Here is a 57,401-nt window from a genome sequence, read left to right on the forward strand (position 1 = left end):
CCTGTCAACCACCCCCCCCCTCTGCGTTGGTCCGGCCTCCCCACACACTTTCCCCCCGGGGGGGCCCCCCCCCCCCCCCCCCCCCCCCCCCCGCCGCGGCGTTAAGCTGTTTACCGGGTGATCAGGCTGCCGGTGCGGACGCGACGCCCGGTGCCAGGAACTTCTTGCCGGTGACCCGCTCGGATGCACCCACCCGGTCCAGGTAGGGCGTGATGCCGCCGAGGAACATCGGCCATCCGGCGCCGAGGATCATGCAGAGGTCGATGTCTTCCGGACCGGCCACGACGCCCTCCTGCAGCATCAGTCCGATCTCCTCCGCCAGGGCGTCCTGCGTGCGGCGAAGCACCTCGTCGCCGGTCGACGGTGTGTCGCCAAAGGACATCAGCGCCATCGTCCCGGCAGGAATGACGGGGTGGCCGGCTTTGACCGAGGCGGGGTCCCAGATGGCCTTGACCCCGTTGTCGATCAATTTCTGGAGGTTTTGCGAGACGGTGAAGCGGTCCGGGAACGCTGCGTGCAGCGATTCCTGTACATGCTGCGCGACGGGAAGGCCCACCATGGACCCCAGGACGAACGGCGTCATCGGCAGGCCCATCGGCCGCAGCGCATTGTCCGCGACCTCAGCGGGAGTGCCTTCGTCGAAGGCAGCCGTCACTTCGCCCATCAGGCGCAGCAGGATGCGGTTGACCACGAAGGCCGGGGCATCCTTGACCAGTACGGCGGACTTCTTGAGGCCTTTGGCCAGTTCAAACGCGGTGGCCAGGACGGCGTCGCCTGTCTTCGGAGCACGGACAATCTCCAGCAACGGCATTACTGCGACGGGGTTGAAGAAGTGGAAGCCGATCAGCCGTTCCGGGTGCTGCAGGTCCTCGGCCATGGCCGTCACGGACAGTGACGAGGTGTTCGTCGCGAGGATGCACTCAGCGGAAACAATCGCCTCCACTTCCTTAAAGACCTGCTTTTTGACGTTCAGTTCCTCGAACACTGCCTCGATGACGAAGTCGGCGTCGGCGAATGCCTCCTTGGAGACCGAGCCGGTGACGAGCGCGCGCGTCCGGTTGGCGGCGTCGGGGCTGATCCGGCCCTTGGCAAGCAGCTTGTCCACCTCGGCATGGACGTAGCCGACACCTTTGTCTACGCGGGCCTGGTCGATGTCCGTCATGACGACGGGGACTTTGAGCTGGCGGGCGAAGAGCAGGGCGAGCTGGCTGGCCATCAGGCCGGCGCCTACGACGCCGATTTTTGTCACCGGACGGGCAAGCTTGCGGTCCGGGGCACCGGCGGGACGCTTGGACCGGCGCTGCACGAGGTCCAGGAACGCATAGACGGTGGAGCGGAACTCGTCCGTCTGCATGAGCTCCGCGAGGGTTTCGCATTCCAGCTCCGCGGACTCGGCCTGCGAGAGGGTGCGGTTGGTTTCCATCACGTCCAGGACTTTGGCCGGTGCGGGGGAGGCGTTGGAGGTTTTAGCTTCCACAAACGACCGGCCGGCGGCGATGGCACCGGCCCAGCGGGCGGCGACCTCCGGAGCTGCCGGGTCGACGGCGTTGGCGCGGTCCGGCGTCACGGCGCCGGCAATGACCTGCGCGGCCCAGGCGACGGACTGCTCCACAAAATCGGCCGGTTCAAACATGGCATCGGCGACGCCGAGCTTGAATGCCTGCGGTCCGGTGAGGGTGCGGTTGTTGCTCAGCGGATTCTCGATCATCACCTTGACGGCATTTTCCGGACCGATCAGGCGCGGCAGGATGTACACGCCGCCCCAGCCCGGAACCAGGCCGATGAAGGCCTCCGGCAGAGCCAGCGCCCCGGCGCCGGTGGAGACGGTCCGGTACGTGGACTGCAGGGCGATTTCCAGTCCGCCGCCCAGGGCAAGCCCGTTAATGAAGGCAAAGCTGGGGACGCCAAGATTCGCCAAAGTGCGGTAAACATCATGGCCGAGCTGGGCCATCCAGAGGCCCTGTTCGCGGCCGCTGACCGACTTGACGGTGGACAAATCCGCGCCGGCGACCAGGAAGTAGGGTTTGCCGGTGACGCCGACACCCACGATCTCGCCGCGCGCGGCACGTTCCTTGAGCGCCTCGAGGACGGTGCCCAGCTCGATCAGGGTGTTCGGACCCAAGGTGGTGGGCTTGGAGTGGTCCAGGCCGTTGTCCAGCGTGATCAGGGCAAACGTGCCGGGGCTTTTGCCGCTGATGGCGGGAAGCTGGATGTCCTGGACGTAGGAGTGGGTGACCGACTCGTTCGGGAAGAGATCGGCAAGTTTGCGGAAATCGGCGGCGCTCATGCTGCGGCTCCAGTCGTGGTGGTGGTGGTCTCATCAGTGGGGGCGAACGGCGTCCCGTAGCCGGCGTGGTGCGGGTTTTCCCAGATCACGGTGGCGCCCATGCCCAGGCCGATGCACATGGTCGTCATGCCGAAGCGGACCGTGGGGTCCTCCTCGAACTGGCGGGCCAGCTGATTCATCAGGCGCACCCCTGAGGACGCGAGGGGATGCCCGACGGCGATCGCGCCGCCGTAGCGGTTAACCCGGTGGTCGTCGTCGGCGATACCGAAGTGGTCCAGGAAACTGAGGACCTGAACGGCGAAGGCTTCATTGATTTCGAACAGGCCAATGTCCCCGATGCCAAGCCCGGCGTTCTTCAAAGCCTTTTCCGTGGCCGGCACCGGGCCGATGCCCATCACTTCAGGCTCAACACCGGCGAAGGCGTAGCTGACCAGGCGCATCTTGACCGGCAGGCCGAGTTCCTCGGCGGCGTCGGCGGAGGCCAGCAGGGCGGCAGTGGCACCATCGTTGAGGCCGGCGGCGTTGCCGGCGGTCACCCGTCCGTGGGCCCGGAAGGGTGTCTTGAGGGCGGCGAGGTCCGACACGGAGGTGCCGGGGCGCGGCGGTTCGTCCACGGTGTTGACGGTCCATCCCTGGCCCGGCTTCATCGTTGCGACCGGGACCAGATCCGGCTGGATCTGGTCGTTGGCGTAGGCGGCGGCCAGCTTGTCCTGGGACGCGACGGCATAGGCGTCGGTGCGTTCCTTGGTGATGGCCGGGAAACGGTCGTGCAGGTTTTCGGCGGTGTTGCCCATGTTCAGCGCCGCAGGGTCCACGATCCGTTCGGACATAAAGCGCGGGTTGGGATCGGCGCCTGCACCCATCGGGTGGTTGCCCATGTGTTCCACACCGCCGGCAATGACGACGTCGTACGCGCCGAAGCCGATGCCGCTGGCGGTGGTGGTCACCGCCGTCATGGCGCCGGCGCACATCCGGTCGATCGCAAAACCGGGCACCGTCCGCGGCAACCCGGCCAGCAGGGCTGCGGTGCGGCCGATGGTCAGTCCCTGGTCGCCGGTCTGCGTCGTCGCCGCAATGGCGACCTCATCGATCCGTTCGGCGGGCAGGGACGGGTTGCGGCGCATCAGTTCGCGGATGCACTTGACCACGAGGTCATCGGCCCGCGTTCCGGCATAGATGCCCTTGTCCCCGGCGCGGCCGAACGGGGTGCGCACACCGTCGACGAAGACGACCTCGCGGAGGGTCCGGTTTGTTCCGATGGTCGGCTTTGCGCTGCTGTGGTTTCCGCTGCTCGGGTGCTGGCTCACGTACTACTCCTCATCGAGACCTGGTGCCGGATCCCTGACCAACGCAAAGAAAGCGTTGGGCAGCTGTGATCCGGGCGACATCAAGCACCATGTTACTCGTCAGTAACATAGCTGGCAAGGAGTTCCGGCTCCGGCGCGGACTAGGGGGCCGGTTCAGGGGCCGGGGCGGCCTTGGCTTCCTTGGGCGGGAGCGGCTGCGGGTTCTGGCATGCCTCGGCGATGAGTGGCGCCACGAGTCTGATCTGCCACTGACGGGCGCCCAGGTTCGCCAGTTCCTCTGCGACGCCCTCCTCGCTGGCTTCCGCCGGAGGCCGCCAGCAGATGCGGCGAAGGTAATCGGGGGTCAGCAGGTTTTCCACCGGCATGTTCAGCAGCTCGGCCTGGGCCTGGAGCAGGGGCCGGGCCGTGGCGAGCCGCGCCGCGGCGTCGGGGTCCCGGTCCGCCCAAACGCGCGGGGGCGGCGGAGCGTTGGTGGGCAGGTGAAGGGGAGGGAGGTCTTCGAGTGCCCGGGCGGCGCTGATGCACCGGAGCCACCGTGGCGCCTCCCGCTGGGCCGCCCGGCCGTGGAAGCCCTTGGTGCCCAGCAGTTGGGGAACCGTGGCAGGCATGGCCTTCGCGGCGGCCACCAGGGCTGAATCGGGGATCAGCCGGCCCGGAGCGACGTCGCGTTTTTGCGCCAAGGAGTCCCGTTCGAGCCAGAGTTCCCGGACGGCGGCGAGCTGGCGCCGGTCGCGGATCTGGTGCAGCCCGGAGGTCTTGCGCCACGGGTCGACGCGCGGCGGCGCCTGCCCGGCCGCCAGGATGGCGGCGAATTCCTGCTCAGCGAAGTCCAGCTTGCCATCAGCGAGGAGCAGCTCGATGAGTTCTTCGCGGAGTTCGGTGAGGACCTCAACGTCGAGGGCTGCGTAGCGCAGCCAGGGTTCCGGCAGCGGCCGGGTGGACCAGTCGGCCGCAGAGTGTTCCTTGGCGAGCCCAAAGCCCAGGAGCTGTTCGATCACAGCGGCGAGTCCGACGCGGGGGAGCCCGGCGAGGCGGGCGGCGAGTTCGGTGTCAAAGAGTTTATCCGGCCACATGCCAAGTTCGGACAGGCAGGGCAGGTCCTGGCTGGCCGCGTGCAGGATCCATTCGACGCCGCGCAGGGCATCGTTGATGATGCCCAGGTTCCCGAAGGGTTCCGGGTCGATGAGCCAGGTGCCGGCGCCCTCGCGGCGGATCTGCACCAGGAAGGCGCGCTGGCCGTAGCGGAAGCCGGAAGCGCGTTCGGCGTCGACCCCTGCGGGGCCGTGGCCGGCAGCGAGGGCCGCGGCGCAGCGCTCCAGTCCGGACACGGTTTCAATGACGAGGGGCACGCCGTCGCGCGGGGCATCGAGGTCGATGACCTCGGGAACCAGGCTGTCAAAGCCGTCCACCGCGATGTGGGCTGTAGTGTCAGCGGCCTCGGTCTCATGGTGAGCGGCCGCTGCCGTGGTGATTTCCGGAATATGAGGGGTCATGATGCCTCTAGTTTAGCGACAACCCGGTGTGGCAGGCCGCTCCGGGTCCGGGCGGGCCGTAGGAAGCTGCCTAACGGGCAGTCCTTTGCTGGCGGATCGACGCTCGCGAAAACCAGGCTGGGCCGAGCACCCGTGGTAACAATGGGTACCCCGGTTCGTCGACCTGTTTGGCTGCGAGCGAATAGGTGACTGCGGCGGAGGAGGCCTTGAAGGGGGATTCGGGGCGCAGACGACTGCCACCGTGGGAGGGCCTGATATCAGGCTTGGCGTAGGGTGGAATTGAGACGATAAGGAGCACTTTATGAAAAAAATTCTCATGGTACTGACCAGCGTTTCCGAGATCGGCGACACGGGCGAGAAGACCGGCTACAACGTGGCCGAGGCCGCACATCCCTGGAAGGTCTTCAAGGATTCCGGGCATTTCGTCGACTTCGCGTCCATCCAGGGCGGCCAGCCCCCGCGCGACGAGGTGGACTCAGAAGATCCCATCCAGGTCGCCTTCACGGAGGACGAAACCACGCGTGCCGGGCTCTACAACACTGCCCGCGTCGACGTCGTCGATCCTGACCAGTATGACGCTGTCTACCTCGTGGGCGGCCACGGCACTATGTGGGACTTTCCGGACAGCGAAGGCTTGCAGAACCTCGTGGCCAGTGTCTACAACGCCGGCGGCTTGGTCGGCGCGGTCTGCCATGGGCCGGCCGGCCTGCTGAACGTGGAATTGGAGAATGGCCTTCGCCTGGTCGAGGGCCGGAAGGTGGCCGCCTTCACCAACGATGAAGAGGTAGCGGCGGGGAAGGACAAAGTCATCCCGTTCTTCCTGGCGGACCGACTTGAGGAACAGGGTGCGACGCACGTCTCCGCTGAGGTCTTTGAGGAGAAGGTCGTGGTCGATGAGCGGCTGGTGACCGGCCAGAACCCGGCCTCCGCGGCCGGCGTGGCCAAGGAGATGGAGAAGCTCTTTGCAGAGGTCATCCACCAGGAAAAGGCCGAGGAACAGCACGACGCTGATGCTCTGCGCGCCGAGAAAGACGCTGAGAAAGACGCCAGGAAGGCCGCCGCCGAAGCGGACCACTAAGGCCAGCGACACACCGAAACTGGCGGCCACTCCGAGGATGGAGTGGCCGCCAGTTGCCGTTCGGGCGTTGCAGGTTTCCAGAACACCAGGTGGCTCTTGCCCGGGCTCCGGCCCTGGACTAGGCCGGCTTCAAGGCTGTCCGCCACACCGAAACGGCTTTGGCGGTGAACGTCCAGGTGGCCGTGCCGCTGGCCCCCGCGGTGGCTTGCACCATGTCAGCCAGTTCCGCGATCTGGCCGCTGGCGGCCTCCCAGCGTTCGGTCCAGCCGCTCGGGGCGGTTGCCGCGGGTGAGGAGCTGTCGAAGCCGACACCGCCGATCAGCATCGCCTTGTTGCTGGCTGTGGTGATGCTGGCGGCCGTGATGCTGGTGGCTGTGTAGGTGGTGTTTGTCGCTGTCACCACACTGCTGTCCAGCGGGGTGCTGTTGTTGACGCCCCGGTATGCCGTCATGCCCCCGCCCCATTTCACCGCAGCGCTTAGGGTCCAGCTGTAACTCGCCGGATCAGCGGAACCTACCACGTGGAAATACGCAAACACCCGCGCGCCACCGGTGATGTTGAGGGTGTTCACGATCGGGGTCCAGCCGGTGGGGGCGCTGGCCGTCGGGTTCATGTCCGCCGTGAACGACGCGACCAGGACGTCGCCGGCAGCCGTCCCTGACGGTTTGTTCAGCGTCACGTTGGTGGTGGCCGTGCTGTTGTTCGTGGTGGTCGAGCCGCCGACGGTGATGCCCGACGGCGGCGGGGTGGTACCGGGGCTAACCGTGATGGTCTTACTGGCCGACGTCGAGCCGCCCGCGTTGGTGGCCGTCAGGGTCGCCGTGTACGTGCCCGCAGCAGCATAGGTGTGCGATGGATTCCGGGTAGTGGACGTCCCGCCGTCCCCGAAGGCCCAGGCCCAGGAGGTTGGCGACGCGGTGGACGTGTCAGTGAAAGTTACGTTTAAGGGTGCGGTGCCGGTCGTTGGGGTCGCGGTGAATGATGCCACCGGGGCAGCCGGCGGCGGTGTGACCCCGCCCAGCGTCCGGTAGGAGAACCAGTAGCGCTTGGTGACGTTGTTGCTGGCCAGCACCACCAGACCGGTGGTGCTGTTGACGCTCTGCTTGCTGGTGGTCACATCATTCATGTTCGCGCTGGCCCCGTCCTGGATGATCGGGGTGCCGCGTCCGGATGCGAAGACGGGGTTGTCCATGGAGGCCGTCTTCTCGTAGATGGCGCCGGGAATGCCGGAGTAGGCGCAGCCGCTGACACCGGTGCCGGGGGCCGTGTGGAACGCGTGCACCATGTTGTTCTGCGTGTCCAGGATGATTTGCGGTCGGGACACGCAGTCACCGACCGTGGCGATGGTTGATGTCGAGAACGAGCCGGTTCCCGGTTTGAAAACGACCAGGATCAGTTGCGCCAGGCCCTGATTGGTTGAAGTGTCGTTCAGACTTGTCTTGATCGCGGCAAACACCCGGCCGGTGCTGTCGGACTGGAGCGTCTTGAGGTTCAAGTGGTCGTCGGCGAGTTTATTCCCCTTGACAGCATCTTGGACCTTCCACGACGACGTCGCTGTGGGGCTGGTTCCGTCCGTGCGGGTCGCCCAGCGCACGGAGCCTGTGAGCTGGTCGCTCCACATCACGCCGATCTTGTTGCTGCCGAAGGCCACTACGGCCGAGATGTCATCCGGCGCAGGGTGTGGGTTCGTGATAGGAATGACGAACGGAGAGCTCCAACTGGTGCCGCCCACTGCGGAGCGGTTGACGTAGACGGTGTTGGTGAAGCCGCTGGTGGAGTTGCCGGCAACCTGCGTCCAGGTGGCCCAGATGGCTCCGGTGCTGTCCTTGTCAATCGTCATCGACTCACTGCTGTTGTTCATGATGGTGGTTGGAAAGCCGCTGTCCAGGGTGAACTTGCCCGCAGCGAAGCTGTAGCGGTACAGCTTGGCCGGTTGCCCGCCGATGGAAGCCTTCGGTGTATCACCGGACACGGTCACCACATGGGAGGCAATGTACAGGTGGCTGCCGTCCCAGAGGGTGTCGGACAGTGTGCTGGCGCGGGTGTCGTTGGTGAGGCCGGTGCTGACCCACGTCTTCGTGGAAACGTCCAGGCGGTAGATTTGCCAGCCCGTGCCGGAGGTCCACATATCGGCCCACCACGACCCGCCCGTGAACCACAGCTTGCTCTGCGGTTTATCCGACGTTGGCGGGTTGCTGACTCCGGTGTAACTGATGCTCGGATAACCGTAGTTGGTGGCCGCCGAGGCGCTGCTGGTGATTCCCAGCAAACCTCCGGCCACAATTAAGGCCATGACCAGGCTTTGACTAATCCAGCGGACTGTTTGTTTCATCGCGATCGCCGTTTCCATGATGAGCTTGCCAATATCTTCCGCTACGGTGCTGACAAGCGTTCCTTTGCGGAAGAAAAAAGAATGTGAATCTTTAGTTCAAATCTCCGTCTATTGCGGCGGAGAAAAAGCTGGCATGGAATACGCGATATGTTCTCCGCGTGCCGGACAAGCTGCACACGGCATCCCGATTCCCCCCTGGACGCGCAACCCCCGCGTAACTCTTGCTTCGGCTGCGGTGCGCCGGCCCGAGACCCTGCTTTCGGCGGCGTACTGTTTCAGTATCAAGACAAAAGCTTGGGAACTCAACGGATATTCATACCTGATCTCCCGGTCGAGTACTTCGGTGAAGAACCACTCGCCGCTTCCGAGTAGCCCCTCCCGAAGATCCAAGTAGGGGCGCATTGACAGCACAGTGGGTCAACGGACTATCACGTAATTGTGACTCATGGCCCGTCAGGTGAGTGAACTTCAAGCGCACGGCCAGGTCACCCTGCGGTGGCTGCCGGGGGGTTAGGGGTGGTGCAATGTTGGAGAAGTATTCCCTGCATTTGTCATTAGGTTCCTATTCGCCGACGGCAGGGCTGCTGGCGTCCAAGGCTTCCTGACATGGTGCGGCCCAAAGCCGACTACCGGGCAGTTACGCGTCAGAGGGTGCGCTAATTCCGAGGTTAGCCATTCCGGGCGTGCCCGCGACGCCAGCGCGGCAGCGGGGTAACACCTTCAGGCAGCGGGGGAAGGCCCGCAAAGGTGCAGACCATGTCGGACCAGGCCTCAAGATGCGAGGTGATGTCGGGAGTGGCGGGAGTCCAGGAAGCACGGAGTTCGATGTCGATGGAGTTGGGCCGGTCCGCGAGGGTTCCGAAGCTCTCGGAGAGCACACGTGTCGCCGTTCCGCCGGCGGACCGGTAGGGTGCGGCCTGGTTTTCCAGCGCATCGACCAGCCATGTCCAGGCCACTGAGCCGAGCATCTCGTCGTTGCCCATTTCCGCTTCCAGCTGGGCACGGATGTACGTGACGATCCGGAATTCGCCCTCCCATATCTCGGAGCCGTCGGGGTCGTGGAGAAGGATGAAACGGCCGGTGGCCAGTTCGACGTCGTCGCTTCCGGAAGCGAGTGCCAGCGCTGCGGCTGCCGGGCCGTGGACGGCGCCGGAGGGACGGGGTCTGCCGGGGGAGATGACTTCCGCCCCGAGGGCGACGGCGAAGGGTGCCAGCCGCGCGGGGGCCGGGATCTCCTCCAGGCGCAGCTCACTCCGGGTCCGTGCCTGCCGGAGTGTACTCAGGGCAAACCGAAAATCCTCCGGAACCTGGTCGAGTGCGTTCACAATGGAAGATTATGCAAGGCTCGCGCCCAAGCCCGGCAGGCTCGCCGCCGCTGCCCGCTCCAGGTTTGGACGGGCGGCGGCGGCCAGCCAACTGGGTCAGCCGGCAGCGAGCTCGTGCTTAATGGCGGCGATGAAGGAATCGACGTCCTCCTCGGTGGTGTCGAAGGAGCACATCCAGCGGACCTCGCGGGCGGCCTCGTTCCAGTCGTAAAAGCGGAATGACGTCCGCAGCCGGTCCGCTGCCCCGGCCGGCAGGATGGCGAATACGCCATTGGACTCTGTTTTTTGGCTCAGCTCGACGCCGGGAATCGACTCGACGCCGGCACGCAGCCGGGCCGCCATGGCGTTGGCATGGGCGGCAGAGCGCAGCCAGAGGTCACCTTCCAGCAGGGCGATGAACTGGGCGGACATGAACCGCATCTTGGACGCCAGCTGCATGTTCATTTTGCGCAGGTAGATCAGGCCCTGGGCGGCGGCGGGGTTCAGTGCGATGACGACCTCGCCGAAAAGCAGGCCGTTCTTGGTGCCGCCGAAGGAGAGGATGTCCACGCCGGCGTCGCGGGTGAAGGCCCGCAGCGGCACGTCCAGGTGGGCGGCGGCGTTGGCAAGGCGGGCACCGTCCATGTGCAGTGTCATGCCCCGGGCATGGACGTGTTCGGCGATGGCCCGCACCTCGTCCGGGGTGTAGCAGGTCCCCAGTTCGGTGGTCTGGGTGATCGATACGGCCAGCGGCTGCGCGCGGTGTTCGTCGCCCCAGCCCCAGGCTTCCTTGTCGATCAGCTCGGGGGTGAGCTTGCCGTCCGGCGTGGGGACCTGGAGCAGCTTGATGCCGCCGATCCGCTCCGGGGCGCCGTTCTCATCCATGTTGATGTGCGCCGTGGAGGCGCAGATCACTGCACCCCAGCGCGGCAGCAGGGATTGCAGCGACAGTACGTTGGCGCCGGTGCCGTTGAAGACCGGGAAGCACTCGATGCCTTCGCCGAAGTGTTCCTCCATCAGCTGCTGCAGCCGGGCGGTGTAGTCGTCCTCGCCGTAAGAGACCTGGTGTCCCTCGTTGGCGGCGGCCAAGGCGGCCAGCACCTCGGGGTGGACGCCGGAGTAGTTGTCCGAGGCGAAGCCGCGGACGGACGGATCGTGGAGCCGCGCCGTGCTGGCGGGGGCAGTGTCAACTGTGCTTGTCATCGATTTGCTCACTCTTTCAGTCTAGGGACGTCCGGGACCAACGGCAGCCGCCGGCCGTTCAGTTCCGCCGCGGGGGAGGTGAAGAGTCCGGCGGCGGCGGCAGCCAGATCGTCCACGTCGGTGAAGCCCGGGAAGGTGCGTTCGGGGGACTTAGCCCGCATGGCGGCGTCTACCAGGGCTTTCACCACGAAGATGACTGCTGCGCTGCGCTGCTCCTCGGGGACCGCGTCACTTCCGCGCCCGGCGCCGCCCGACTGCTCCCGGTGGAACCCGTCGGCGACGGCCAGGGTCCAGGCCTCGGCAGCGGCCTTGGCAGCCGCATAGCTGGCACCTGCCGCTGTCGGCTTACCCGCGGCGGTGGAGGAGACCATGGCGAAGCGCCCCGCCCCGGAGGCCGCGAGGTCGTCGTAAAACACCCGCGTGACGTTGCGAAGCGTCGTAATCGCGCCGCGTTCCAGGAAGTCCCAGTCCTCGTCGCTCTGGTCGGCAATGCCCTTGGCGCCGCGCCAGCCGCCGACAAGGTGGATGACGCCGTCGACGGTCCCGCCGGGTTCGGCCAGCAACGAACGCACCGTGCCATGCAGCGACCGGACCTCGGCGAGATCGGCGAGATCGCACACCAGCGGCGTGACGCCGCGGCCGGCCTCCGCGGCGGCCGCCTCGATCCGGGGCGCGTCCGATCCCACGGTGAAAACTGTGTGCCCGGCATTGCGCAGGGCGCGGGCGGCGGCGATCCCCGAAGGGCCGCTGCCGCCCGTGACCACCACGTTTAGGGTGCGGCCGGCGCTCATCCGGCGTTCAGGGCTGGGCTGGCGGTTCCAGTGGAGGACGTTCCGGTGATCCCCGCCGTCGATTCGATGACAGGGCGCATCTTCTTCTCGAGGGCCTCGTAGAACATCGAGAGCGGGAACTCGTCGTCGAGCACCTGGTCGGTGAGGCCGCGTGGAGGACCGGCCAGCGGGAGTGCGTCCGGACCCTTGGCCCAGACGGAGGACGGGTTGGGCGTGAGTGTGCCGGAGATCAGCTCGTAGGCAGCCAGCCAGTGCGCCATCTTGGGGCGGTCGATGGAGCGCCAGTACAGCTCCTCGATTTTGGCGCCGAGTTCAACCACGACACCGGCTGCCTCGTCCCAGTCGATGCTGAGTTTGCTGTCGGTCCAGTGCAGGACGTGGTGCTGATGCATCCAGGCGAACAGCAACTGGCCGCCCAGTCCGTCGTAGTTGCGGACGCGGCTGCCGGTGATCGCGAACCGGAAGATCCGGTCGAAAATGACGGCGTACTGGACCAGTTTGGCGTGCCGGCGCGCTTCCGGGTCGGCGTCCTCGTCTTTTTCGATTTTCACCGACTCCCGGAAAGCGGTCAGGTCACAGCGCAGCTCTTCCAAGGAGTACAGGAAGAACGGCATGCGCTGCTTAATCATGAACGGGTCGAAGGGCAGGTCCCCGCGCATGTGGGTGCGGTCATGGATCAGGTCCCACATCACGAAGGTTTCCTGCGTCAGTTCCTGATCCTCAAGCAGCCCTGCGGCGTCTTCCGGAAGCTGCAGCGAGGTAATCTCCGCAGCGGCCCGGAGCACACGGCGGAAGCGGGCTGCTTCACGGTCGGCGAAGATAGCGCCCCAGGTGAACGTGGGGGTCTCGCGGACGGCGACGGTTTCGGGGAACAGCACGGCGGAGTTGGTGTTGTAGCCCGGGGTGAAATCGAGGAAACGGATGGGGACGAAAAGCTTGTTGGAGTATTCGCCCTCCTCGAGCCCGGCGATGAACTCGGGCCAGATGACCTCGATCAGTACGGCCTCGACCAGGCGGTTGCTGCTGCCGTTCTGGGTGTACATGGGGAACACCACGAGGTGCTGCCGGCCGTTGACCCGGTGCCGTTGTGGCTGGAACGCCTGCAGGGAGTCAAGGAAGTCGGGTACACCGAAACCGCCGTCGGCCCAGCGGCCGAAGTCGGTGAGCAGCAGGGCGAGGTAGTCGGCGTCGTGCTGAAGCGACGGCGCCAAGGAATCGATGGCAGCTGAAATGGCGCGGACGTAACCGGCGGCTGCCTCATGGTCGGCGGCGTCCGGTACGGAGCCATCCTGGACCTGAAGGGCCTGCAGCGCGGTAGCGGCAGCCTTAAGCTGCAGCCACTCCGGGGTGGTGGCCGAAATCGGGGCTGTGGTGGTGAGTGCGGTGGTAGTCATCGTTAGCAGGCGCCTTTCTGTGTGCTGGGAGCGTCGCTCGTCAGTAGCTGAAATGAGCGTAGCAAGCAAACAGAATCCCTAACGCAAAATTGGCACGAGCATAAGAAAGTCTGGGGCAAGTCGACGGCGCAGCCCCCTTCAGCTTCAGAGGCCGCAGGGCTGCGCCGAGACTTGCCGGTACTACTGGCCGGCGCCGTCCGCCGAGACAAGCTTCAGCGAGACCGAATTTATGCAGAACCGCTGGTCGGTGGGCGTTCCGTAGCCTTCACCCTCGAACACATGGCCGAGGTGTGAGTCGCACCGGGCGCAGCGAACCTCGACCCGTTCCATGCCCAGGGTGCGGTCGTGGATATACCGGACCGTGCCTTCCGCGAGCGGAGCCCAGAAGGAAGGCCATCCGCAGTGCGCATCGAACTTCTCCTGGCTCGTGAAAAGCTCCGTACCGCAGGCACGGCATTGGTAGACGCCGGACGTATGGGTGTCCCAGTACTCACCGGTGTAGGGTTGCTCGGTTCCGGCCTGGCGGAGCACCCGGTACTCCTCGGGAGTCAATTCCTGCCGCCATTGCTCGTCCGATTTTTCCGCAGGCGGGTTGACGGGGTCTGCCCCGGACCCGAGCGCGCTTTCAGGCGCGGGGGCCGGGACGGGCGGTACTTTTGGCCTGTTGCTAAAGATGCTCATAGCCTCACTAACGCTTAGGAGTCTCCGATAAATCCCGATCCGGCATAAAGATGCAGGACCGGCAGTCCCAGCTTGTCCTGTGCCTGCGTGGCCCAGTCAGTGTGGAACGTGTCCGCGACGGCGTGCGGGCGCGTAATCACCACGGCCTGCCCGGCGCCGAGTTCCTTGACCCGGTCCACCATCGCCTCGACGGGCCCGCCGTTGATGATCTCGCCGGTCACGCCGCTGCCGAGGCCGGCCAGCGCAGCGAGCGAGACTGCCAGAGTTTCGGCGGCCTCGGCGCGTTCTTCTGCGGGGTCGGAGTGTGCCGTCAGTTCACGGAAGGCCTTGGAGATTTCCAGCAGGGAGAGGTTCTCCAGGAAGTCCACCAGCAGGTGCCGCTCCGTGCGGGCCGGAACCAGGACCACGAGCGGTGCATCACCGCCGGCCAGCAGGGATTCGATGTTGACGCGGTCGTCCGCGCCGAGGGGCTCTTCTGTCAAAATGACGATTGGATCACTCATGCCACCAGCCTAGTCGTGCGGAGCCCGGGCGTGCGCCGCTGGCTGCGCACGGGGCGCGGTGCCACGGAGGCTCCCGGGTGCGGCCGGATGCCACGGTAAGCGCAGAGTTCGGTAAGAATGGTGCCATGGCTTCCTCCCTCCGCCTCCTGCCGGATCCGCGCCGGATCACCGACGTCCGTGGACTGGCCAGCCGCGCTCCCGCCGCCGCCCCGGCCGAGGTATCGGTCAAGGGCAGTGCCAAATGGGCCCTCGCCGGGATCGTCGGTGGAAGTGCTGCGGCGGGCCTGCTGGCCGCCGGTTCCTCCGCCCTCGCCCTCTATTTCGCACGCCGCGTCATCACCCCGGCCAAGGTCAGGGAGGAGGACCAGGAAATTTTGGCGGTGATCCGCCGCGGGCAGGGATTCCAGGTCATTCTCGCCGCTACACCTGAGGCCACCGTGGAGGGGGTCTACGGATTGTTCTTCGACAGCGGCCGTGGGCACGCCCGCATCGGCCGCATCATCTCGTATTCCCCGGCGGAGCGGACGGTGCAGCGCGAGGTCGAGGCCGTCTACAGCGGCGATCTCAGCACGGCCCGCCGCGGCTACTGGAGCGGAGCGGCGTATCCGGATCCTGCCAGCATTGGCGTGTCCGCAGAAGACGTGGACATCGACGTTGACGGCGGCTCCGCCCCCGCGTGGCTGGTCCGTGCGCCACAGGAGTCCGGCGTCTGGGCCATCATGGTCCACGGCCGCGGCGCCAGCCGGCAGGAGTGCTTGCGGGCTGTACGGACTGCCCTGGACCTGGGCATGTCCAGCCTGCTGATCTCGTACCGCAATGACGGTCTCGCGCCCCTGGCGCAGGACGGTCGCTACGGCCTGGGTTCCACCGAATGGCGCGACGTTGAGGCTGCCATCGAATACGCCGTCGCCCACGGCGCCGGCGAAGTGGTGCTCTTTGGCTGGTCCATGGGCGGGGCCATTTGCCTCCAGACCGCCGACCTGTCCCGGCACCACACCCTGATCCGGGCCATGGTGCTGGACGCCCCGGTTATCAACTGGGTCAACGTGCTGGCGCACCACGCCGAACTCAACCGGATCCCGTCAGCGGTGGGCCAATACGGACAGCTGATGATGAGCCACACGCTGGGCCGCCGGCTGACCGGCCTTGCCGCGCCCGTGGATCTCAAGGCGATGGACTGGGTCTCCAGGGCGGTGGAGCTGCGGACGCCAACGCTGATCGTCCATAGTGTCGACGACGAATACGTCCCGTACGGCCCGTCCGCTGCATTGGCGGAAAAGAACCCGGACATGGTCACCTTTGAGGCCTTCGACCGGGCCCGGCATACCAAAGAATGGAATGTGGATCCTGACCGCTGGGAGCGGCTGGTCACGGCCTGGCTGGGGCGACAGCTCGCGCCCCGCCAGAATCCCGGCCAGTCCAATCCCGAAGTCCCTGTGCCCGCTTCAACCGGGGGGCAACCCGGCTAGTTCCTGCCGGTGCCAATCCGCGCCGTCGTGGCCTGGGTGAGCCGGATAAGTTCGGCCGGGCTCAGCTCGACGTCCAGCCCGCGCCGCCCGCCTGAGACCAATATCGTGGCCAGGGCCAGTGCGCTGTCATCTACCACAGTGGGGGAGGGGTGGCGTTGTCCGAGGGGCGAGATGCCGCCCAGCACGTAGCCGGTGCGGCGTTCGGCGATGGCCGGGTCCGCCATTGCCGCCTTCTTGCCGCGCAGGGCGGCGGCCATCGCCTTGAGATCCAGATTGCCGCTCACCGGTACGACGCCGACGGCGAGGCGGCCGTCGACGTCGACCATCAGGGTCTTGAATACCCTCCCCGGATCGATGCCGAGTAACTCCGCAGCTTCCAGCCCGTAGCTGGCCGCCGCGGGGTCATGGCTGTAGGGGTGGACGACAAAAGGAACCCCGGCGGCCGCCAACGCGGCGGTGGCCGGGGTTCCCTGTGACGCCTGCTTGCGTGCCATCGTGTCGGGGGGAGGGTGACCGGCGGCTGTCAGGCCTGCTGCGGCAAGGCAGCGACCTTGCGCTTGATCCGGCCCAACATCGCCGTCATCCCGCGCATTCGCAGCGGAGTGATGGCCCGGGTGAGGCCCAGCAGCTCCGGCATGTCATCCGGGACGGCCAGAATCTGCGCCGGGCTTAGACCGTCGAGACCCTCGTGCAACACGCTCGCGAAGCCGCGGGTGGTGGGGGCTTCAGGGGGCGCCTTGAAAAAGAGCCGGACGGCGCGGGCCGTGCCGCTGTCGGAAGGTTCCGTCTCAATGGTCAGGAACAGCGGCGACTGGCACTCCACCACCTGCTCCATCAGTTCCGGGTGGTCCTTGAGCCGGTCCGGGAGCTCCGGGAGTTCACGGGAGAACTCGAGCAGCAGCTGGAGCCGCTCGGGTTCGGTGACGGCCTGGAAGTCATCAACAATTTCCGCCAGGGCGGTGGGGAGGGCAGAAGTATTCATCACCTCCAGCTTACGCACGCGCACCGGTTGTGTCGTGGCCTGGCCGGCAGACGCCGCGTTAGTCGGCGGCCGGGACCGCGCCGCGTTCGGTGCCCTTGACGATCGGGACGCGGACCGCGTTGCCCCACTCGGTCCATGATCCGTCGTAGTTGCGGACAGAGTCGAAGCCCAGCAGGTACTTGAGCGCGAACCAGGTGTGGCTGGAACGTTCGCCGATGCGGCAGTAGGCCACAACGTCGTCGCCCTTTTTCAGGCCGGCCTCGCCGAGGTACAGGGCTTCGAGTTCAGGACGGGTGCGGTAGGTGCCGTCCTCGGCAGCGGCCCGGGCCCAGGGAATGGAGGCAGCGGTGGGAATGTGCCCGCCGCGCAGGGCGCCCTCCTCCGGGTAGGCCGGCATGTGCGTGCGCTGTCCGGTGTACTCCTCCGCAGAGCGGACGTCGATCAGCGGTTTGCCAAAGTGGGCCAGGACGTCGTCCTTGAAGGCGCGGATCGGTGCGTCATCGCGTTCGACGACGGGGTACTCACCCGGGGTGGGCGCAGGTTTGTCGGTGGTCATGGCACGGCCCTCGGCGATCCACTTGTCCCGTCCGCCGTCGAGCAGCCGGACGTCTGCGTGTCCGAACAGTTCGAAGACCCAGAGGGCGTACGCGGCCCACCAGTTCGACTTGTCGCCGTAGATCACCACGGTGCTGTCGCGGGAGATTCCCTTGGCCGCGGCGAGTGCGGCAAAGGCTGCGCCGTCGACGTAGTCGCGGGTGACCTCATCATTCAAATCCGTGTGCCAGTCGATCTTCGCCGCACCGGGTATGTGGCCCATCTCGTAGAGCAGAACGTCTTCGTCGGACTCCACCACCACGAGCTTGCCGTCGCTGAGGGCGCCGGACTCGATTGCGGCGGCCAGCCATTCCGTGGACACGAGGCGTTCGGGGTGGGCGTAGGCGGCGAACTTCTCGTTCTGCTCAACGGGGTAGGGCATGGAGGTGGCCTTTCACTGAAGCGGTCAGGAGGCCGGGCCGTCGAAGACAAAAATGCGGCGCCGGGCCTTCCTCCACCCTAGTCATGCCCCGCCGGGATTGTCCCGCGGGCTTCACACTGGGGAAATATGGCCTTGGTCACGTGCGGTTTACCCGGGCCTCCGGCCCCGACAGGGTCCCCGCGCTTTGCCGGTAGTCTTTTCAGGGACTAGAGACCAGCAGAACGGACCACCTTGGTACAGATCGAACAGCTCGCCGCCCGCACCCCGGCAGTGTCAGTGGATGAACTCCTCAACGGATTTTTTCCGTCGCCGCGCTTTGGTGAGGTGTCGTTTTCCAGCTACCGGCCGGACCCGGCGCAACCCAGCCAGGCCGCTGCGGTCAGGGCGCTTGAGGGATTCGCGTCCAACGTCGGTGCGGGCGACGGCGACGGGCTTTTCAAACGTTTCTTCGCCAAGAAGGACACCTCACGCGCCGGGATCTACCTTGACGGCGGCTTCGGGGTTGGCAAGACGCACCTGCTGGCTTCCCTGTGGCATGCCGCTCCGGGTCCCAAGGCGTTCGGTACATTCGTGGAATACACCAACCTGGTGGGGGCGCTGTCCTTCCGTAAAACAGTCGAAGCCCTGAGCCACTACAAACTGGTCTGCATCGACGAATTCGAACTTGATGATCCGGGCGACACCGTCCTGATGTCCCGGCTTATGCGCGAACTGGCCGACGCCGGCGTCAAGCTCGCAGCCACCTCCAACACCCTGCCGGGTTCCCTCGGCGACGGCCGCTTTGCCGCCGTCGACTTTGCCCGGGAGATCCAGGTGCTGGCGGACCAGTTCGACGTCGTCCGCATTGACGGCGAGGACTTCCGCCACCGCGGACTGCCCGCGGCGCCGCTGCCGCTGGCGAATGATCAGTTGACCCACCACATGCAGAATGAGTTTCACGGGAAGACCGTGGCGCGCGATGAATTCAGTACGCTGATCAATCATCTGGCCGGCGTCCACCCCAGCCGTTACCGCCAGATGCTGGACGGAATCGAGGGCGTGGTCTGGAAGAACGTGCACACCATCACCGAACAGGCCGTGGCACTGCGCTTCGTGGTGCTCGCGGACCGTCTTTATGACAAAGACGTGCCTATCCTGGCCAGCGGTGTGCCGTTCGACCAGCTCTTCACCGAGGAAATGATGACCGGCGGATACATGAAGAAATACTTCCGCGCCGTCTCGAGGCTCACAGCCTTGGCCCGCGAGGGCCAAAACCACGAGGCGTCCTGACGTTCCCGCTGCTTCTTTGAGTGCCGCTCAGGTTTGAGTGCCGCTCAGGGTCAGCCGGCGCTTAAATGCCGGAGGTGCCGGCGCCGCCTCTCGGCGGGACCGGCACCTCGCTGACGTATCTGGGTCAGAGGCCTGGCTGGCGGGGTTCCCCGGCTACGGGGGGTTCACCGGCTCCGGGAGTCTGATCGGCGACCGGGGCCGTGTTCGGCCGGTCGTTCGCTTTCTCCACGAAGCCGGAAGCGCCCCGCTGCACGGCATCGATCTTGCTGGCATGCTTTCCGCCGGTCTTAGAATCGACGAAATCACCGGCCTTCTGGATGCCGTCCTTGATGGCTTGTTCGTTGCCACCAATGATGTGCTGAGCCTTGCCCTTTAGATCGTCAAGTAAACCCACGGGCACCTCCCTTCGGTCGCGGAGCCAGATCGCTCCTAGCGCTATCAACCCTAGCGGGGGGCGGCAGGAGAGCCAAGGGTGTCCGCCCACAGGGTAATTAGGGGCGGGGCCGGACACCCGGCGTCCGGTAGCGAATAGAAACAAGAAAAGCAGCTCCGGAGGAGCTGCTTTCGTGGTGGGCGATACTGGGATCGAACCAGTGACCTCTTCCGTGTCAGGGAAGCGCGCTACCGCTGCGCCAATCGCCCGCAACCGGAAGGATCCGGAGTGGAGTTGTAAGTAAATAAGAGAGCGGACGACGAGATTCGAACTCGCGACATCCACCTTGGCAAGGTGGTGCTCTACCAGCTGAGCTACGTCCGCATTTTGTTCCATACCGGCCGGGCCGGTGGTACTGCATCAAGCAAGATGCCTCGCTTTAGTGGGCGATACTGGGATCGAACCAGTGACCTCTTCCGTGTCAGGGAAGCGCGCTACCGCTGCGCCAATCGCCCCTTGCATCCGACAGTAGCCGGAAACCAGGGTTTTCACCGAGGTGGGTACGGGATTCGAACCCGTGTATACGGCTTTGCAGGCCGCTGCCTCGCCTCTCGGCCAACCCACCGTGTAAGTAGGATTCCGGAGAACCATACCGTGACAGTGTCCTGCGAGCGGACGACGAGATTCGAACTCGCGACATCCACCTTGGCAAGGTGGTGCTCTACCAGCTGAGCTACGTCCGCAGTATTGTCGGCAATTCGCTGCCACAATCGGCATTTCCTCGCGTTCCAACGAGTAAGAACTCTATAGGAGGTTCAGGGAACTTACAAATCGCATCAGCCCCACTGCCTCCGTCGGTGCCTGCATCCCTGTGTTCTAGGGGTTTTCTCTAATTACAGCCTTGTAATTTCCCCTGCTTTTTCTTGCACGGTTGGCGCGCGCCCGACGCCGCGGCTGCGGACGCTACGCCGGCCCCCGGCGGCCCAGTGAGGTTCCAGCTAGTTCCCGCGGCGGGCTCGATTTCTCAATTGCGCCGGGTGTGGGCTAGCATTCAATGGCATTGGGGCGATTGGCGCAGTGGTAGCGCGCTTCGTTCACACCGAAGAGGTCACTGGTTCGAACCCAGTATCGCCCACCCAATTCATGGTCCGTTCCGCTCACTGAGCGGAACGGACCATTGTTTTTCCACTGTGTTTTGTACTGTGTTTTTCCACTGTCACACCCCCGTGAAAGAGTTTTGCCATGACCGCCCCACTTCTTGCCCACGCCACAGACTACGGCCGGATGTATGCGCGCTCCACGTCAGAGCAGTTCTCCGTACCTTCCATCACCACGGTGATCGGGCAGCAGCCCCACGGGTTGGACGGCTGGTTCGGGTACATGGGAGCGAACAGCCTGGCCCAGGATCCGACGCTTCCTGGCATCCTCGGCAGTCCGGCGAAAGTCCGCCAGGCGGTGAGCCGAGCGGCTAAAGCAGCGGAGACCTACCGTGACGATGCCGCGAAGCGTGGTGACCGGGTGCATAACTACTGTGAGCAGGTTGCGCTGCGGGCCCTGGGGTGTCCGCACCAGATGAAGGAAACCCGGGAGGCCCTGGCCGCCAACGGAGAAGAAGCTTTTGCTGCGCGTTTCGACGAGTGGTGGGAGCTTTTCCAGGTGGAGCCGATCGCACCGGAAATCACGGTCTGGAATAAGACTGTCGGCTATGCCGGGACCCTTGACCTCGTGGCCAGGATCAACGGCCGGACCTGCCTGATCGACTACAAGACCAAGGGCACCAGCCGGGACGGCACGGTTAAACCGCTGGATGACAAGGTGGTTATGCAGCTCGTCGCCGGCATGAAGGCCGAGGAAAGCCTGGTGGATCCGGTAGCAGGGGAGTGGGAAGCCTGGCAGCACGGCGAATCGCCAATTCTGCTGGCCGTTGCTATCGGACAAACGGAGGTGCGGCCGCTGCGGGCCAACCCCGAAGTCCTGAAACACCACTGGTGGAAGTTTTGCGCCCTGCGCCGCGTCTGGGAGATGTCTGCGGATACCACAGCCGCCGGAACCGCTTTGCTCCCGCTGTTGCCGCCGCCCATCACCCGCTAAGTACCGCCAAACGACTATCACGCAGGGGCCGTCGCGGTCAGGGACCGTCGCCGGTCAAGCCTTGGTACTCATTCATCCGGCCTGCGCCTGCGCCGCCCGGCGTGTAAGGCCACCTCGGATCCAGCGTTATTCCGACACCCCCACGGAGTTACCTAGCGGGCGTCGTTAGCTTGCGGTGTTGAGGTGTGTGGGGTGGAAGTAGTGGTTTCGTTGGGGTTTTTGGCGTGGGTCGACGTGGGGTGGGGGGATGAACCAGGGGATGCCGGTGCGGAGGTGGATGGTCCAGTGTTCTTTGTGGATGATGTGGTGGTGGTGTGAGCACAGCAGGACTCCGTTGTCTGTGCCGGTGGTTCCTCCGCGGGACCAGTAGGTGATGTGGTGCGCTTCGCACCAGGGGGCCGGGATGGTGCAGCCGGGGAAGGCGCATCCTTGGTCGCGGGCGGTGAGGGCTTTGCGGATGTGCGGTGGGAAGATCCGGGTGGCCCGGCCGATGTCCAGGACCCTGCCTTCGCTGCCGAGCAGGACCGGGATGATGTCCGCGTCGCAGGCGATCTTCCGCGCGGTCGAGGCGGTGACGGGCCCGGTGAACAGCATCGCCCCCGTATGCGCCGCTGTTCCTCCGGAGAGGGAGCCCTTCCCGCACGCAGTGCCGTTCCGGGACTCGGAGCCGTTGAGGGGCTCGGTTCCGTTGAGGGGTTCGGAGCTGTTGTCGGTCTCGGTGTCGTTGAGGGGCTCGGGGCCGTTGCCGGTTTCGTCGGTCCGGCGCAGGCGGGCCAGGAGGTCGCGGTAGTCGATGGTGACCATGACCTGGGGTCGCAGCCCGCCGGTGGCGGGCAGCAGCCCGGTGGTGAGCGCTACTTTGCAGGCACCGACGAGCCCGTCGAGGTGTTTCTGTGGCCGTGAGCGCAAATCCAGCACAACACCACCACCACGGCCACCATCGCAGGCACCATCACTGCCACCATCACTGCCGCCATCGCAGGCGCCATCACCGGGGCTGGTGCTGGTGCCCGGGAGCGCCCAGTCCAAGGTGCTGCCGACGCTGCCGGCCGGGGCGGTTGTGGTGGGTGGTGTGGGCGGGGTGCGGGGGTTCGTGGCGGTGTTCATGACTGTGAGGAGGTGTTCGAACTGTTCGGTGGTCGCGAAGATTTCCAGGTGTTCGAGTCCGTGGCGGGGTTTGCGGAGGAACACGCCCTGGAGTTGGCGCAGGAGCTCCTCGGAGGGTTCGGCGCCGTCCTGATCGATCGCGTCCACCCAGCTCCGGGCGACGCGGGCAAGGAAATCTGGGTCGTTCTCGGCGGCCGTTTGGGTCAGGGCGTGTTCCATCCGGTCCCGGGTGTCCGTGTCGCAGAGGTGCCGTACCCGGTCCAGGGCCAGGCTGATGGTGCCCGCGGGCCGGGACGCGATGTTCCCGGCGGCGACCGCGGCACCGAGTTCGGCGTGCACGGCAGGTAAGGGTTCGCTGGTGAAGCCCTGCCGGGGCAGCAGGTCCCCGGACAGGGACAGCCGGCGCCGGGCCTCCGCGGCGCTGATCCGTAACCGGGCCCGCAGGAATTCCCCGGTGTTCCGGTACCCGTCATCCACACCACACCCGACGTCGGCAGCGAACCCAGCCGCGCCCGCGTCCCCGGCCGAGTCGGCTGGGCGGGGCGAGCCAGCATCCCCGATCCAGCCGGCCGAGCCAGCATCCCCGATCCAGCCGGCCGAGTCGCCTGGGCGGGGCGAGCCAGCATCCCCGATCCAGCCGGCCGAGTCGGCCGAGTCGGCCGGGCCGGCCGGGAATGCCGTGGCTGCGGCCGTGGCGGGGGAGCGTGTGGTTTCGCGCCAGCCGGTGGTCCAGGAACTTGCCCGCTTCGCGGCGGTAGCTGCGGACTGCTTCCGGGTCCGGTCCACGGCGGCGGCCGCCACGAGCTGCAGGTACTCCACGACCCGGGAGGCTTCCTCCACCGTCCCGGCGAAATCAGAGGCGGCCTGCAACCCCAGCAACGCCGCATCCCCGACCGCCGTCAAACTCACAGCCCTAAGCGTGGCCAGAGCCTCACCCAATCCGGCCGTCTCCGGCTCCGGTGCCCCGGACCCGGCAGCACCGCAGTCTGTGCCGGGCTCCGCGCCCCGGCTCAAGTCCTGAAACTCGATGAAATCCCTGCTGACTTCCACACGTTTATTGTCTCTCGGGGCTACGACAATAAACCGATTCCGTCCTCTGCCTACCGAAGTGAGCCAGACGTTCTTTGCCGCCCGCGCCCGAACCGGGTCCCCGCGCCCGAGCGGCCCGCGCCCGAACCGGGTCCCCGCGCCCGAGCCGCCCGCGCCCGAACCGGGTCCCGCGCCCGAGCCGCCCGCGCCCGAGCCGCCCGCGCCCGAACCGGGGCGCCCGAGCCGCGCCCGGCGCCTCCAGTGGAACCTTAGACGGCCACCCCACTCCAATTCCCGGGGGCGTCCTGCCCGGTGTCCGGTGTGCAACTAAACTGGACTGGATCCCGTCGCCGCCAACTCTAAGGACAGATTGCACATGGCCATTTTGAATATCCGCATCATCGGCGATCCTGTGCTGCGCACAGTTGCTGATCCCGTGACGGATTTCGGGCCTGAGCTGGCGAAGCTTGTTGCCGATATGACCGAAACCATGGAGGACGTGGACGGCGCAGGTTTGGCCGCGCCCCAGGTCGGTGTCAGCCAGCGGGTTTTCACCTACCGCATTCGTGGCGTCGAGGGGCACATCATCAACCCGGTGCTGGAAAACAGCGGGGACTTCCAGCCCGACGAAGTGGAGGGCTGCCTCTCCATTCCCGGCCTCGGCTTCCCCGTCCGCCGGCACCGGCACACCCGCGTCACCGGCGTGGACATGCACGGCAACCCCGTTGAAGTGGATGGCGAAGGCATGTTGGCACGGGCGTTCCAGCATGAAACGGACCACCTCAACGGCGTTCTCTTCACGGACCGGCTGGAAGGTGAGGACCGGAAGGCTGCACTGCGCGCCATCCGGAACGCCAACTACGACTCAATTGCCGAGCAGACGACGGCGAAGCGCGCCCGGACGGTCGGCACCAGCTTCGGCTCCTTCGGTAACACCCCGTGAGGGTTCTCTTCGCCGGGACGCCCGCCGTGGCCGTTCCGTCCCTGGACGCGCTGGTTGCCGCCGGATTCGACGTCGTCGCCGTCCTGACCCGGCCGGATGCGCCGATTGGACGCAAACGGGTGCTGGCGCCGTCGCCCGTTGCGGCCCGGGCTGCGGAGTTGGGCATCAGAATCATCCATGCCGCGAAGGTCGACGCCGCGGTGACCGCCGAGATCGCAGACGCTGCTCCCGATGTCGCTGCCATCGTGGCCTACGGCGGCCTTATTCCCCGGCCAGCCCTGGATGTTCCGCCCCACGGCTGGATCAACCTGCACTTCTCACTGCTGCCGGCCTGGCGGGGCGCTGCGCCAGTGCAGCGGTCTCTGATCGCCGGAGATGATGTCACCGGCGCTGTCACCTTTCTGTTGGAGGAGGGTCTGGACACCGGGCCGGTCTTCGGCACACTGACTGAGGCTGTCAGGCCCGACGACACCGCTGGCGCTCTGCTGGAGCGCCTTTCCCACACCGGTGCGGTGCTGCTGACCCAGACGCTGTCCGCGGTCGACGCCGGCAAGGCCGCCGCTGTGCCGCAACTGGGCGAGGTCAGCGTGGCCCCGAAACTCACTCTTGACGACGGCCGGCTGGACTGGCAACAGCCCGCCCTGGCGATAGGGCGGCGCGCCCGTGGGGTCACCCCCGAACCCGGTGCGTGGACCACCCTGGACGGCCAGCGGATCAAGCTGGAACCGGTCGTTCTGCGACCGGGTGGACCGGGGCTGGAACCCGGGCAGCTTGCCCTGGACGGCAAGAGCGTGTTGGTGGGAACCGGCTCACACCCGGTTGAACTTACCCGGATCCAGCCAGCAGGCAAAAAAATGATGTCCGCCGCCGACTGGGCGCGCGGACAGTCAACACTTGAAAGCGTGGTATTTGAATGAGCGAGTCCGGGACGAGCGGCCGGGGCAACGGCCCCAAACGCGGCGGGTCAAGCGGTCAGCGCGGTGCCGGCGGAGCGGCCGGACAGGGCGGCGGCGGCCGGGATGGCAGCTTTCGCAACGCGCAGGGCCGGGAACGCAACCGGGGACCACAGCGCGGTTTCACCGAAAACGCCCCCTCCCAGCGCACCCGCAGGGCCGATCCCGCCCGGCTGGTAGCCTTCGAAGTTTTGCGTGCCGTCGCGGCCGATGACGCCTACGCCAACCTCGTCCTGCCTGCCCGCATCCGGCACCACGGCCTGGACAAACGCGACGCCGGCTTCGCTACGGAACTAAGCTACGGCGCGCTGCGCGGCCAAGGAACTTACGACGCCGTTCTGGCCCGTTGCGTGGACCGGCCGCTGGATCAGTTGGATCCGGCTGTCCTCGACGCGCTCCGGATCGGCGTCCACCAGCTGCTGGCGATGCGCGTGCCAGCCCACGCTGCTTTGGACCAGACCGTCGGTTTGGCCCGCGCGGTGATTGGCGCCGGCCCGTCGGCTCTCATTAATGCTGTACTGCGCAAGGTGTCCGCCCATACCCTCGAGGAATGGCTGGACCTGCTGCTGGCCGAAGAGACGGACGAAACCACCAAAGCCGCCATCCGTTACGCGCACCCGGAATGGATCGTCCGGGCGCTGAGGCAGTCCCTGGTGGCCCACGGCCGTCCGGTCAGCGAAATCAGTGATCTTCTGGAGGCGGACAACGCCGCGCCTGTGGTCAACCTCGTCGCGCTGCCCGGGCTCGGGAGCCTGGACGAAGCCCTGGACGGCGGTGCCACGCCCGGCGAACTCGTCGAAGGTTCTGCGCTCTCCAGCGGCGGTGACCTCGGGAGGCTCACGTCCGTCCGAGAAGGCACCACCCGCGTCCAGGACGTCGGCTCCCAGCTTGTGGCCCGCGCCCTGGCGGCTGTAGACCTCCGTGCCAGTGCCGGAGCGCGTGCCCGCACCGGCACGGACCCGGCCGCCGAGCGTTGGCTGGACATGTGCGCCGGCCCGGGAGGTAAGGCTGCGCTGCTCGGCGCCCTCGCCCGGGAGCAGGGCGCCACGCTGTTGGCCAACGAGCCCGCACCGCACCGGGCCAAACTGGTCCGGCAGGCGCTCGCGGCTGTGCCGCACGAGGTCTGGCATGTGCGGACCGGCGACGGCCGCGACGTGGGCACGGAGATGCCGGAGAGTTTCGACCGTGTGCTCGTCGATGCACCCTGTACCGGGCTTGGCGCACTTCGACGCCGCCCGGAGTCCCGGTGGCGCCGGACTCCCAAGGACTTGACGGACCTTGGTCCGCTCCAGCGTGAGCTGCTCAAGTCCGCACTGGCGGCCGTGAAGCCCGGCGGTGTGGTGGCCTACGTGACCTGCTCACCGCACCCTGCGGAAACTACCGCCGTCGTCAGCGATGTGCTGCGCAAACGCGAGGACCTGGAATTGCTCGATGCCGGATCTGTGCTGGACAGCGTCAGCCTCACCGGCCATCTCGACGCCGGTCACGAGCTCACCGCCCAGCTCTGGCCGCACGTGCACCGGACGGACGCCATGTTCCTGGCGCTCATCCACAAAAAGGCCTGATGGCAAGGGAATACTGAACACTGAACGTCCGCGACCTCGCTGGGATATCTCAGCAGAACAACAAGGAATTCCACATGGCCACGTGCTGTATCAACCCGAGCATTCTCTCCGCCGACTTCGCCAACCTCGAATCCGAACTCCGCAGAATTGCCACTGCGGATGCGGTGCACGTCGATGTCATGGACAACCACTTTGTGCCGAATCTTTCGCTCGGGTTGCCCGTGGTGGCGCGCCTGCAGGAGATCAGCCCGGTGCCGCTGGATGTTCATCTCATGATCGAGCACGCGGACCGCTGGGCCCCCGCCTACGCCGACGCCGGAGTTTCCTCCGTGACGTTCCACGCCGAGGCGTCCAACGCACCAATCAAGCTCGCGCGGGAGCTCCGGGCCCGCGGTGCCAAGGCGGGCCTGGCACTGCGGCCGGGCAGTGCCGTGGAGCCGTTCCTGGATATGCTCGGCGAGCTGGACATGCTGCTGATCATGACCGTGGAGCCGGGCTTCGGCGGCCAGGAATTCCTTGACCTCACGCTGCCTAAGATCCGCCGGGCCCGCGCAGCCATTGACGCGTCCGGTCTGGACCTGGCGCTGCAGGTCGACGGTGGTATCACCGAGGACACCATCCAACGTGCCGCGGACGCCGGTGCCAACGTCTTTGTGGCCGGCTCTGCGGTCTATGGTGCCGAGGATCCAGCCGAGGCAATCGGAAGGCTCCGCGCTGCCGGCCAGCGCCGGTAGCGCTACTCCGGCAGGAGGCCTGCCGCAACATCCAGCAGAGGGGAATAGCCAACGCTGCCCGACAGTTGTGCCAGAATAGCAACACACATACGTGCTCCGGGGTCGGTGTAAGTCCGAACCGGCGGTTATAGTCCGCGACCCGCGAGCCGGCGCTTCCCTCGGGAGGACTGCCGGCAGACGGTTGAACCGGTGGAACTCCGGTACCGACAGTTAAAGTCTGGATGAGAGAAGCACGTACAGCTGTTACTGCGGTGCCCTTGCGGCGCCGCGGAAGGTCGCTGTCGTATACCCCGGGGCCATCGCGGCTTTTACGGGAAGGAACGACACGTACCCATGTACTCTTTGCGATGGCTCACCACCTCCAGGGATTCCGATCATCCGGTGGCAGGTTGATGAGCAGCAAATACTCCACCCCCGTGGCTGGCAACGAGTCCGCTGCGCTGGCGGATGCAACGTTCAGCCCGGCCGAGGCCGCCGCCATGAACGCAGCTCTCGCCGCTGCCCTGCAGGGTCCGCGCGGTGCGAACCCGCTGGTTGGCGCCGTGGTGATCGCCGCTGACGGAACCGGGATTGCCACCGGTTACCACCGGGGTGCGGGCACCGCCCACGCGGAAGCCGACGCTATCGATCGCGCCGCGGCCGCCGGCCACAACCTGGCCGGCACCACCATGGTGGTCACACTGGAACCGTGCAACCACTGCGGGCGTACAGGTCCCTGCGCGCAGGCCATCATCGCGGCCGGCATCACGGACGTTATCTACGCTGTAGATGATCCGCACGATCCCGCGGCGGGCGGCGCCGCCACCCTCCGTGCCGCGGGCGTCCGCGTCCGCTCCGGACTTGGCGCCAACTCCGCACTGGACATGAACCGGCGCTGGTTCGACGCCGTCGCAGCCTCGCGGCCGTTTGTCACCCTGCACATTGCCCAGACCCTCGACAGCCGCATTGCGGCGACTGACGGCTCCAGCCAGTGGATTTCCAGCCCGGAATCGCTCGCTGACAACCACGCCCTGCGTGGCCGGATCGACGCGATCCTGGTTGGAACCCAGACGGTCCTGATTGACAACCCCCGGCTCACAGCCCGCGGTGCCGACGGCAAACCCGCCGGCAGCCAGCCGCTGCGCGTCGTGATGGGCTACCGGGGGATTCCCAACGGCGCCGCCATCCACGGTGACGACGGCAAGGTCCTGCACCTGCCCACGCGGAATCCCCGGGAGGCGCTGGAGGAGCTGTTCTCCGCCGGCGTCCGCCACGTCATGGTGGAAGGCGGCTCCCGGATCCTCAGTGCCTTCCTTGCCGCCGGGCTTGTGGATGAACTCATCGTTTACCTTGCCCCGACCCTTCTGGGTTCCGGAACCCCCGCACTTGAGGACCTCGGCATCACCACCCTGGCCGACGCGCAGCAGTGGGAGTGGGATGCCGCCGCCGGCGGGGCCGTGCAAATGCTCGGCCGCGATCTTCGCCTGCACTTGCGTCCGGCCCACGCAGCGCCCACCAAGACCCCAGCCGTTTCAACCCCGTCCCGTCCAGGCGCGGACACTGCCGCAGGAGGCAATTGATGTTTACCGGAATTATCGCCGAACAGGGACAGGTGCTGTCCGTTGACCGCCATGGTGACGTCAGCGCCACCGTCCGGCTCCACGCTCCCGGCAGCACCGAGGGACTGGCCCTCGGCGGCTCCATCGCCGTCAACGGCGTCTGCCTCACAGCCACGGAAATCGAGGGCAAGGACTTCACCGTCGACGTCATGGGCGAAACTCTCACCCGCAGCACCATTGGCGAACTCGTTCCCGGCGCCCCCGTCAACCTCGAACGCTGCGTTCAGGCCGGCGGACGGCTCGACGGGCACGTCGTCCAGGGCCACGTCGACGGCGTCGGGCAGCTGCTCGAGCGGGAGGCGCTGGGCAACTGGGACCGGCTCCGGTTCGGCGTTCCCACCGGACTGGCCCGCTACATTGCGGAGAAGGGATCCATCGCCGTCGACGGCGTCTCGCTGACCGTGACGGCGGTGAGCCCGGCAGCCGAACCGGCGCCGTGGTTTGAAGTAGGGCTGATCCCCACCACCCTCGCCGAGACCGGGCTCGGCGCGAAGACACCCGGCAGCCGGGTGAATCTCGAGGTGGACGTCCTGGCGAAGTACACTGAGCGTTTGCTCGCATTTTCAGCTGCGGCAGCCGGGGGAGCAACAAGCGGGGAGGGGGCAGCAGCGTGAACAACGTCAAGGACATTCCTGCCCGCCACGCCCTTCGCACCGACGTTGCCGACACCGCGCTGCCCGTCGACGTGGCATCCGATGCCGTCATTCCGCCGGCGGGCCTGGACCGGGTCGAGGACGCCGTCCGTGCCATTGCCGCCGGCCGGCCGGTCCTGGTGGTGGACAACGAGGACCGTGAGAATGAGGGCGACATCATCTTCGCCGCCCAGCACGCCACGCCGGCACTGATGGGTTGGACCATCAGGTACAGCTCAGGCGTCATCTGCGTCCCTCTCGACGCCGGGCGCGCCGACGCCCTCGCGCTGCCGCCGATGGTCGCTATCAACCAGGATGCCAAAGGCACGGCCTACACCGTGTCCTGTGACGCCGCCCATGGCATCAGCACCGGCATCTCGGCCACCGACCGCGCCCTCACAGCCCGGGTCCTCGCCGATCCGGCCAGCCAGCCGCCGGCGTTGACCCGCCCCGGGCATGTTTTTCCGCTCCGCGCCGTTAAGGGAGGAGTGCGGGAACGTCCCGGCCACACCGAAGCAGCTGTGGAATTGTGCCGAATGGCCGGACTCCAGCCCGTGGGCGTGATTGCAGAAGTGGTGTACGACAACGGAGAAATGATGCGGGTTGACGGACTGCGCGGCTTTGCCGCCGAGCACAGCTGCCCGCTGATCTCGATTGCGGATCTGGTGGCATACCTCGACGCCGGCGAACCCGGCAATGCAACGGATCCCGCGTGATGGAGGAGAAAAGATGACGACGTCGGAAGCTCAGGAACACCGGTCAGGCGAACGCCGGCCGCACCCGGTCGCCGCTGGACCGATCGTCCAACTGCCCACTGCCTTCGGTGACTTTGTGGCACAGGCCTGGACCGACCTCGCCACCGGTGCCGAGCACCTGGCGGTCAGCTCACCGCTGCCGCAGGTCGAAGGACTGGCGCCGCTGGTCCGTCTCCATTCGGAGTGCCTCACCGGTGACGTGTTCGGATCCTACCGCTGCGACTGCGGTGAACAGCTCGCCTATGCGCTGGAAATGATCAACGAGTTCGGCGGGACACTGTTGTACCTGCGCGGCCAGGAGGGACGCGGAATTGGCCTGGCCAACAAAATGAAGGCGTACGCGCTGCAGGAAGCCGGCTTCGACACGGTGGAGGCCAACGAACAGCTTGGCCTGCCGGTGGACGCCCGCAGCTACCAGGCAGCGGCCCAGATCCTCGCCGACATGGGACTCCACGAAGTCCGCCTGTTGAGCAATAACCCGGACAAGCAGGACCGGCTGGCCCGGGCCGGCGTCCGGGTTGTGGAGATGGTGCCCACCGAGGTTCCCTCCCGCGAGCAGAACATCCGGTACCTGCAGACCAAGAAGGACCGGATGGACCACCGCCTGGTTCTGGACATGGAACCTGTGGCGCCGGCTGCCGGCTCGCTGGGATTCGACCCCGTCCCGGAATAAGCCATCCCGGAAAAAATTGACCAGGCGGCCCGCACCGGACGGGCCCAGCTTTCGACCCGCACACGACGACTACGCAAAACAAGGACACCCATGAGCGGCCACGGCGCACCACAGATTGACCTCAGCACCTTCAAGCCCGAAGAGACCTCCCAGCTAAGCCTGGCCATCGTGGCCGCAAGCTGGCACACCCAGATCATGGACGGGCTCCTGGACGGTGCACTGCGCGCGGCCAAAGATGCCGGCATCACCGAACCGACAGTCCTCCGGGTTCCCGGTACCTTTGAACTCCCCGTCGCGGCCGCCCGGCTGGCGCCGCACTTCGACGCCGTTGTGGCGCTCGGTGTCGTGATCCGCGGCGGAACCCCGCACTTCGAGTACGTCTGCGAGGCGGCCACGCTCGGCCTCACCGAGGTCTCCGTCCGCACCGGCGTCCCCGTCGGCTTCGGCGTCCTGACCTGCGACACCGAGCAGCAGGGCATTGACCGTGCCGGCCTGCCGGGCTCCACTGAGGACAAGGGCCATGAGGCGGTTACGGCCGCCCTGGCCACTGCCGTGACGCTGAAGCAGTTCCGTTAGGCCCGTGGACAACGGTCCCGCAGGGAAGGCCCGCAGGGAGGGCCCAGCCGTGCTCCGCGCAGCGCCCGGCAGGGGCCCTTCCTGTGTGATCGATCACATCGTTGCCGTCGCGGAACGCTCCGGCAGGCGCCCGCCGCCTGCGAGCAAGTAGGCTGGAGGGCGTGAAGAATTTCGAATCGCTGTTCGCAGAACTGAGTGAGAAGGCAGCCGTCCGTCCGGAGGGTTCCCGCACCGTCGCCGAACTGGATTCCGGAGTCCACGGCATCGGCAAGAAAGTCGTGGAGGAAGCAGCCGAGGTCTGGATGGCTGCCGAGTACGAATCCGATGAAGCCACCGCCGAAGAAATATCGCAGCTGCTTTATCACCTGCAGGTTCTGATGCTCGCCAAAGGACTCAGCCTGGAAGACGTCTACAAGCATCTCTAGCCACGTCCCCGCCGGAATCCATCAGGGCCCTGCCCCGACACCCGGCGACCGCGTGGCCCGCTTTGGCCTGTACTGATACTTCCCGGACGGACTGTTTGTGAACGGTCTGCGTCCCGACCAAGAAAGTCCTCCCATGCTGAGAGTTGCCGTCCCGAACAAGGGATCCCTGTCCGAAGCCGCTTCCGCCATGCTCGCCGAGGCGGGCTACCGCCAGCGCCGCGATACCCGCGAGCTGGTCATGGTGGACCCGGACAACGATATTGAATTCTTCTTCCTCCGCCCCCGCGACATTGCCGTCTACGTCGGCCAGGGAACGCTCGACGTCGGCATCACCGGCCGCGACCTGCTCCTCGACGCCGAGGTACATGCCGAGGAGCTGCTCCCGCTGGGGTTCGCCGCATCCACCTTCCGCTTCGCCGGCCCGGTAGGCGACTTCACCGCCGTCGAACAGCTCGACGGCAAGCGCCTCGCCACGAGCTACGACGGGCTCCTCCGCGGCTACCTGGCAGAACGCGGCATCCAGGCCACAGTGGTCCGGCTCGACGGCGCCGTCGAATCCTCGGTTCGCCTCGGCGTCGCGGATGCGATCGCCGACGTCGTCGAGACCGGGAACACCCTCAAAGCCGCCGGCATGGAAATCTTCGGCCAGCCCATCCTGCACTCCGAAGCTGTCCTGATCGGCCGCACGGGTGAGCAGAACCCGGCAGCGGACGTCCTGATCCGCCGGTTGCAGGGCGTCCTGGTGGCGCGGCAGTACGTGATGATGGACTACGACATCCGCAAGGAACTCGTCGAAGCCGCGGCAGCCCTCACGCCCGGCCTGGAATCGCCCACCGTGTCGCCGCTGCGCGACTCGGACTGGGTGGCCGTCCGGTCGATGGTGCCGAAAAAGCAGACCAACCGGATCATGGACGAACTGTACGACCTCGGCGCCCGCGCCATCCTGGTCAGCACCATCCACGCCTGCCGCATCTGACCGGCATAAGAGTTCCTTTCGTACGCGAATCCCAGGAGAAGTCATGGCTGTAGCCGTCCGCGTTATCCCGTGCCTGGACGTTGATGCCGGCCGTGTGGTCAAGGGCATCAACTTCGAAGGTCTCCGCGACGCCGGTGACCCCGTCGAACTGGCACACCGCTACGACAACGGCGGTGCCGATGAGTTGACCTTCCTCGATGTCACGGCCTCCTCGGGCAACCGTGAAACCACTTTCGACGTCGTCCGGCGCACGGCAGAGGAAGTTTTCATTCCGCTGACCGTTGGCGGCGGTGTCCGTGGCGTGGCGGAGGTGGACAGACTCCTGCGCTACGGCGCCGACAAGGCCGCGATCAACACAGCCGCCGTCGCCCGACCCGGGGTGATCGATGAGATCACCCGGCACTTCGGGTCTCAGGTCCTCGTGTTGTCCTTGGATGCGCGGCGCACGCGCCCGGGGTCCCAGCCCACCCCTTCCGGCTTCGAGGTCACGACGCACGGCGGACGCCAGGGCACCGGAATCGATGCTCTTGCGTGGGCCCGTGAGGCTGCTGACCGCGGCGTAGGCGAGATCCTGCTGAACTCAATTGACGCGGACGGTACCAAAGACGGCTTCGACCTGGAACTGATCCGCCTGGCGAGGACCGCCGTCAAGGTTCCCCTCATCGCCTCCGGAGGCGCCGGTAAACCGGAGCACTTCCCGCCCGCGGTCGCGGCCGGGGCTGACGCGGTGCTTGCCGCTTCCGTCTTCCACTTCGGCCCGCTGGACATGATTGCCCAGGTCAAGGCCGCGATCCGGAACGCCGGCTTCGAAGTCCGCTAGGATTTCGGCACCACCCGCTCAAACCAACGCGGGGTCACGAACAGCCCATCCCGAAGGGGATCATCGGCGGTACGTGATCCCGCGTTGTGGTGTTGTGGGGAGTGGGGCTTAGAGCCCGACTTCGGCGGACTGCAGGAGCGCGACGGCGTCCGGCTGGCCCTCGAAGGTCACCAGCGCGTGGCGGGTGCGGCCGTGGGCGTGCATGAGCAGTTCGCAGGGTTCGCCGACAATGGCCACGGACACCGGAGCGCGCTTGGCCACGTGCCGGGGGCCGGACGGGCGGACCAGTACGATCCCGAGGTCCACGCCGCGGTACAGGATGGCCGCGCGCTTGACGAGTTCGTCCCACAGGGCGTCCGAATACTCTTCGTCCAGGGCACGGGGCGCCCAGCGGTCCGCGGCCCGCCGTACGTCCTCGGTGTGCACAAAGTATTCAATCAGGTTGGCGCTTTCGTCCACGGCTTTGATCTTCAGGGGAGAGAAGGCGGACGGGCCGGCGCGGAAGGAATTCACCAGCTTGTTGTACTGCTCCGGCGTCTCCAGCGTGGCCGCCAGTTCCGCCGTGGCGTGGTCGGACGCTTTGGCGAGGCGTTTGATCAGCAGGCCGAGTCCGACGGCGGCTTTTCGTTCGCGCAGGTACAGGTGCGCGGCCAGGTCCCTGGTACGCCAGCCTTTGCAGAGCGTGGGGGAGTCAGGGCCGGCCGCAAGCAGGGTTTCGGCCAAAAATTCTCGGGAGGGATCGACGAAATGCATCACTTGTGAAACTAGCACGAGACGGCCGCGCGTGTGCACCTGAACCGCCGTCGTTCCGGCCCTCCCGGGACCGGCCTCCGACACCTTGCCACTGACGTGCGGCGGGCCGCCGGCGTTCTGGGCGGCGCCCGGCGTCGAGGCACTAGACTTGAGCTGATGTCTGAGCAGCCTGCACCCGCCCCGAACCACGGACTTCCCGCCGACGGAACCGCCGTCACTGGAAACCCCGTCAGCACCGCCGCGCCCGGAAGCCCCCTCCCAGAGGGACTGGCCGCGGCCCTCAAACGGGACAGTGCAGGCCTGGTCGCTGCGATCGTGCAACAGTTCGACACCGGCGAAGTTCTCATGCTGGGCTGGATGGACGACGAGGCACTGCAGCGGACCATGACCAGCGGGCGGGTCACTTTCTATTCCCGCTCCCGCCAGGAGTACTGGCGTAAGGGCGACACCTCCGGCCACGTGCAGTGGGTCAAATCCCTCGCCATGGACTGCGACGGCGACGCCCTGCTGGTCCGCGTAGACCAGGTCGGCGCGGCCTGCCACACCGGGACCCGGACGTGCTTTGACGGAAGAGGGCTCGACGTCGTTACCGGCTCCGCCGGCTGACCGGGACCAGACGGTCCGTTGACGGCGGTTCCCAGCGGCCTGCCGTTGCCCGGCGGCCCCGCCGGGCTAAGGCCGCCAGGGAAACCCCAGCAAATCAACCTTCAGCACCACTGAAAGATAAGGCGGGAACCATAGCCATGCAGGACCTAGGAATCATTAGCCCTGGCCTGGAAGAGTTCCGAAAACTCGCAGCCCACAGCCGCGTCATCCCCGTCCGGTTGAAGGTGCTGGCTGATGCCGAAACCCCGATTGGGCTGTACCGCAAACTCGCCCAGGGCCAGCCGGGCACGTTCCTGATGGAATCCGCCGCGGTTGGCGGTTCCTGGTCGCGGTACTCGTTCATCGGCGCCCGTTCGCGGGCCACCCTTACCACCAAGGACGGCCAGGCGCACTGGCTGGGCCAACCGCCCGTCGGCGTACCGCACGGCGGCAGCCCCGTGGACGCCATCCGCGACACCATTGAGGCCCTCCGCACCGACCGATTTGAGGACTTGCCGCCCTTCACCTCCGGTCTGGTGGGCTTCCTCGGGTGGGAGACGGTGCGTCACTGGGAGAAACTGACCAGCCCGCCCGAGGACGATCTCGAGCTCCCCGAAATGGCACTGAACCTCGTCACCGACATGGCCGTCCACGACAACATGGACGGCACCGTGCTGCTGATCGCCAATGCGATCAACTTCGACAACAGCTCCGAACGCGTCGACGAGGCCTGGCACGACGCCGTCGCCCGGGTCAAGGCCCTGCTGGAGCAGGTCAGCACGCCGGTCAAGCATCCCGTCTCGGTCCTGGATTCCGCCGCCCTGGACTTCGCGTCCAGCGTGCAGGAACGCTGGAAAGAGACCGACTACCTCGCCGCCCTGGACCGCGGCAAGGAAGCAATCGTCGACGGCGAAGTCTTCCAGGTGGTCATTTCCCGACGCTTCGAAATGGACTGCGGCGCCGATCCGCTGGATGTCTACCGGGTGCTCCGGAACACCAATCCCAGCCCCTACATGTACATCTTCAGACTCGAGGATCCCGCCGGCCGGCAGTACTCGATCGTCGGATCGTCCCCGGAGGCGCTGGTGACCGTGACCGGCCAGGACGTCATCACGCACCCCATCGCCGGATCCCGGCCGCGGGGCAAGAGCGTTGAAGCGGATAAAGCCCTGGCCGAGGAACTCCTCGCCGACGAAAAGGAACGCGCCGAACACCTGATGCTGGTGGATCTTTCCCGCAACGATCTGTCCAAGGTCTGCGTGGCTGGGTCTGTCGACGTCACCCAGTTCATGGAAGTCGAGCGGTTCAGCCACATCATGCACCTGGTGTCCACCGTGGTGGGAAAACTGTCCCCCAGCGCCACGGCCTATGACGTGCTGAAGGCGACCTTTCCGGCCGGAACGCTGTCCGGTGCCCCGAAGCCCCGGGCCCTGCGGCTACTGGATGAACTTGAGCCGCACCGCCGCGGGATCTACGGGGGAGTGGTGGGCTACCTCGACTTCGCCGGCGACATGGACATGGCCATTGCCATCCGCTCGGCCCTGCTGCGGGACGGCCGTGCCTACGTCCAAGCCGGCGGTGGCATTGTGGCCGACTCCGTCAACGCCACCGAGGCTTTGGAGACGGTCAACAAGGCAGCCGCGCCGATGCGGGCGGTCCATACGGCGCAGTCGCTGCGCAACAGCACGGCAACGTCGATTTCCGACGCCGGGACCCCGGCATGAGCGGCACCACGGTCAAGAGCGCCAGCCCGGTTGTTCCGCGCTGGGCGCGCAAATCCACCCTGGTCCTCGCCATCGCCGCCCTGGCGCTTGCCGTCTTTGGCACCACGACGCAGACCTGGCTCACCGTCCACCTTGATCCGGCGCAGCTCGGCCAGGCGGTCAGCAGTCAGGACGGCTTGCCCGTCCAGGGCAGCAAGGCCGCCACCACGGTGACGGCGCTGGCCCTGGTGGCGCTGGCCGGCGGACTGGCGGCCTCGATTGCCGGCAGGATCGCGCGCTGGATCATCACCGCGCTCATCCTGCTGGCCGCCGCCGGCATCGTCGGCGCGGCCGCCGTCGTCATCGCCGATCCGGTGGCAGCAGCCCAGGGTTCCATTGCGGCTGCCACGGGAATCACCGGCAGCGACGTGCAGGTGGACGTGACAGCATTCCCGGCCCTCGCTGTCGCCGCTGGCTCGCTGCTGGGCCTGAGCGCCCTGCTGGTCATCCCGGCAGGCCGGCACTGGAAGTCGCGCACCAAATATGACACCGCAGCGGCGGGCAGTGCCGCCGGGGGGTCCGGCGAGCCGGCCGGACCGCAGGACGAGATCGACAGCTGGGACCGGTTGTCCCGCGGAGACGATCCCACCTGAGCCGATGCCACGGGCGCGATCGTCACCACGTCGGGGACGGTGCCAGCAACCCGGCGAACAACACTGCCAATAAATGGCAGAATGTAAGCAGTATTCACCCAGAGGAGATTCCAATGAGCAATGCCCCTGTTTCCGCACCCAAGCCCGCTGCCGGCACCGGTTACTCGTACGATGACGTGGACCACAGCGAACCGACCGGCCACGGCAACAGCCCGGCAGCCTGGACCACCGTCTTCGTCATGCTCGGCGGCGCCCTCATCATGTCCATCGCCTTCGTCATCGCCAACACCCCGATCTTCATTGCCGGCGGAGTCGTGATGGTAATCGGACTGATTCTCGGTTTCGTCATGCGCAGGGCCGGCTACGGTGTGGGCGGCAGCAAGCTGAAGAACTCCGGCCACTAGGGGTGAGCGTTCTCGATGACATCAATGCCGGTGTCAGGGAGGATATGGAGGCCCGCCGGCGCCTCGTGACGCTCGCAGAGTTGAAGGAGCACGCGGCGGCGGCGCCGCCCGCACGTGACGCCTGGACCGCACTTGGCGGCGCTCCGGCGACGCGCGGGCAGTTGAAAGTGATAGCCGAAATCAAGCGCCGGAGCCCCTCCAAGGGTCACCTTGCGGGCATCGCTGACCCCGCCTCCCTCGCCGTGCAGTACGCCGACGGCGGCGCTGCCGCGATCAGCGTACTGACCGAACAGCGCCGATTCAATGGTTCGCTCGCCGATTTCGACGCCGTCCGGGCAGCCGTGGACCTTCCGCTGCTGCGCAAGGACTTCATGATCGATGAGTACCAGATCTGGGAAGCCCGGGCGCACGGAGCCGACCTGATCCTGCTGATCGTCGCCTCGCTGGCCGACGCGCAGTTGCGCGAATTCACCGCCCTCAGCCGCGAGCTTGGCATGAACGTGCTGGTCGAGACGCACACGGCAGAAGAAGTCGAACGTGCTGTTGCGGCGGACGCCCGGATCATCGGCGTCAACGTGCGCAACCTCAAGACCCTCGAGGTCGACCGGTCCGTGTTCGCCGACCTCGCCGGCGGCATTCCCGCCGGCGCTCTCGTCATCGCGGAATCGGGCGTTCGCGGCGTCGACGATGTACGGCACTTCGCCGCGAACGGCGCCAACGCCGTCCTCGTCGGCGAGGCGCTGGTCAGTGACGCGACCCCGCGGGAGCGGATCGCCGAATTTATGGCCGCAGGAGCAGAAGAAATCGCCGCACGCTTGTGAGTGTGCCTCCGGCCGGGCAACACCTGGCCGGCCGGCAATACCTCCGTGCAGCACCCAGATGTACTAACAGTGGAACAGGATGGTGAGACTGATGGTCGATGCGCCAGCAGCCGGCTCAGACGAAAGCACCGTGGACGCGTTCCTGCAGGGCGCACAATCCCTGCGGCATGCCCCCGGACCCTACTTCGGCCCCTTTGGCGGCCGATGGATGCCGGAGTCACTCATCGCGGCCCTGGATGAGCTGGAAGAGACCTTCGAGAAAGCCAAAGCCGATCCCGGGTTCACCGCACAGATCGCGGAGCTGAACAAGAACTACTCCGGCCGTCCCTCGCTGCTGACGGAGGCCAAGCGTTTCGCCGAACATGCCGGCGGCGTCCGGATCTTCCTCAAGCGCGAGGACCTGAACCACACCGGCTCGCACAAGATCAACAACGTGCTCGGGCAGGCACTCCTGGCCAAGCGCATGGGCAAGACCCGAGTCATCGCCGAGACCGGCGCAGGGCAGCACGGCGTCGCCAGCGCCACCGCCGCCGCCCTCATGGGCCTCGAATGCGTCGTCTACATGGGCGCCGAAGACTGCCGCCGGCAGGCCCTCAACGTGGCCCGGATGGAGCTGCTCGGGGCCACCGTCATTCCGGTGACCAACGGTTCCCAGACCCTCAAGGACGCCATCAACGAGGCGCTGCGGGACTGGGTGGCCAACGTGGACAACACGCACTACCTGCTGGGCACCGTTGCCGGGGCGCACCCGTTCCCGGCCATGGTCCGGTACTTCCATGAGGTCATCGGCGAGGAGGCCCGCGCCCAGATCCTGGAGCAGACCGGCCGCCTGCCCGACGCCGTGTGTGCTTGCATCGGCGGGGGCTCCAACGCAATTGGCCTCTTCCACGGTTTCCTGGATGATCCGTCGGTCAAGATCTACGGATTCGAAGCCGGCGGCGACGGCGTCGAAACCGGCCGCCATGCGGCCACCATCACGCTCGGCAAGCCAGGTGTGCTGCACGGCGCCCGTTCCTATCTGATGCAGGACGACGACGGCCAAACCATCGAATCGCACTCCATTTCGGCGGGCCTGGACTACCCCGGTGTCGGGCCGGAGCACTCTTACCTCGCGGACATTGGACGCGTGAGCTACGAACCGATCACGGACAGTGAGGCTATGGACGCCTTCCGCCTGCTCTGCCGCACCGAGGGAATTATCCCGGCCATCGAATCCGCTCACGCCCTGGCCGGAGCCATCAAGGTCGGTCAGCGGCTTGCCGCCGAGACCGGCGACGCTTCCGGAAAAATCGTCCTGGTGAACCTCTCCGGCCGCGGCGATAAGGACGTGGCCACCGCCGCTGAATGGTTCGACCTGCTGGACAAGGATTCACCCGAGCACGAGATCGCCAAAGAGGGGGAGCAGCTGTGAACCACGTCGTTCCAAGCACGCCCGGTGCCAGCAAGGCAGCCGCGGCCATCGATCGCGCCAAAGCCCAGGGCCGGGCTGCCCTCATCGGTTACCTGCCCGCAGGCTACCCCAGTGTCGAGGACACCATCGCGGCCGGCATTGCCCTCGCGGAAAACGGTGCCGACCTGATCGAAATCGGCATACCGTACTCCGACCCGGTGATGGACGGCCCCGTCATCCAGGCCGCCACGACGGAAGCTCTCGCCTCGGGCTTCCACGTCAAGCAGGTTTTCGATGTCGTCCGTGGCATCACCAGCCAGACCGACGCCGCCGTGCTCGTGATGACGTACTGGAACCCTGTCGTCCGCATGGGCGTGGATGAATTCTCCCGCCAGCTGGCCGACGCCGGGGGAGCCGGACTCATCACCCCGGATCTGATCCCCGATGAGGCCTCCGAATGGATGGCAGCCTCGGACAAGTACAGTCTGGACCGGGTGTTCCTGGTGGCGCCGTCATCCTCGCCTGCGCGGATGAAGCGCACCGTTGAGGCGAGCCGCGGTTTTGTCTACGCCGTCTCGATCATGGGCGTCACTGGCGCCCGCACCACAGTGAGCTCCGCCGCCAAGGACGTGGTGTCCGCGGCGCACGCCGCCGGCGCCGAACGCGTCTGCGTGGGGCTGGGCGTGTCCAATGCGGCCCAGGTCCGTGAGATCGCCGCTTACGCCGACGGCGTGATCGTCGGCACTGCGCTGGTCGTGGCCCTCGGCGACGGCGGCGTGGACGCGGTGGCGTCCCTGACGAAAGACCTCAGTACCGGACTTACCAGGGAAGAAGCTTAAAGCACATGCAGTCAGTCCTCCACGCGGCATCAATGATCCCCGCGAGCATTCCGAGCCCGGATTGGTCCGGATTCGACATTCCGCTGCCATGGGGGTCACTGCGTATCCATGCCTACGCTCTCTGCATCCTGCTCGGCATCATCGTTGGACTCTGGCTCACCTCCGTCCGCTGGGCCAGGCGGGGAGCCCCGGAGGGCAGCGTCTGGGACATTGCTATCTGGGCCATCCCGTTCGGCATCATCGGCGGCCGGCTCTATCACGTGGTGTCTTCCCCGGACGCCTACTTCGGCCCCGGCTTCGACGGCACCGGCGACCTGTCCCTGATCCCGCAGCTCCAACGCGGCGGTCTGGGAATCTGGGGCGCCGTGCTGTTGGGCGCCGTGGGCGCGTGGATCGGTTGCCGGCGGGCCGGGGTGAAGCTTAGCGCCTTCCTCGACGCTGCGGCGCCCGGCCTGCTGCTGGCCCAGGCGCTTGGCCGCTGGGGCAACTATTTTAACCAGGAACTTTTCGGCGGCCCCACCACGCTTCCCTGGGGTCTGCAGGTCGACGCCGACAACCCGAATTTCCCGGCTGGCATGGCCGCGGACACGCCGTTCCACCCGACCTTTCTCTACGAATCCCTCTGGAACCTCGCCGGCGTCGGGATCCTGCTGCTTCTGGACCGCAAATTCCGTTTCCGGCGGGCCCGGCTTTTCTGCCTGTACGCGGTCTACTACACGCTGGGCCGGGTATGGATCGAAGCGATGCGGATCGATGACGCAGAGCAGATCAACCTCTTCGGCATCACCACCCGGCTGAACGTGTGGACCAGCATCTTCGTCCTGCTGGGCGCGCTGGCCGCGTTCATCATCCTGGGCCTGCGCAAGCGCGTGGAACCTGACACCGTCTTCCTCCCGGGCCGCGAACCCGCGGAGACGGAACTGGCCCCGGCCGATGACGATGTCCGCCATTCGGATTCTGCTGTCTCAGATAGTGAATCGCGTGGTAATCTCCCTGATAACCAAAGCGGTCCAGGCCACGTTTCCGCCCCAGCTGAAACGTCAAAGGAATCCACGGGCGGGACCCTTCCCGTCACGGGAGCACCGATGGCCGGAACACCCGGCCGTCAGGCCACCGGGACCGCGCCGGACGCTGAGGGCAACCACTAGCCAGCCCCGGCAAAACGGGCCGCGGAGCCACCCCTTCCAGAGCCAGATTCCACAGCGTCGTGGCAGCAGGGACCGGCAGTAGGCAGCAGACATTGGCTGCCCTGTGCAAACCCGGGCCGGTAGCCGCGTAACTGTTAGGGCAGGAAGCGGCGCTGACCTACAATTCGAGTAAGAAAACACTTTGTTGTGCCCGTCACACCGGCGCACCGATGCGGGCCAACGTTGTCCCTCCCATACGCACGATCAGGAGGAAGGACGTCTCCCATGACCCAAACCCTGCACAGCCCCAGTTGGTCCGAGCCCCAGCCGGCCGCCACGTCACCGTTCAAGCGATTCGCGGCGCTGCCCGAAGCGGCCGGGCTCTACAACCCGGAGCAGGAAAAGGACGCCTGCGGCCTGGCCATCATCGCCACCTTGCGGGGTGAGCCCGGCTACGACATCGTCGACGCCGCCCTGACCGCCCTGCGCAACCTGGAACACCGCGGCGCCGTGGGCGCCGACGAAGGCACCGGCGACGGCGCCGGCCTGCTCATGCAGGTACCGGACGAGTTCTTCCGGGCCATCACCGACTTCGAGCTCCCTGCTCCCGGCCAGTACGTGGTGGGCACGGCCTTCCTCCCGGCCGAACAGCGCGAGTCCGACGCCGCCAAGGCCGGGATCGAAAGCCTTGCCGCGGACGAAGGCATGACCGTCCTCGGCTGGCGTGAAGTGCCGATCGTCGCCGACCTGGTCGGGGCCATGGCGCGGGCCTGCATGCCCTACTTCTCCCAGCCGTTCTTCGCGTCCAGCACCGGGGAAGTCCTGGAGCGCAACGAACTCGACTCACGCGCCTGGCGGATCCGGAAACGGGCGCAAAACAAGTACGGGGTCTACTTCCCGTCGCTGTCCTCCCGGACCATTGTCTACAAGGGCATGCTCACCACCGCCCAGCTCGAACCGTTTTACCCGGACCTCTCCGACAAGCGCTTCAAAACCAAACTCGCGATCGTCCACTCGCGCTTCTCCACCAACACCTTCCCGTCCTGGCCGCTGGCCCAGCCCTTCCGGACCATCGCGCACAACGGCGAGATCAACACGGTCAAGGGAAACCGCAACTGGATGCGTGCCCGCCAGTCGCAGCTGGCCAATCCGCTGCTCGGGGATTCACCCGAGGAGCTCTACCCGATCTGCACCCCGGGCGCCTCCGACTCGGCCTCCTTCGACGAGGTAGCCGAGCTGCTCTGGCTGTCCGGCCGGCCCATCACCCACTCGATCATGATGATGATTCCCGAGGCCTGGGAGAACCACGCCACGATGGACCCGGCACGGCGGGCGTTCTACGAGTACCACTCGATGCTGATGGAGCCGTGGGACGGCCCAGCGGCCGTTTCCTTCACCGACGGCAACCTCGTCGGCGCCACCCTCGACCGCAATGGCCTGCGCCCTGGCCGCTACTGGATCACCGAGGACGGCCTCGTCATCTTCGCCTCCGAGGTCGGCGTGATCGACGTCGAGCCCTCCAAGGTGGTCAAGAAGGGCAGGGTCTCACCCGGCAAGATGTTCCTGGTGGACACCGACGCCGGCAGGATCATCAGCGACGCCGAGGTCAAAGCGGAGGTCGCGGCGGCAAACCCGTGGGCCGACTGGGTCAAGGAAAACCTGATCGACCTCAAGAACCTGCCCGAACGCGAGCACGTGCTGCATACCGCGGCCTCGGTCAACATCCGCCAGCGCACCTTTGGCTACACCACCGAGGAACTGAAGATCCTGCTGGGCCCCATGGCCCGGACCGGCGCTGAGCCGCTCGGCGCCATGGGGTCGGACACTCCCGTGGCCGTGCTGTCCAAGAGGCCGCGGCTGTTGTTCGATTACTTCGTGCAGTCCTTCGCGCAGGTCACCAACCCGCCGCTGGACGCCATCCGCGAGGAACTCGTCACATCGCTGACCTGTGCCATCGGGCCCAACGGCAATCTCCTGGACACCAAGCAGGTCCGCAAGCCACAGGTTGCCCTGCCGTTCCCGGTGATCAACAACGACCAGCTCGCCAAGATCGCCAACATCGAGACCGCCGATGGCGACAGGGTCGCTATGAAGGTGCGCGGGCTGTACCGCCCCGAAGGCGGCGAGAATGCGCTGCGCGCCCGGCTGACCGAGATCTGCGAGCAGGTCTCCGGTGCCATCAACCGCGGCGTCCAGTACGTCGTCCTGTCGGACCGCGACTCCAACGCCCAGTGGGCCCCGATCCCATCCTTGTTGCTGGTCAGCGCCGTGCACCATCACCTGCTGCGCAGCGCCAACCGCACCAAGACCGCCCTCGTGGTCGAGGCCGGTGACGTCCGGGAGACGCACCACGTGGCGGTGCTGATCGGTTACGGCGCGTCCGCCGTGAACCCGTACCTGGCGATGGAATCGGTGGAACAATTGATCTCCACCGGCGACGTCACCGGAGTCACCACCCAGGACGGCGTCTACAACCTCATCAAGGGCCTGGGCAAGGGCGTCCTGAAAATCATGTCCAAGATGGGCATCTCCACCGTGGCCTCCTACACCGGAGCCCAAACGTTCGAGGCCCTCGGCCTCGGCCAGGACCTGGTGGACGAGTACTTCTCCGGGACGCACTCCCAGCTGGGCGGAGTAGGCCTGGACGTCATCGCCGCGGAGGTCGCGGCACGCCACCGGATGGCGTATCCCGAGAACGGCATCGAGCAACCCCACCAGGCCCTGATGGGCGGCGGCGAGTACCAGTGGCGCCGCGACGGCGAACCGCACCTGTTCAATCCGGAAACCGTGTTCCGGTTGCAGCACGCCACCCGTGAGCGCCGGTACGACATCTTCAAGGCCTACACCCGCGGCGTGGACGACCAGTCCCAGAACCTGATGACCCTGCGTGGTCTGCTGAAATTCAAGGACGGCCTGCTCCCGGCAATTCCGCTCGAGGACGTGGAACCCGTCTCCAGCATCGTCAAGCGGTTCTCCACCGGCGCCATGAGCTACGGTTCCATCTCGCAGGAAGCCCACGAAACCCTCGCGATCGCCATGAACCGGCTGGGCGGCAAGTCCAACACCGGAGAGGGCGGGGAGGACGTGGACCGGCTGCTGGACCCGACGCGCCGCTCGGCAGTCAAGCAGATCGCCTCCGGCCGTTTCGGGGTGACCAGCCTGTACCTGACCAACGCCGATGACATCCAGATTAAGATGGCGCAGGGCGCCAAGCCCGGCGAAGGCGGCCAGTTGATGGCGCAAAAGGTCTACCCCTGGGTGGCCCGGACCCGGCACTCGACGCCCGGCGTCGGACTCATTTCGCCGCCACCCCACCACGACATCTACTCGATTGAGGACCTCGCGCAACTGATCTACGACGCCAAGCGGGCCAACCCGTCGGCCCGGGTGCACGTCAAGCTGGTGTCCGAGGTGGGCATCGGCACCGTAGCCGCCGGCGTCACCAAGGCCAAGGCGGACGTCGTCCTGGTTTCCGGGCACGACGGCGGCACCGGCGCCTCGCCGCTGAACTCGCTCAAGCACGCCGGGGTCCCGTGGGAGTTGGGCCTCGCCGAGACGCAGCAGACCCTGATGCTCAACGGCCTGCGTGACCGTGTGGTGGTACAGGTGGACGGCCAGCTCAAGACCGGCCGCGACGTCGTGATCGCGGCGCTGCTCGGCGGTGAAGAGTTTGGTTTCGCCACCGCCCCGCTGGTGGTTTCCGGCTGCATCATGATGCGCGTCTGCCACCTGGACACCTGCCCCGTGGGCGTCGCGACGCAGAACCCCGAGTTGCGCTCCCGCTTCAACGGCAAGCCGGAATTCGTGGTGAACTTCTTCGAATTCCTAGCCGAGGAAGTCCGTGAGATCCTGGCCGAGCTCGGCTTCCGCACCATCGAGGAAGCGATCGGCCACGCCGAGATGCTCGACACCCGCGAGGCGATCAACCACTGGAAGGCCGAAGGGCTGGACCTGGACCCGATCCTGCACGGGCTCGAGTTCGACGACGACGCGCCGCTGCGCAACCTCACCGGACAGAACCATGAGCTGGACAAGCACTTCGACCAGCGCCTGATCGCGATGGCCGCAGAAGCTCTCAGCGACCGGGTTCCGGTCAAGATCGCCGTCGACGTCATCAACACGGACCGCTCTGTCGGCACCATGCTCGGCCACGTGGTCACCAAGACCTTCAGCACCGACGTGCTCGCCGCGGACACCATTGACATCACGCTGACCGGCACCGCCGGGCAGTCCCTCGGCGCGTTCCTGCCGGCCGGGATTACCCTGCGGATGTTCGGGGATTCCAACGACTACGTCGGCAAGGGCCTCTCCGGCGGCCGCATCATCGTCCGGCCGGACCGCACCAACGTGTTCCCGGCGGAACGGAACGTCATCGCCGGCAACGTGATCGGTTACGGCGCAACGAGCGGTGAAATGTACCTGCGCGGGCAGGTCGGCGAACGTTTCATGGTCCGTAACTCAGGGGCCACCGCGGTGGTCGAAGGGATCGGCGACCACGGGTGCGAGTATATGACCGGTGGCCAGGCCCTCATCATCGGGCGCACCGGCCGCAACTTCGGTGCCGGCATGTCCGGCGGTACCGCCTACGTCCTGGACCTGAAGAGCGAACGCATCAATAAACAAGCTCTGGAAGCCGGTGAGCTGCAACTGCACGATCTTGATGCCGAGGACCGCGACATTGTTCACGGCCTGCTGCTCAAGCACTCCGAGGAGACTGAATCGCTGCTCGCGGCACGGCTGCTTGAGAATTTTGACGACACCGCAGCGCGCATCACCAAGGTGCTGCCGCGCGATTATGCGGCTGTCCTGCAAACCCGTCTGGACGCCATCGAAGAGGGCCTGGACCCCGATGGCGAAGAAGTTTGGTCTCGAATCCTGGAGGTGACCGGTGGCTGATCCACGCGGATTTCTGAAAGTACGTCAGCGCGAAACCCAGCCCCGCCGTCCCGTTCCGGTGCGCATCATGGACTGGAAGGAGGTCTACGAGGCGCAGGAAAAGGGGGTCCTGAAAGCGCAGGCCGGCCGGTGCATGGATTGCGGTGTGCCGTTCTGCCACCAGGGCTGCCCGCTGGGCAACCTCATTCCGGAATGGAACGACCTCATCTGGCGGGACAAGGGCGAGGAAGCGATGGAGCGGCTGCACGCCACCAACAACTTCCCCGAGTTCACCGGCCGGCTTTGCCCGGCGCCGTGCGAGGCCTCCTGCGTGCTGGGAATCAACCAGCCGGCAGTGACCATCAAGCAGGTCGAAGTCTCGATCGTGGACCAGGCGTTCGAGAACGGCTGGGTCACCCCGCTGCCGCCGGCCCGCCTCAGCGGCAAGACGGTCGCCGTCGTGGGCTCCGGTCCCGCCGGACTGGCCGTCGCACAGCAGCTGACCCGGGTGGGCCACACCGTCGCCGTCTACGAACGCGACGACAAAATCGGTGGCCTGCTGCGGTACGGGATCCCTGACTTCAAGATGGAAAAAGAGCACGTTGACCGCCGCCTGGAGCAGATGAAGTCCGAAGGAACCCGCTTCCGCACCGGCGTCGCCGTCGGCACCGACGTGACCTGGGAGCAGCTCCGCCGCCGTTACGACGCTGTCGTGGTGGCCACCGGCGCCACGGTCCCGCGGGACCTGCCGATCCCGGGGCGCGATTTTCAGGGCGTGCACTTCGCGATGGACTACCTCGTTCCGGCAAACCGTGTGGCGGCGGGGGAGAGCGTCGAGAACCAGATCGACGCCGCGGGCAAGCACGTGGTGATTCTCGGCGGCGGCGACACCGGCGCGGACTGCCTTGGTACCGCACACCGGCACCAGGCCGCGTCCGTCACCACCCTGGCGATCGGCAAGCAGCCCCCGGCGGAGCGCGCCGGCCACCAGCCGTGGCCGACGTTCCCCACGTTGTTCGAGGTTGCCAGCGCCCACGAGGAAGGCGGCGAACGTACGTACCTCGCCTCCACCGTGGAGTTTGTCGGGGAAAACGGCGTGCTGACCGGCGTGAAGGTGGCCGAAACCGAATTCGTGGACGGCAAACGCCTCCCGAAGGCCGGCACCGAACGGGTTATTCCGGCGGACCTGGTCTTCCTGTCCCTGGGCTTCACCGGCCCGGAGCCGGCAGGTATCACCGAGCAGGTCAGTGCCGAGTTCAACGGCCGCGGCAACGTGGCACGAGACGGTTACTACATGACCAACACGGAAGGCATCTTCGTGGCCGGAGACGCCGGCCGCGGCCAGTCGCTCATCGTGTGGGCCATCGCGGAGGGGCGTGCCTGCGCCGCCGCCGTGGACAAGTTCCTGATGGGCAGCACCATCCTGCCGGCGCCCGTGGCCCCGACCGACCGGGCCATGGCCGTTCTGTAAGCGGCAATCGGTTCCGTCCGTACTTCCGCCGTTCACACGGCTACAACTTCATCCACACCATCGACTACTAGGGTAGGTATATGAGACGCGCTAAAATAGTGGCCACGTTCGGACCGGCAATCGCGAGCTTCGAGAACACGCTCGCAGTGCTGGAAGCCGGCGTCGACATGGCCCGCATGAACATGAGCCACGGCGATTACGCCGTACACGACTCCACCTATGAGAACGTCCGCAAGGCGGCCGGCCAACTCGGCAAACCCGTGGCCATCATGGCCGACCTTCAGGGGCCGAAGATCCGCCTCGGCCGGTTCGTCGACGGACCGCACCTGTTGGCGGTGGGGGACACGTTCACCATCACCACCGAGGACGTCCCCGGCACCAAGGACATCTGCTCCACCACGCTTAAGAGCCTCACCGAGGACGTTAACCCCGGCGACGCGCTGCTGATCGACGACGGCAAGGTCGCCCTCCGCGCGATCGACGTCGACGACGTCAAGGTGGTTGCCCAGGTGATCGTCGGAGGGTACGTATCGAACAACAAGGGCATCAACCTGCCCGGTGTTGCCGTGAACGTCCCGGCCCTGAGCGAAAAGGACGAGGACGATCTGCGCTGGGCGATGCGCCGCGGCGTGGACATGGTGGCCCTTTCTTTCGTTCGGGACGCCTCGGACATCAAGCGCGTTCACGAAATCATGGACGAAGAAGGCCGCCGCGTACCGGTCATTGCCAAGATCGAGAAGCCGCAGGCTGTTGAGCAGCTCCCCGAGATCATTGACGCCTTCGACGCCATCATGGTGGCCCGTGGCGACCTCGGCGTGGAACTTCCCCTGGAGGAAGTGCCGATCGTGCAGAAGCGCGCCGTCGAACTGGCCCGCCGCTGGGCCAAGCCCGTCATCGTGGCAACCCAGGTGCTCGAATCCATGATCGACAACCCGCGCCCCACCCGCGCGGAGGCGTCCGACTGCGCCAACGCCGTGCTCGACGGCGCGGACGCTGTCATGCTCTCGGGCGAGACCAGCGTCGGCAAATTCCCGATCGAGACCGTTAAGACCATGGCCCGGATCATCGAATCCACCGAGGTCCACGGCCTGGAGCGCGTCCCGCCGCTGGGCACCAAGCCCAAGACCCGCGGTGGCGCCATCACCCGTGCCGCCGTCGAAATCGCTGATCAGCTGGACGCAAAGTACATCTGTACCTTCACCCAGTCCGGGGATTCCGCACGTCGGTTGTCGCGGTTGCGTCCCACCCGCCCGGTTTTCGCCTTCACCCCGGTGGAGCACGTGTGGAACCAGTTGGCACTGACCTGGGGCATTCAACCGGTCCTGGTCCCGATGGTGGGCCACACCGATGAGATGACCGCCCAGGTTGACCGCAGCCTGCTGAACATGGACCTCGTCGAGGATGGGGACATGGTGGTCATCGCCGCCGGTTCCCCTCCGGGAAAGGCCGGTTCCACGAATATGCTGAAGGTCCACAAGGTGGGCGACCTCGCCGACGCCGGCAGCCACGGCGGTACCGAGTTCACCAAGGACAAGGTGGGCCCCTGGCCGGAAAAGAAGAAGCGGAACAACAAGGCCTAAAGCTTCAGGGTTAAGTTCCTCAGGCCGACAAAAAGGAGGGTCCCCGCCGGTTGCACCGGTGGGGACCCTCCTTTTTGTCTTCGCTGCTGTTGGCGTTGCTGTTGCCGTCTCAGCGCCGGACTAGTTGACCTGGTTGATGATGGTCTCGGCGACCTCGCGCATGCTCAGGCGGCGGTCCATCGAGGTTTTCTGGATCCAGCGGAACGCTTCCGGCTCCGTGAGGCCCATCTTGGTGGTCAGGAGGCTCTTAGCGCGCTCCACGAGCTTCCGGGTGGCGAACTGCTCCTGCAGGTCGGTCACCTCGGCTTCGAGGGCCTTGATCTCCTCGTGGCGGGAGAGCGCAATTTCCAGCGCGGGGATGAGGTCTGCGGGGGTGAACGGTTTGACGACGTAAGCCATGGCACCGGCGTCGCGGGCGCGCTCGACCAGTTCTTTCTGGCTGAACGCGGTGAGCAGGACTACGGGGGCAATCCGGGCTTTGACGATCTTCTCGGCGGCGGAGATGCCGTCCATGACCGGCATCTTGACGTCCATCAGAACCAGGTCCGGCTTGAGTTCCTCCGCGAGCTGCACGGCCTTCTCACCGTTGTCCGCTTCACCGACGACGTCATAGCCTTCGCCCCGCAGGATCTCGATGATGTCGAGCCGGATGAGGGTTTCATCCTCGGCGACAACCACGCGGCGCGCCGGCTTGGACGTGCGGTTTGACTCCGTCTGTTCTGACACGGGAACTCCTTGGAAAGGTACGGCGGGAACTAGACCATCTTAGGTTGTCACCGCTGCTGTACTGGGACCGGATACGTTCGATGCGGCGTCACTGGCGCGATTCTGGAATTCAGCCTATCTGCATGTAGAGTAATTCCGCGCACTGGAAGCGATCGCGTTGCTCACAGCACTGTGGCGGCGGGATAATAACTCCGGTGTCTCCGCGCCCGAGTGGCGGAATGGCAGACGCGCCGCACTCAAAATGCGGTATCGAAAGGTGTGTGGGTTCGAGTCCCACCTCGGGCACAGTGTTTCCGCAGGTCAGTGGCTTTTTGGTGCTTTTTTCGTGTGGACAGTGTCCACACTCTTGGCTCTGATCTGATGTTCCGGGGTGTGTGGGGTCCCGGAAACGGCCTATTCGGTTGTGTGAGGGAGCGGTTGCCTACGGCGGGCCGGGTACCGTCCCGTGGTGTATCTCTTCGGTGTTCATCCTCGTTCGTCCTTTCGTTGGGTTTTCGTATTCACTACTTCATGGTGGCCAGGGCCTCTTACAACATGATTTGCTGGTTGTTCTTTACACTGACCTTGGGTTGGTGGAGGTTGCTGTGGCCGGTGGCTTCTTCCCCCTAGGTTTCACGTTTACCCGTTAGTAGTTCATTGCGTGGGGCGCCCGGGACGGCATGACCTGACCGGTGGCGGGGGAGCGGCGTCGCCAAGGCTGTTGCCCACTTCTGATCTCACGACTGTTCATGGCTGCGTTCCCAAGTCAGTGCATGACCGTCGCCACTACTGGAAGCCAGCTTCACGCAGTCACGGCTGTCGGCTCCGACCACAACAGGACACGGAGAGTAGCCGCGTCGGGACGTCACGCCACCGGCCCGCTCAAGCAATACCTGCGGCCTTTTCCGCATGACGTCGAGTGGACGTCCATGCGGACTGGACATGGGCACGCATTATTGATTCGGCCCATGCAGGGTCGTTTGCTCGGAGGGCATCGATCATTTCGTGGTGGTGTGCCAGGCTGCGGCGAAGTTCCTGGGGGCTGTAGCGGGCGAAGGTCCGCCACACCAAAGGGACGTCCACCATGGAACTGACTAAGGACTGGACCCTCCGGCTGCCTGACGCCGCCAAGATGGCGCTGTGGAAGCGGTTGTTGAGGTCGGTTAGGGCCTCGAAGTCAGGATTTGGTGTGTCGACTGCGGCATCCATCCTGTCGGCCAGGTCCTGGAGCGCAGAAAGGTCGGCCTGTCCACGAGCGGCAGCCTGTGCGCAGGCCCACGGCTCCAGTAAGGAGCGGAGGCCGAAGACCTCCTGCAGGTCTTCGATGGTCCAGTTGTGGACTTGGACGCCACGGTTGGGCTCGTGCGTTACCAGGCCCTCGGTTGCGAGTCTCCGGAGCGCCTCCCGGACGGGCGTCCGGGAGACACCGAGAACGGCGGCCAGTTCGTCCTCCCGGAGCCATTCGCCGCCCGGTCGTTCGCCGGAGAGAATTTGTAGCCGGATGGACTGGTATGCAATGTCGGCCGCGGGTCCGAGGTCGGGGCCGGCCCCTTGGGCGGTCGTCATCTTCCCGCCGCGATGAGGGACTGGGCTTGTCGAGTGAGCATCTATTGATCCTATGCAATCTGGTTTCGCACGGTCATTCAACCCAGCCGCGTTTGTGGTTGCCGCGGCCGTCGTCGTCGATATCGTGTCAACGCGGAGTCAACGCGGCTCAGGCCAGTTGAAGCGTCAGGACAGTTGGGCCGGGAACAACGTTGTGCACTGGGAGCTCAGACATCCTCGGGCCATCTGGCCGCTGCAAGGTCGGCGCGGGACCCTCCGCGGGAGACGAATGATGCGGACGGGCGGCCGGTGAGCTCTGTCATCCGGTCGCAAACCCGCATGTATTTCACCAGGTCGATGCCGGTCTCGATCCCGAGGCCTTGGCACAGGTGGATTAGGTCCTCCAACGCAGCGTTGCCGAGGACTGCCGGGTCGCCGGGGAACCACATGTCCCCGCCGAGTCCTCCGAAGGAGCCTTCCAGCCAAGTTGCTCCGGCCATCATGGATACCAGTGCGTTAGCCGGTGCGAAACCGTTGCGGTTGTGCAGGTGCACCCCCAGGCCCAGTTGCGGATACATCTGCCGCACCTCGGTAACTCCGTCAAACATTTCCGCAGGCGTTTCTTCTCCGGACGTCGCCGCAAGGTAGACCCCGCCTGCTCCCGCGTTGGCCGCGGCCTCTACGACGCGTAGTCGGTCCTCTCGATCGACTTGACCGCGTGCCGGTGCAAAAAACGCGCACGCTACGGCGACCACGAGGCGTGTGCCCGCTGACTTTGTCAGTTCCCCGATCTTCGCGAGGTCAATCAGCATTTCGTCTGTCGAAAGGCCCTGATTTCGCAAACTGACCTCGTTGTCCGCGGAGACGACGACAACAAGTTCGTCCAGCCCGCAGTCTGCCGCGCGTTGGGCACCCCGGAGGTTCGGGGCGAGTCCTCGGTAGATAATGCCGGGAAGGCGCGGCACTTGTGCCATAACGTCTTCTGCGTCGGCGAGTTGTGGAAGCACCTTAGGGTGGGCGAAAGACACGGCTTCGATCTCCCTGACCCCTGCGTCGATCAGCATGTGGATAAGTTCGACTTTGTCCTCGGTGCGGATAGTCTCAGTGACGGACTGCAGCCCATCGCGCAAGCCGACCTCTACAAGTCGTATGGAGGAGGGCAGGTTTGGGATACTCATGCCAGACCCTTCTCGCGAAGCCTCGACAGTTCGGTGGCGGTGATACCGATCCCGGCCAGAACTTCCTCCGTGTGTTGGCCCAATTCCGGGCCCGGCCAGCGGACCGTGCCCGCGGTCCGGCTCAACTTCGGGAAGACGTTCTGCATGGAGACGGGGCCGAGCACCGGGTGGTCCACGGAGATGATCGACTCGCGGGCCTGGTACTGCGGGTCGGCGAGCATGTCCACGGGACGGAATATTTTGCCCGCGGGAACGCCATGTTTCTCCAGTGAGGCTTCGAGATCCTCGGCGGACTGTGTTGACGTGAACTCAGCGACGATCCCGTCGAGTTCCACCTGATGCTCCCCGCGTGCCCCGTGCGAGGCATAGCGAGGATCGGAAGCAAGTTCGGGCCGGCCGATCGCTGTCGCCAGCCGCCCGAAGACCGTATCCTGGTTGGCCGCGATGAGCACCCATTTGCCGTCGCTGGTGGGGTAGATGTTGCTTGGCGCGACGTTGGGGAGAATGGCCCCGGTGCGTTCGCGCTGATAGCCGGAGATCTGCCACTCCGGCACCAACGATTCCATCACGCCGAGGACTGCCTCGTAGATGGAGGAATCCACGATCTGACCGCGGCCGCTGGTCTCGCGTTCCCGTAGGGCAGCCAGCGCCCCGATGGTCGCGAAGAGGGCTGCGAGCGTGTCACCGATTGAGATACCGACCCGAGACGGCGGCGTTGACGGGTCTCCCACGACATACCGGAGTCCACCCATTGCCTCACCGATGGCCCCGTACCCGGCCCGCTGGGAGTAAGGGCCGTCCTGACCGAACCCGGAAACCCGCACCATGATGAGCCCGGGATTAAGTTGCCGCAGTTCGTCGTAGCCCAAACCCCATCGTTCCATCGTTCCGGGCCGGAAGTTCTCGATCAGCACATCGGCTGAAGACAGTAGCTTCCGCGCGAGGTTCTGGGCCTCGGGCTCGCGCAGGTTCAAGGTGACAGAGCGCTTGTTGCGCCCCACCACGGACCACCACAGCGACTGCCCCTTTGGCAGTTGACGGCCCCACTGGCGAAGCGGATCACCCTTGGCAGGATCCTCAATCTTGACGACGTCCGCTCCCATGTCGCCCAGCATCTGACCACAGAAGGGGCCGGCCAGCAATTGGCCCATCTCGACCACGCGGAGACCTGCAAGTGGTCCTGAACCGGTCGCGGTTTGAATATTTGTCGTCATGCTGGCCTCCTGGAATTACCCTGTGATGCCGTGCGAAGTTGCCCATTCACTGACAGCGGACATCGAATCTGTATACAACTTGGCAGACGAGCCCCCCATTCGTCAAGGATCACCAAAAGTTCCCGGCGGAATTGTATGCAAGTTGGTTGACATGGGTGTTTACGGGGCTTTAGCCTGAGGCTCAGTAGATGTGAGGTGGATTACACCGAGGCGCGGTCTGGGGGAGTCCGAGCGGCTCGTAGTCCCCGGGGGCGGCCGTCGGCTGTCCCCGGATGCGTCGGTTGACGTCTTGCATTACCCGCACATGGCGCGGAAGCGCCCGGTATTGAGCTGTTCCTATTTGAGGAGAACTGATGGCGTTTCGGCTTGGTGTAGATGTCGGCGGTACATTCACGGACATTCTGCTGATAGATGAGGAGACAGGGAAGACGCACCGATACAAGACGTCGTCCACGCCTGAGGACCAGTCCATCGCGGTGTTGCATGGCATTGAACAGGTGTGTATGGCTGCCGGCATTGCCATGTCGGAGGTACGGGAAGTTCTTCATGGCACGACTGTTGCGACCAACGCCATTCTGGAACATAAGGGTGCCCGAGTTGGACTCGTCACAACAAAGGGTTTCCGCCAGGTGTTGCAGATCGCGCGGTCATTCGTTCCTGGTGGTTTGGCTGGCTGGATCATCTGGCCCAAACCTGAGCCGCTCGCCGACCTCGAAGACACGGTCGAGGTGATTGGGCGGGTCACCACCAGCGGTGAAGTCATCACGGCACTGGACGAGGAAGATGTCCGGATTCAGCTGCGAAAGCTGAAGAAGAAAGGTATTGAGGCGCTTAGCATCAGCCTGATCAACTCCTACGCCAACGGCGAGCACGAGCAGCGCATCGCTGAGATCGCAGCCGAAGAGCTCCCGGGCATCCCCGTTTCGCGGTCCTCCATTGTTCTCCCCGAGCTCCGCGAGTACGAGCGCACCATCACAACCGTCGCTAACGCCTATGTGCAGGGCCAGGTGTCCCGATATGTTGGCAACTTGGAGAGCAAGCTTGGCGAGGCGGGCGTCGATGCGCAACTGTCCATCCTGCGCAGTGACGGTGGGCTGGTTTCGGGCAGGGTGGCTTCGGGCAACCCGGTGTCCCTCTTGCTCTCGGGACCTGCAGGCGGTGTCACCGGCGCGGTATGGGCCGCGGAACAGGCGGGCTTCTCGGACCTGTTGACCTTTGACATGGGCGGCACGTCCACCGACGTCGCGCTCGTGCAGAACCTGACACCGCGCATCGGCCGCGAAACTACTGTCGGTGACCTGACAGTCCGTGCAACCTCTGTCGATGTCCGCACTGTAGGTGCAGGCGGCGGCTCCATCGCACACGTCCCTCAACTTACCCAGGCCCTGCGGGTGGGTCCCCAGTCGGCGGGCGCATCTCCCGGACCTGCCTCTTACGGTCGAGGGGGGCTGGATCCCACTGTCACCGATGCGAACGTGGTCCTGGGCTACCTGCCCTCGCAGCTCGCGGGCGGTGAGATCGGGCTCGACGCCGAGGCTGCCGGCACTGCGGTGAAGATGATCGCCGAAGCCGTCGGACTGGACGGGGTGGAAAACGCGGCCGAGGGCATTATCGACATCGTCAACGAGAACATCTACGGTGCCCTGAAACTTGTTTCAACGCAGCAGGGATTCGATCCCAGGGATTTCGCGCTGGTCGCGTTCGGCGGTGCCGGCCCCCTGCACGCCAATGCCCTGGGTAAGTTGACAGGTGCCTGGCCGGTGATCATTCCGCCCTCACCAGGAGTCCTTTGCGCATACGGCGACGCGACAACAAGCCTTCGCGATGAGTCTGCCCGCACACTGGTCCGGCGCTTCAGTGAACTCAACGACGTGCAAGTCCGCGGCGTTATGGAGGATCTGGAGGCCACCGCCCGCGAATCGCTCCTGGCGGCCGGCCTGGACGAGAAAGACCTCACCGTCACGTACTCGGCGGACCTGCGGTACCACGGCCAGGGATTTGAAATTCCCATCACGGTAAATCTCGATACTTTCGGCCAAGGCGACGGGCTCACCCAGCTACGCGCCCAATTCGACAAAGAGCACGAGCGGCTGTTCGCCTTCCTGCTCGACAACGAGCACGAACTCGTCACCGCCCGTGCCACCGTCAGTGGACCCCGGCCCGAGGTAGTGTCCATCACCCTTGAAGAGGGCGGAATTGATCCCTCCGCGGCTGAACGCAGCAAACACACGATCTTCGT

48 protein-coding genes, 7 tRNA genes and 1 riboswitch (1 of these 56 running past the window's edge) are annotated in these 57,401 nt (G+C 65.9%); of the genes, 30 read left to right on the forward strand and 25 right to left on the reverse strand.

All coding sequences use genetic code 11. The annotated features are described in order from the left end of the window. Positions 1-121: 121 nt before the first annotated feature. The 3 genes from RCH15_RS10435 to RCH15_RS10445 form a co-directional block, all read right to left on the reverse strand. On the reverse strand, positions 122-2,287 hold the full coding sequence (locus RCH15_RS10435; protein ID WP_326960603.1) for a 3-hydroxyacyl-CoA dehydrogenase NAD-binding domain-containing protein: 2,166 nt from the start codon (positions 2,285-2,287) through the stop codon (positions 122-124). Beyond that, positions 2,284-3,546, reverse strand: a complete 1,263-nt coding sequence (locus tag RCH15_RS10440) for a thiolase family protein (RefSeq protein WP_326960705.1) — start codon at positions 3,544-3,546, stop codon at positions 2,284-2,286. Before RCH15_RS10440 ends, RCH15_RS10435 begins: the two co-directional genes overlap by 4 nt. Before the next feature lie 188 nt (positions 3,547-3,734). Further along, on the reverse strand, positions 3,735-5,087 hold the full coding sequence (locus RCH15_RS10445) for an HRDC domain-containing protein (RefSeq protein ID WP_326960604.1): 1,353 nt from the start codon (positions 5,085-5,087) through the stop codon (positions 3,735-3,737). Between the two features lie 301 nt (positions 5,088-5,388). Between RCH15_RS10445 and RCH15_RS10450 the strand changes: the two genes are divergently transcribed. Then, complete coding sequence (locus RCH15_RS10450; protein ID WP_326960605.1) at positions 5,389-6,165, forward strand: type 1 glutamine amidotransferase domain-containing protein; 777 nt, start codon at positions 5,389-5,391, stop codon at positions 6,163-6,165. Positions 6,166-6,283: 118 nt separating this feature from the next. Here the strand turns inward: RCH15_RS10450 and RCH15_RS10455 are convergent, their stop codons facing one another. From RCH15_RS10455 to RCH15_RS10485, 7 genes are all read right to left on the reverse strand, one after another. Further along, on the reverse strand, positions 6,284-8,497 hold the full coding sequence (locus RCH15_RS10455; protein ID WP_326960606.1) for a PKD domain-containing protein: 2,214 nt from the start codon (positions 8,495-8,497) through the stop codon (positions 6,284-6,286). A gap of 668 nt (positions 8,498-9,165) precedes the next feature. Continuing rightward, positions 9,166-9,825, reverse strand: coding sequence for a DUF3000 domain-containing protein (locus RCH15_RS10460; protein WP_326960706.1), 660 nt, complete (start codon positions 9,823-9,825; stop codon positions 9,166-9,168). A gap of 93 nt (positions 9,826-9,918) precedes the next feature. After that, positions 9,919-11,004 (reverse strand): threonine aldolase family protein, encoded by a 1,086-nt coding sequence (locus RCH15_RS10465; protein WP_326960607.1) that lies wholly within the window; start codon positions 11,002-11,004, stop codon positions 9,919-9,921. A gap of 8 nt (positions 11,005-11,012) precedes the next feature. Then, entirely contained in the window at positions 11,013-11,795 is a 783-nt protein-coding gene (locus tag RCH15_RS10470) for an SDR family NAD(P)-dependent oxidoreductase (protein WP_326960608.1), read from the reverse strand. Next, positions 11,792-13,189: a DUF6421 family protein gene (locus RCH15_RS10475; protein ID WP_326960609.1), complete on the reverse strand. Its 1,398-nt coding sequence runs from the start codon at positions 13,187-13,189 to the stop codon at positions 11,792-11,794. Before RCH15_RS10475 ends, RCH15_RS10470 begins: the two co-directional genes overlap by 4 nt. A gap of 180 nt (positions 13,190-13,369) precedes the next feature. Beyond that, positions 13,370-13,870 (reverse strand): peptide-methionine (R)-S-oxide reductase MsrB, encoded by a 501-nt coding sequence (gene msrB, locus RCH15_RS10480; RefSeq protein WP_326960610.1) that lies wholly within the window; start codon positions 13,868-13,870, stop codon positions 13,370-13,372. 14 nt (positions 13,871-13,884) lie between these two features. Further along, entirely contained in the window at positions 13,885-14,373 is a 489-nt protein-coding gene (locus RCH15_RS10485; RefSeq protein ID WP_326960611.1) for a hypothetical protein, read from the reverse strand. Between the two features lie 125 nt (positions 14,374-14,498). Between RCH15_RS10485 and RCH15_RS10490 the strand changes: the two genes are divergently transcribed. Then, complete coding sequence (locus RCH15_RS10490; protein WP_326960612.1) at positions 14,499-15,842, forward strand: alpha/beta hydrolase family protein; 1,344 nt, start codon at positions 14,499-14,501, stop codon at positions 15,840-15,842. On the opposite strand, the gene ybaK is transcribed toward RCH15_RS10490, so the two are convergent. Genes ybaK through RCH15_RS10505 form a run of 3 tightly spaced genes read right to left on the reverse strand, consistent with a single transcriptional unit; the run spans position 15,839 to position 17,800 of the window. After that, complete coding sequence (ybaK, locus tag RCH15_RS10495) at positions 15,839-16,336, reverse strand: Cys-tRNA(Pro) deacylase (RefSeq protein WP_326960613.1); 498 nt, start codon at positions 16,334-16,336, stop codon at positions 15,839-15,841. The genes RCH15_RS10490 and ybaK overlap by 4 nt on opposite strands. A 29-nt stretch (positions 16,337-16,365) precedes the next feature. Then, positions 16,366-16,824, reverse strand: a complete 459-nt coding sequence (locus RCH15_RS10500) for a SufE family protein (RefSeq protein WP_326960614.1) — start codon at positions 16,822-16,824, stop codon at positions 16,366-16,368. A 58-nt stretch (positions 16,825-16,882) separates the two neighbouring features. Next, positions 16,883-17,800 (reverse strand): sulfurtransferase, encoded by a 918-nt coding sequence (locus tag RCH15_RS10505; RefSeq protein ID WP_326960615.1) that lies wholly within the window; start codon positions 17,798-17,800, stop codon positions 16,883-16,885. Between the two features lie 231 nt (positions 17,801-18,031). Here RCH15_RS10505 and zapE point away from each other — a divergent pair, with 231 nt between their 5' ends. Continuing rightward, positions 18,032-19,069 carry a cell division protein ZapE gene (zapE, locus tag RCH15_RS10510; RefSeq protein WP_326960616.1) on the forward strand — a complete coding sequence of 346 codons (1,038 nt, stop codon included), beginning with the start codon at positions 18,032-18,034 and terminating at the stop codon, positions 19,067-19,069. 124 nt (positions 19,070-19,193) lie between these two features. Here the strand turns inward: zapE and RCH15_RS10515 are convergent, their stop codons facing one another. The 6 genes from RCH15_RS10515 to RCH15_RS10540 form a co-directional block, all read right to left on the reverse strand. Further along, positions 19,194-19,463 carry an antitoxin gene (locus tag RCH15_RS10515; RefSeq protein WP_326960617.1) on the reverse strand — a complete coding sequence of 90 codons (270 nt, stop codon included), beginning with the start codon at positions 19,461-19,463 and terminating at the stop codon, positions 19,194-19,196. 173 nt (positions 19,464-19,636) lie between these two features. After that, a tRNA-Val gene (locus tag RCH15_RS10520) sits at positions 19,637-19,711 on the reverse strand. Between the two features lie 42 nt (positions 19,712-19,753). Continuing rightward, positions 19,754-19,826, reverse strand: a tRNA-Gly gene (locus tag RCH15_RS10525). 59 nt (positions 19,827-19,885) lie between these two features. Then, positions 19,886-19,957: transfer RNA gene (locus tag RCH15_RS10530), tRNA-Val, on the reverse strand. A gap of 39 nt (positions 19,958-19,996) precedes the next feature. Then, positions 19,997-20,067, reverse strand: a tRNA-Cys gene (locus RCH15_RS10535). Positions 20,068-20,112: 45 nt separating this feature from the next. Continuing rightward, positions 20,113-20,185: transfer RNA gene (locus RCH15_RS10540), tRNA-Gly, on the reverse strand. A gap of 320 nt (positions 20,186-20,505) precedes the next feature. On the opposite strand from RCH15_RS10540, the gene RCH15_RS10545 reads away from it, so the two are divergent. Together RCH15_RS10545 and RCH15_RS10550 are read left to right on the forward strand one after the other, a co-directional pair. Then, positions 20,506-20,577: transfer RNA gene (locus RCH15_RS10545), tRNA-Val, on the forward strand. 107 nt (positions 20,578-20,684) lie between these two features. Beyond that, positions 20,685-21,533, forward strand: a complete 849-nt coding sequence (locus RCH15_RS10550; RefSeq protein ID WP_326960618.1) for a cytochrome — start codon at positions 20,685-20,687, stop codon at positions 21,531-21,533. 165 nt (positions 21,534-21,698) lie between these two features. On the opposite strand, the gene RCH15_RS10555 is transcribed toward RCH15_RS10550, so the two are convergent. Continuing rightward, positions 21,699-23,549, reverse strand: a complete 1,851-nt coding sequence (locus RCH15_RS10555) for an HNH endonuclease (RefSeq protein ID WP_326960619.1) — start codon at positions 23,547-23,549, stop codon at positions 21,699-21,701. Positions 23,550-24,045: 496 nt separating this feature from the next. Here RCH15_RS10555 and def point away from each other — a divergent pair, with 496 nt between their 5' ends. From def to hisF, 12 genes are all read left to right on the forward strand, one after another. Then, the gene (gene def, locus RCH15_RS10560) at positions 24,046-24,612 is read left to right on the forward strand and encodes a peptide deformylase (protein ID WP_326960620.1); all 567 of its coding nucleotides are present in this window, start codon (positions 24,046-24,048) and stop codon (positions 24,610-24,612) included. Beyond that, positions 24,609-25,529, forward strand: coding sequence for a methionyl-tRNA formyltransferase (gene fmt, locus RCH15_RS10565; RefSeq protein ID WP_326960621.1), 921 nt, complete (start codon positions 24,609-24,611; stop codon positions 25,527-25,529). Before def ends, fmt begins: the two co-directional genes overlap by 4 nt. Next, positions 25,526-27,130, forward strand: coding sequence for an RsmB/NOP family class I SAM-dependent RNA methyltransferase (locus tag RCH15_RS10570; protein ID WP_326960622.1), 1,605 nt, complete (start codon positions 25,526-25,528; stop codon positions 27,128-27,130). The genes fmt and RCH15_RS10570 overlap by 4 nt, the downstream gene beginning before the upstream one ends. A gap of 74 nt (positions 27,131-27,204) precedes the next feature. Further along, a complete protein-coding gene (rpe, locus tag RCH15_RS10575; RefSeq protein WP_326960623.1) occupies positions 27,205-27,864 on the forward strand; it encodes a ribulose-phosphate 3-epimerase in 660 nt (219 codons plus the stop codon). Between the two features lie 87 nt (positions 27,865-27,951). After that, a riboswitch (FMN riboswitch) is annotated at positions 27,952-28,102 on the forward strand. 154 nt (positions 28,103-28,256) lie between these two features. After that, the gene (gene ribD, locus RCH15_RS10580) at positions 28,257-29,423 is read left to right on the forward strand and encodes a bifunctional diaminohydroxyphosphoribosylaminopyrimidine deaminase/5-amino-6-(5-phosphoribosylamino)uracil reductase RibD (RefSeq protein WP_409017145.1); all 1,167 of its coding nucleotides are present in this window, start codon (positions 28,257-28,259) and stop codon (positions 29,421-29,423) included. Further along, positions 29,423-30,076 (forward strand): riboflavin synthase, encoded by a 654-nt coding sequence (locus tag RCH15_RS10585; RefSeq protein ID WP_326960624.1) that lies wholly within the window; start codon positions 29,423-29,425, stop codon positions 30,074-30,076. The genes ribD and RCH15_RS10585 overlap by 1 nt, the downstream gene beginning before the upstream one ends. Before the next feature lie 59 nt (positions 30,077-30,135). Next, complete coding sequence (gene ribB, locus RCH15_RS10590) at positions 30,136-30,810, forward strand: 3,4-dihydroxy-2-butanone-4-phosphate synthase (RefSeq protein ID WP_326960708.1); 675 nt, start codon at positions 30,136-30,138, stop codon at positions 30,808-30,810. 13 nt (positions 30,811-30,823) lie between these two features. Then, entirely contained in the window at positions 30,824-31,522 is a 699-nt protein-coding gene (gene ribA, locus RCH15_RS10595; RefSeq protein ID WP_326960625.1) for a GTP cyclohydrolase II, read from the forward strand. 90 nt (positions 31,523-31,612) lie between these two features. Next, entirely contained in the window at positions 31,613-32,098 is a 486-nt protein-coding gene (gene ribH, locus RCH15_RS10600) for a 6,7-dimethyl-8-ribityllumazine synthase (protein WP_326960626.1), read from the forward strand. Positions 32,099-32,259: 161 nt separating this feature from the next. Continuing rightward, positions 32,260-32,523, forward strand: coding sequence for a phosphoribosyl-ATP diphosphatase (locus tag RCH15_RS10605; protein WP_326960627.1), 264 nt, complete (start codon positions 32,260-32,262; stop codon positions 32,521-32,523). A gap of 133 nt (positions 32,524-32,656) precedes the next feature. Next, positions 32,657-33,499: an ATP phosphoribosyltransferase gene (gene hisG, locus RCH15_RS10610; RefSeq protein ID WP_326960628.1), complete on the forward strand. Its 843-nt coding sequence runs from the start codon at positions 32,657-32,659 to the stop codon at positions 33,497-33,499. A gap of 43 nt (positions 33,500-33,542) precedes the next feature. Further along, positions 33,543-34,319 carry an imidazole glycerol phosphate synthase subunit HisF gene (gene hisF, locus RCH15_RS10615; RefSeq protein ID WP_326960629.1) on the forward strand — a complete coding sequence of 259 codons (777 nt, stop codon included), beginning with the start codon at positions 33,543-33,545 and terminating at the stop codon, positions 34,317-34,319. A 108-nt stretch (positions 34,320-34,427) separates the two neighbouring features. On the opposite strand, the gene RCH15_RS10620 is transcribed toward hisF, so the two are convergent. After that, positions 34,428-35,072, reverse strand: coding sequence for a TIGR03085 family metal-binding protein (locus RCH15_RS10620; protein WP_326960630.1), 645 nt, complete (start codon positions 35,070-35,072; stop codon positions 34,428-34,430). Between the two features lie 156 nt (positions 35,073-35,228). Here RCH15_RS10620 and hisI point away from each other — a divergent pair, with 156 nt between their 5' ends. The 11 genes from hisI to pyk all read left to right on the forward strand — a co-directional run bounded on the left by hisI (position 35,229) and on the right by pyk (position 50,520). After that, positions 35,229-35,678 (forward strand): phosphoribosyl-AMP cyclohydrolase, encoded by a 450-nt coding sequence (gene hisI, locus RCH15_RS10625; RefSeq protein ID WP_326960631.1) that lies wholly within the window; start codon positions 35,229-35,231, stop codon positions 35,676-35,678. Between the two features lie 137 nt (positions 35,679-35,815). Beyond that, the gene (locus tag RCH15_RS10630; RefSeq protein WP_326960632.1) at positions 35,816-37,381 is read left to right on the forward strand and encodes an anthranilate synthase component I; all 1,566 of its coding nucleotides are present in this window, start codon (positions 35,816-35,818) and stop codon (positions 37,379-37,381) included. Then, a complete protein-coding gene (locus tag RCH15_RS10635) occupies positions 37,378-38,013 on the forward strand; it encodes a Trp biosynthesis-associated membrane protein (protein WP_326960633.1) in 636 nt (211 codons plus the stop codon). The genes RCH15_RS10630 and RCH15_RS10635 overlap by 4 nt, the downstream gene beginning before the upstream one ends. Positions 38,014-38,126: 113 nt before the next feature. After that, positions 38,127-38,417 (forward strand): HGxxPAAW family protein, encoded by a 291-nt coding sequence (locus tag RCH15_RS10640; protein WP_326960634.1) that lies wholly within the window; start codon positions 38,127-38,129, stop codon positions 38,415-38,417. A gap of 2 nt (positions 38,418-38,419) precedes the next feature. Further along, on the forward strand, positions 38,420-39,238 hold the full coding sequence (gene trpC / locus RCH15_RS10645) for an indole-3-glycerol phosphate synthase TrpC (RefSeq protein ID WP_326960635.1): 819 nt from the start codon (positions 38,420-38,422) through the stop codon (positions 39,236-39,238). A 91-nt stretch (positions 39,239-39,329) separates the two neighbouring features. After that, complete coding sequence (gene trpB, locus RCH15_RS10650) at positions 39,330-40,649, forward strand: tryptophan synthase subunit beta (protein ID WP_326960636.1); 1,320 nt, start codon at positions 39,330-39,332, stop codon at positions 40,647-40,649. After that, entirely contained in the window at positions 40,646-41,467 is an 822-nt protein-coding gene (gene trpA / locus RCH15_RS10655; protein WP_326960637.1) for a tryptophan synthase subunit alpha, read from the forward strand. The genes trpB and trpA overlap by 4 nt, the downstream gene beginning before the upstream one ends. A 5-nt stretch (positions 41,468-41,472) precedes the next feature. Then, a complete protein-coding gene (gene lgt, locus RCH15_RS10660; protein ID WP_326960638.1) occupies positions 41,473-42,615 on the forward strand; it encodes a prolipoprotein diacylglyceryl transferase in 1,143 nt (380 codons plus the stop codon). A 264-nt stretch (positions 42,616-42,879) separates the two neighbouring features. Continuing rightward, positions 42,880-47,490, forward strand: coding sequence for a glutamate synthase large subunit (gene gltB, locus RCH15_RS10665; protein ID WP_326960639.1), 4,611 nt, complete (start codon positions 42,880-42,882; stop codon positions 47,488-47,490). Further along, entirely contained in the window at positions 47,483-48,940 is a 1,458-nt protein-coding gene (locus RCH15_RS10670; protein ID WP_326960640.1) for a glutamate synthase subunit beta, read from the forward strand. The genes gltB and RCH15_RS10670 overlap by 8 nt, the downstream gene beginning before the upstream one ends. Positions 48,941-49,020: 80 nt before the next feature. After that, positions 49,021-50,520, forward strand: coding sequence for a pyruvate kinase (gene pyk, locus RCH15_RS10675; protein ID WP_326960641.1), 1,500 nt, complete (start codon positions 49,021-49,023; stop codon positions 50,518-50,520). Positions 50,521-50,640: 120 nt separating this feature from the next. Here pyk and RCH15_RS10680 read toward each other — a convergent pair whose 3' ends face one another. Beyond that, positions 50,641-51,246, reverse strand: coding sequence for an ANTAR domain-containing response regulator (locus tag RCH15_RS10680; RefSeq protein ID WP_326960642.1), 606 nt, complete (start codon positions 51,244-51,246; stop codon positions 50,641-50,643). Positions 51,247-51,450: 204 nt separating this feature from the next. On the opposite strand from RCH15_RS10680, the gene RCH15_RS10685 reads away from it, so the two are divergent. Then, a tRNA-Leu gene (locus RCH15_RS10685) sits at positions 51,451-51,531 on the forward strand. A 576-nt stretch (positions 51,532-52,107) separates the two neighbouring features. Here RCH15_RS10685 and RCH15_RS10690 read toward each other — a convergent pair. From RCH15_RS10690 to RCH15_RS10700, 3 genes are all read right to left on the reverse strand, one after another. Next, on the reverse strand, positions 52,108-52,791 hold the full coding sequence (locus RCH15_RS10690; protein ID WP_326960643.1) for a GntR family transcriptional regulator: 684 nt from the start codon (positions 52,789-52,791) through the stop codon (positions 52,108-52,110). A gap of 206 nt (positions 52,792-52,997) precedes the next feature. After that, positions 52,998-53,948, reverse strand: a complete 951-nt coding sequence (locus tag RCH15_RS10695; protein ID WP_326960644.1) for a hydroxymethylglutaryl-CoA lyase — start codon at positions 53,946-53,948, stop codon at positions 52,998-53,000. Beyond that, entirely contained in the window at positions 53,945-55,162 is a 1,218-nt protein-coding gene (locus tag RCH15_RS10700; protein WP_326960645.1) for a CaiB/BaiF CoA transferase family protein, read from the reverse strand. Before RCH15_RS10700 ends, RCH15_RS10695 begins: the two co-directional genes overlap by 4 nt. Before the next feature lie 353 nt (positions 55,163-55,515). Between RCH15_RS10700 and RCH15_RS10705 the strand changes: the two genes are divergently transcribed. Next, positions 55,516-57,401: the 5' portion of a hydantoinase/oxoprolinase family protein gene (locus RCH15_RS10705; RefSeq protein WP_326960646.1), read on the forward strand. It continues 193 nt past the right edge of the window; only the first 1,886 of its 2,079 coding nucleotides appear in the window; it begins with the start codon at positions 55,516-55,518; its stop codon lies beyond the right edge, outside the window.

Source organism: Arthrobacter sp. MP_M4, from assembly GCF_035984855.1.
In the GTDB taxonomy this organism is placed as follows: domain Bacteria; phylum Actinomycetota; class Actinomycetes; order Actinomycetales; family Micrococcaceae; genus Arthrobacter.

Bases quoted from the DNA above. Each gene is read 5' to 3' on its own strand.
- RCH15_RS10435 (WP_326960603.1), bottom strand. From the start codon at position 2,287: ATGAGCGCCGCCGATTTCCGCAAACTTGCCGATCTCTTCCCGAACGAG.
- RCH15_RS10445 (WP_326960604.1), bottom strand. From the start codon at position 5,087: ATGACCCCTCATATTCCGGAAATCACCACGGCAGCGGCCGCTCACCAT.
- RCH15_RS10450 (WP_326960605.1), top strand. From the start codon at position 5,389: ATGAAAAAAATTCTCATGGTACTGACCAGCGTTTCCGAGATCGGCGAC.
- RCH15_RS10455 (WP_326960606.1), bottom strand. From the start codon at position 8,497: ATGAAACAAACAGTCCGCTGGATTAGTCAAAGCCTGGTCATGGCCTTA.
- RCH15_RS10465 (WP_326960607.1), bottom strand. From the start codon at position 11,004: ATGACAAGCACAGTTGACACTGCCCCCGCCAGCACGGCGCGGCTCCAC.
- RCH15_RS10470 (WP_326960608.1), bottom strand. From the start codon at position 11,795: ATGAGCGCCGGCCGCACCCTAAACGTGGTGGTCACGGGCGGCAGCGGC.
- RCH15_RS10475 (WP_326960609.1), bottom strand. From the start codon at position 13,189: ATGACTACCACCGCACTCACCACCACAGCCCCGATTTCGGCCACCACC.
- msrB (WP_326960610.1), bottom strand. From the start codon at position 13,870: ATGAGCATCTTTAGCAACAGGCCAAAAGTACCGCCCGTCCCGGCCCCC.
- RCH15_RS10485 (WP_326960611.1), bottom strand. From the start codon at position 14,373: ATGAGTGATCCAATCGTCATTTTGACAGAAGAGCCCCTCGGCGCGGAC.
- RCH15_RS10490 (WP_326960612.1), top strand. From the start codon at position 14,499: ATGGCTTCCTCCCTCCGCCTCCTGCCGGATCCGCGCCGGATCACCGAC.
- ybaK (WP_326960613.1), bottom strand. From the start codon at position 16,336: ATGGCACGCAAGCAGGCGTCACAGGGAACCCCGGCCACCGCCGCGTTG.
- RCH15_RS10500 (WP_326960614.1), bottom strand. From the start codon at position 16,824: ATGAATACTTCTGCCCTCCCCACCGCCCTGGCGGAAATTGTTGATGAC.
- RCH15_RS10505 (WP_326960615.1), bottom strand. From the start codon at position 17,800: ATGCCCTACCCCGTTGAGCAGAACGAGAAGTTCGCCGCCTACGCCCAC.
- RCH15_RS10550 (WP_326960618.1), top strand. From the start codon at position 20,685: ATGACCGCCCCACTTCTTGCCCACGCCACAGACTACGGCCGGATGTAT.
- def (WP_326960620.1), top strand. From the start codon at position 24,046: ATGGCCATTTTGAATATCCGCATCATCGGCGATCCTGTGCTGCGCACA.
- RCH15_RS10570 (WP_326960622.1), top strand. From the start codon at position 25,526: ATGAGCGAGTCCGGGACGAGCGGCCGGGGCAACGGCCCCAAACGCGGC.
- rpe (WP_326960623.1), top strand. From the start codon at position 27,205: ATGGCCACGTGCTGTATCAACCCGAGCATTCTCTCCGCCGACTTCGCC.
- ribD (WP_409017145.1), top strand. From the start codon at position 28,257: ATGAGCAGCAAATACTCCACCCCCGTGGCTGGCAACGAGTCCGCTGCG.
- RCH15_RS10585 (WP_326960624.1), top strand. From the start codon at position 29,423: ATGTTTACCGGAATTATCGCCGAACAGGGACAGGTGCTGTCCGTTGAC.
- ribA (WP_326960625.1), top strand. From the start codon at position 30,824: ATGACGACGTCGGAAGCTCAGGAACACCGGTCAGGCGAACGCCGGCCG.
- ribH (WP_326960626.1), top strand. From the start codon at position 31,613: ATGAGCGGCCACGGCGCACCACAGATTGACCTCAGCACCTTCAAGCCC.
- hisG (WP_326960628.1), top strand. From the start codon at position 32,657: ATGCTGAGAGTTGCCGTCCCGAACAAGGGATCCCTGTCCGAAGCCGCT.
- hisF (WP_326960629.1), top strand. From the start codon at position 33,543: ATGGCTGTAGCCGTCCGCGTTATCCCGTGCCTGGACGTTGATGCCGGC.
- RCH15_RS10620 (WP_326960630.1), bottom strand. From the start codon at position 35,072: ATGCATTTCGTCGATCCCTCCCGAGAATTTTTGGCCGAAACCCTGCTT.
- hisI (WP_326960631.1), top strand. From the start codon at position 35,229: ATGTCTGAGCAGCCTGCACCCGCCCCGAACCACGGACTTCCCGCCGAC.
- RCH15_RS10630 (WP_326960632.1), top strand. From the start codon at position 35,816: ATGCAGGACCTAGGAATCATTAGCCCTGGCCTGGAAGAGTTCCGAAAA.
- RCH15_RS10635 (WP_326960633.1), top strand. From the start codon at position 37,378: ATGAGCGGCACCACGGTCAAGAGCGCCAGCCCGGTTGTTCCGCGCTGG.
- RCH15_RS10640 (WP_326960634.1), top strand. From the start codon at position 38,127: ATGAGCAATGCCCCTGTTTCCGCACCCAAGCCCGCTGCCGGCACCGGT.
- trpB (WP_326960636.1), top strand. From the start codon at position 39,330: ATGGTCGATGCGCCAGCAGCCGGCTCAGACGAAAGCACCGTGGACGCG.
- lgt (WP_326960638.1), top strand. From the start codon at position 41,473: ATGCAGTCAGTCCTCCACGCGGCATCAATGATCCCCGCGAGCATTCCG.
- gltB (WP_326960639.1), top strand. From the start codon at position 42,880: ATGACCCAAACCCTGCACAGCCCCAGTTGGTCCGAGCCCCAGCCGGCC.
- pyk (WP_326960641.1), top strand. From the start codon at position 49,021: ATGAGACGCGCTAAAATAGTGGCCACGTTCGGACCGGCAATCGCGAGC.
- RCH15_RS10690 (WP_326960643.1), bottom strand. From the start codon at position 52,791: ATGACGACCGCCCAAGGGGCCGGCCCCGACCTCGGACCCGCGGCCGAC.
- RCH15_RS10695 (WP_326960644.1), bottom strand. From the start codon at position 53,948: ATGAGTATCCCAAACCTGCCCTCCTCCATACGACTTGTAGAGGTCGGC.
- RCH15_RS10700 (WP_326960645.1), bottom strand. From the start codon at position 55,162: ATGACGACAAATATTCAAACCGCGACCGGTTCAGGACCACTTGCAGGT.